We start from the raw sequence: 41,782 nt of genomic DNA, 5'->3' as shown, positions 1-41,782 counted from the left end.
ACTGAACGCCTTCGAGATCACCTTCGACGGCCGGCTCTCCATCGGCCGCCGGTAATACAAATCAACCTGAGTTACACCGTTGGCTGGACACACCCCTACCGCCCAGGCCAGCAGACACCCTCGAACAGCCCACACTCGAACGGGTGGACCTTTATCGAAAAGGCGTCTATCCGCTGGAGGATCGACCTCCAGGTTGCCACCCCCGGCCTCGCCGCCCGCGCCGCCGACGCCCGCGTGGAGCGTGCCGACACCCACGCCGAGCGGTGGTCGGACCACGCGCCGGTGACGGTGGCGTACGCCGTGGCGGACTGAACGGCCGGCGGTCGCCGGAGAATCGTATGGAAATCAATAATTCCGGATGTACTTGATCGTGCATCGAGCATCCGGACGCACATCCCCGATGTGACCCTTGCCACAGCCGCGAGGGTCACATCATTCATTGGCGGCCGTTTACCTGGCCGAAACGATTCACGATGGCCTGATGCCGTGTGATCATTCGTCAAACCTTCATATTCGATGGCAGTGTGTGCGTAGCCGTACCACCCTTCTGCACCAAGTACACATGATCGTGTACACGATGACGAATGGCTGAACTGTGCGCACTACCCGGTCGGATCGCAACGACGCGACCACGCGGCCCCGCCTTCCAGACGAACAGCTCACGCTCCAGGAGTTCTCCCGGCTCGCCGGGCAGGTCGGGGGCTACCCCTATGTGAAGGTCGTACTCGACCGTCAGGAGTCGGTACTCCACTTCATCGACAGTGCCGACGGCACCCTCCACGTCCGGTACATCGCGAGCGAGATCCTCGGAATGTCGATCGACGAACTGGCCCGCGGGCTCGACGCGTTCAACGACGAGGTTTACCGGAATCCCGATCGCCGCTTCTATCTCGGCACCCTCGCGCACCACACCCACCACAGCCACCACACCCGCCACGGCGAATTCCTGTCCCTGGAAACGGTCGACGTCGACACCATGTCCCAGGAGATGCTGCGGCACTTCTTCCACCGGGTGCGCGAGCACGTCGACCCGGCGCTGCCGCTGGTCCTCAAGCCGGCCAACCACCGGCAGGAGGGCTACGTCGCCCGCATCCCGGAGAGCGAGATACCGCGCGTACTGTCCCACGAGCTCTACTCCACCGCCGCGTTCGTGCCGCTCGCGGCCGGGACGGCCCACGGGCGGCTGCGGGTGTTCCGGTCGGAGGAGGAGTACCGGGGTGATCCCGAGCCGCTGGCGTGGCACGACATCGTGGTGATGCCACGGGTGCCCGAGGACATCCCCCGGGTGTCCGGGATCATCCACACCGAGCACACCACGCCGCTCTCCCACATCAACGTGATGGCCGCCGGCTGGCGGATCCCCAACGCCGTCGGCCTCGGGGCCGTCGAACGGATCGAGCGTGCCGGGCTGGCCGGGCGGTGGGTGCGCTACCGGGTCGCGGCGGACGGCGAAGACTTCCACCTGGAGGCCGCGCAGCCGGGCAACCCCGGGGACACGCGGCCCGCCGCGCCGGGCGACCGCGTCGTCGTGGACGTGCCCGACCTCACGCCCACGCCGATCGCCCCGCTGTCCGAGCTGCGCGCCGGCGACCACGTCCGGTTCGGCACCAAGGCGGCGGGCCTCGGCGAGCTCACCCACCTGCTGCAGCACGGCTCGCCGCGCTGGCTCGGCTTCTACCGCGCGCCCCGGCCGCCCCGGGACAACCTGCTGCGCTACCTGGCCCGGCAGCTCGACCTCCCGGAGGACGCGGACGTCGCGGAACTCGACTTCGCCGCACAGCAGTTGGTGAAGGAGCACGCCCAGGTTCCGCGCGGGATCGTTCTGCCCTTCTCCCTCCAGCAGTGCTTCCTCGACTCGTCGGCAGAGCTCCGGGGAGTCGTCGGAGCGATCGATTCGGCTCTGTCCGACGGGACTTCGGCCCAGCGGGTCGAGGAGCTCTGCCTCGAAGCGCAGCGGCTGATCCGCGCCGTCCCGGTACCCGGACCGATCCGCACCGAGATCGACCGGGCGGTCGGCCGGCACCTGTACGGCGCACCCGTCCTGGTCGTCCGCAGCTCCTCCAACGCCGAGGACCTGCCCGGCTTCTCGGCCGCCGGCCTGTACGAGTCGGTGGCGAACGTCGGGAGTGCGGGCGGCATGGCCCCGGGCACGACCCCGGGCGATGCGCTCCTCGACGCGGTCCGGGAGGTGTGGGCGTCGCTGCTGTCGCCGCGCGCGGTGCTGCTGCGGAGCCAGGCCGGCATCCCGCCGGAGCACTGCCGCATGGGCGTGATCGTCCAGGAGCAGGTGGGTGCCACCGTCGGCGGCGTCCTGGTGAGCTGCAACCCGCTGAGCCCGGGGGACTTCCGCAACGTCCTCCTCAACATCTCGCCGCGCTCGGTGACCGACGTCGTCACCGGCCGGGGCGCCCCGATCCAGTACCTGTGCAACACGATGGAGGGCGGCAGCCGCACGGTCTCGCTGGGCACCGCCGGCGCCGACCTGGACGGCGGGACCAAGGACGTCCTGGGCCGGCTGGCCCTGATCAGCCGGCTGCTGCAGTCGCACTTCTCGCCCGACGAGGCGTACGACGCCCCGGTCGACGTCGAGTGGGCGGTCGAGGGCGACCGGATCAGCCTGCTGCAGGTGCGCCCCTTCCGCACCGCCGGCTGACGAGTCCCGCACCTTTAGCCCCCAGCCCTGTGCAGGCCTGCGCGAGGCAGCTCGCACGTGCCGCCGGGCCAACTGAACTTCCTTCCGGAGAGCCGAAGTTGAACAAGATCCTGTACGTCTACGTCAAGGGCGGAGCCCCGCTCGAATACGCCTTCCCGCGCATCGCCGCCTGCGGCGAGCTGCACGTCCTCGCGCTGGCACCGCTGCCCACGACCGCGGAGGAGGTCTGGCGTCCGAGCTGTACGAGCATCGAACTCGTGCCGGACGCCCCGCGCGGCGACGAGCTCGTCGAGCTGATCGTGGAGCATGCGAAGGCCCTCGGGGCCGACGCGGTGCTGACCCTCTCGGAGTTCGCCGTGCTGGCCGTCGCGCACGCGGCGAGCCGGCTCGGGCTGGCCGGGGCCGGCGAGGGGATCCTCCGCGCCCGGGACAAGCGGCTGATGCGGGAGGCGTGGGCCGCGGCCGGCGTGCCGATACCCGCCTTCCGCCGGGTCGACAGCCTCGCCGACCTGGACGCCGCGCTGGCCGGGTTGACGCCCCCGCTGCTGCTCAAGCCGGCCTGGGGCGCCGGGTCGGTGGCACAGATCGTGCTGGACGCGCCCGAGGACGCCGCCCCGGCGTGGGAGGAGATCGAGCGCGGGCTGCGGGCCGGCAGCCGGGTCGGCATGAACGAGCTCTACGCCGCGGACACCGACCGGGACCGGCTGGTCGAGGAGATCGCCCAGGGCTCCACCGCGGGCTGGTACGAGGAGCCCGGCTACGGCGACTACGTGAGCGTGGAGGGGATCGTCGCGGACGGCGTCTACCACCCGCTGGCCATCACCGCCAAGCTGCCGACCGTGCCCTCCTTCGTCGAGGTGGCCAGCACCTCGCCCGCGGTCCTCCCGGTGCCGGTGCAGCGCCGGATCGAGGAGGTCTCGCGGCAGGCCGTCGACGCGCTCGGGCTGGAGAACTGCGGCACGCACACCGAGCTGAAGCTCATGGCGGACGGCGGGCTGGTGGTCATCGAGACCGCCGCGAGGTTCGGCGGCCTGCTGACGACCCGGCAGGTCCACGAGGTCTTCGGGCTCGACCCGATCGGCATGCTGGTGCGGCAGTTGCTCGGCGAGCGCGTCGACTACCCCGCGGCCATGCTCACCGACGGGGTGAGGGCCGCCGCGTCGGTGGCCGTCGTCCCGGCCGACGCGGCCGGGACGCCCTGGCGGAGCAGCCCGGTCTGGAACCCGCGGGCCGTGGACTGGCAGGGCCTGCTGTCGCCGGGCAGCACCATCGAGGCCGTGCCGGCCTTCACCCTGCCCGAGGGCGAGCCGGTCCCGGCCTTCGACCCGTCCGCGGGGTCGCGCAACTGGCTCGGCGTCTACCTGCTGACCGCCGTCGACGCCGCCACCCTGCACCGCGACTGCAACGCCGTGCTGAACGGCCTCGAAGCCGCCCTGCACCGGGCCTCCTCCTGATCCCGCCCGTCCCGACGACCGAGGTTCCTCCCATGCGCGTACTGTTCGCCGGCGCCCCCGGCTTCGGCCACCTCTTCCCGCTGGTCCCGCTCGCCAGGGCGATGCGCGGGCTCGGCCACGAGGTCGCGGTGGCCTCGATGGACGGCGGCGAGCCGGTCGCCGCGTCCGGGCTGCCGTACCTGTCCATCGCCCCCGGCGTCGACTGGCGCAAGGAGATCAGGGAGGCCGGCCGCACCCGGCGGCCCGACCTGATGGAGCGGGTGATCGCGACCAACTCGGCCGACCGCGAGGCGTTCGTGCCGCTCGCAGCCCACGTCAACAGCCGGGTGGCCGACGCGGTGGTCGAACTCGCCGCACGGTGGCGGCCGGACCTCGTGGTGTACGAGTACCAGTTCCCGGTGGCCCTGCTCGCGGCGGCCCGCCTGGGCGTGCCCGCCGTCCAGCACGACCTGGGCTTCGTCCGCACCCCGAAGCTGCGCGCGCTGATGCTCGCCGAGATGGCGGACACCTTCGCGCGGCACGGGATCGACCGGCTGCCCGAGCCGGCCGAGACCATCGACCTCGCACCGCCGAGCACGACGGGGGGCGACCTGTACGGCTGCTCGATGCGGCCCGTCTCGTACAACGGCGAGGGCGGCGTCCCGGCACCGCTGACCGCACCCGCCGGCCGGCCGCGCGTCGCGGTGACGCTCGGCACCGTGCCGCCCAAGACCGACGGCCTGACCAGGGTCGAACGGGTGATCGCGGCGGCGGCCGGCCTCGACGCGGAGTTCGTGCTGGCCACCGGCGAACTCGACCTGAGCACGCTCGGCACGCTGCCGGACAACGTCCGCGCGTACGGCTGGGTGCCGTGGCGGGCACTGCTGGACACCTGCGCGGCGGCGATCCACCACGGCGGCAGCGCCAGCGCGCTCGGCGCGCTGGACGCGGGCGTCCCGCAACTCGTGCTGCCCGACGGCTCCGACCGCTTCATCACCGCGGACGCCGTGCACGCCCGCGGCGCGGGGCTCCGGGCGAGTGCCGAGGAGATCGGCCCCGCGCTGCTGGAGCGGCTGCTCACCGACGAGGGGCTGCGCCGGGCCGCGCGCGAGGTCGGCGCCGAGATCGCGGCGATGCCGAGCCCGGCGGACGTGGCGCAGCGGCTCACCGGCCTGGCCGGCGCCACCCGCTGAGCCGGGCGGCCGGTGCCCCGGCCGCGAACGCGCGGCCGGGTCCGGCCCGTACCCGCCGCCCGGCCCGCCGGGGTCGCCCGGGTCCCGGCCCTCGGCCCCGGGCGGCCGGGAACGGCGACCTCACGCAGGCGTCCGTGCTCCGGCCGACCGGAGCGGTCAGAACGGTCCGGTGCCCAACTGCTCCGCCAGGAAGCGTTCGAGGGGCGTCAGCGGAACCTCCGGGCAGAGCCGTTCGGGGTGCCACCGGCCCGGCCCCTCCTCCTCGGGCGGCAGGACCGGAACGTGGACCCAGGAGCTTCCGTAGCTGATCAGCATGGACCAGAACGCCCGGGCACACCGCCGGCCCCAGGAACGCAGGATCCCGGACACGCGACGGCGCGGGCGCCGCGCTGCTCGGCACCGAACCGCGCGCGGGCGGATCAGAGCGTGGGACGCCCGTCACTGAGCAGCCCGGCGTTGAGGAGCGCCAGGATGCGGGAGGCGCGCTTGGGGTCGGTGTGCTCGGCCAGCAGCGCCTCCCGGGTGGGGAAGTGCCGGTAGAGGGTGCCGATCCCGAGCGGCGCCGCCATCGCGATGGTGCTCGGCGCGCGGCTGATCGACAAGCTGGGCAGCGGGCCGACCTCCTTCATCGGCGGCATGGTCAGCATCGTCGCCACCCTCCCCTTCGTCGCCATCGGCTCCGACACCAACTACTGGTACCTCGGCGCCGCGATGGTGGTGCGCGGATTCGGCATCGGCCTGTGCGCGATGCCCGCGATGACGGCCGCCTACCGGGCCGTCTCGCCGATGAAGGCGGGACCGGGGGCACTGTGGCATGCCCGGCGCGGCACACCCGGCCCAGCGCGCCTGACCCGGCGCGCCCGGCGTCGGCCCCGAACCCGGTTGCCCTGTCCATTACATGGCGTTACGTTTTCGTTACGTTCGATTGGGAAATCTGGGTGGAGCCCACTTGCTGACGTAGGTTTGGGTAAGGCCTAAAGAGATCAACGCGGGGGAAAGCAATGCTCAGCAGGCGTGTACGGGACTCCTATCGGCGGTTAAGGGACTCGCGCCAGGGCCGGAGCCGGGACGCCCACTTGCAGACCCACAGCCGTCGGTTGATGCGGCGGCTGGAGCTGCCCGTGCCGCTCGACCCGGCGGAGCTGTGCGAGCGGCTCGGCGAGGACCGCGGCACGCCGATCCGGCTGATGCCGTGGGAGCTGCCGGTCGACGGGCCGTTCGGCATGCTGATATCGCGCCCGCACGAGGACGCCATCGTCTACCAGTCCCACACCACCAAGGCCCACCAGGCCCACATCATCCTGCACGAGGTCGGCCACATCGTCGCGTACGACCTCGCGGGCGGACGGCCCACCGAGGCCGGGCCGCACGGGTGTTACTCCGACCGGGACGAGCGGGACGCCGAGGTCATCGCCTCCACGATCATGCGGCACGCGATCACGCTCGGGCGCCGGGCGCAGCGCTACGGCATCGACGAGCCCTGGCAGCCCTCGGTGTACAACAGCCTGGTCCTGACCGACGGGCTGACGTGAGGGCGTTCGACTGCGTCGCCATCGTCACGCTGCTCGCCGGTACCGCCTGGACGCTGCCCGCGCTCGTCCGCCGCCGCTTCCGCGATCCCATGCGGCTGCACCTGAGCCTGTCCCTGCTGTTCATGGGGCTGGGCAACCTGCTGGCGCAGCCCCGCCTGGTCGCCCTCCTCGACCGGCGCACCACCGCCGGGGTCGCCAAGTGCAGCTACAACGCGCTGGTCCTGGTCGGGCTCTGCCTCATGGTCTCGTTCCTGCGGGAGCGCCCGATCAACCGCCGTACGGCCGGGCGCTCGTGGGAGGTGCTGCTGTGCGCGGCCTGTCTGGCGGGCATGGTCGCGATGACCGTCCTGCTGCCGCCGCCGCTCCGCAACCACACCCTGACCAGCCACTTCCTGGTCGACTGGCGGGTGCGGGTGTTCTACGACCTGGGCAACGTCTTCCTGTTCTCCGGGTACGCCGCGTGCGCCCTGCTCGCCCTGCGGCACTCGCGCGCCGGGCACCCGCTGCGCAGATGGTCCCTGGCGGTCATCGCCGCCGGCCTGATCGGGCTCGACCTGAGCTGCGTCTTCCGCGTGCTGTGGGTCAACCTACCGGGGCTGCGCGCGCCCGGGACGCCGGTGACGTACGACGAGGACTTCGGCTTCGGCATCGCCGCCACGATCGTGGTGTGCGCGGGGCTGAGCCTGCCGTTCTTCGTGGGCCTGTTCCAGCTCCGGCGGGACCGGCGCGACCACCGCGCGCAGTACCACGGCCTGGAGGCGCTGTGGCAGCGGGTGGCGGCCTTCTACCCCGAACTGATCCTCGACCAGCGGAGTTTCGTCGGGCGGCAGCTGGGGCCCGTCGCGGACTACGCCTCGGCGACGTACCGGCGGTACGTCGAGTGCCGGGACGGGCTGACCCGGCTCGGCCCCTACCTCCGGCTCGCCGCCGACGAGTTGGCGCCCGGCGGGGACGGTCTGCCGAAGGATCCGCGCGCGGCGGCCCGCATCGTCGACCGCGCGCTGCTCCTGTACGGGGCGCAGTCGCTGGGCGAGGCGGCGCCGAAGACGAACGCGCTGTTCATCCCGGGGCCCCGCGAGGCCTCCGACGACTACGAGAGCGACCTCGTCGGGCTGATCGAGATCTCCCGCGAGCTGCGGGCGCTGCGGGCCCAGCGCACGGGCGCGGCGTAGCCGCCCGGGCCGGTGCGCCGCCCGGCGCACCGGCCCGAGGGTGCGGGAACCCTACGGCACCAGGACGAACTTGCCCCGGAATCCGCCGGCCTCCAGCCGCCGGTGCGCCTCGTGCGCGTCGGCGAACGGGAGGACGGTCGTCCGCGGCCGCACACCGGCGTCGCGGGCGGCGTGGGCGGCCACCTCGGCCAGGTCCGCGCGGTCCAGCTCCACGCCGTGGAGGACGAACTCCACGTCCGGGCGGCGGGCCGGGTCGGGCGCGGCGAACGGGACGAGGGTCAGGAACGTGCCGCCCGGGCACACCGCCTCGATCAGGTCCGGGGCGCCGCCGGCGTCCACGACGACGTCGTAGGCCTTCGCCTCGACGCGCGCCGGGTCGGTCAGCACCGCTCCCCCGCCCGGGCGGCCGAGGCGCAGCGCCCGGCAGGCCTCGGCGTCGCCGGGGCGGACGAGGAGGTCGGTGGTGGTGTCCGGCTCGTCGAGCAGCCGGACGGCGAGCTGTCCGCCGAGGCTGCCCTGGGCGCCGACGAGCAGCACCCGGCGGCCGGCCCGGACGGGGGTGCGGCGCAGCGCCTGGACGGCGGTGACGCCGGCCAGCGGCAGGGCGGCCGCGTCGACGAGGTCCAGGGCGTCGGGGACGCGGACGACGTACTCGGGGTCGAAGCGGACGTACTCCGCCATGCTGCCGACACCGGTGCCCAGTTGGGCGGTCATCGCCATGACGCGGTCGCCGGCGGTGTAGCCGCAGCCGGCGGGTGCGTGGGCGACGGTGCCGGCGAGGTCCCAGCCGAGGACGGCCGGGAGGGCGGTGGGGATCAAGCCCGAACGGGTGGCCAGGTCCACGGGGTTGACGGCGGCGGCCGCCACCCGGATGACGAGTCCGTCCCCGTCCGGTTCGGGCAGGTCGAGGAGGCCGAGTACCTCCGGGCCTCCGGTGCGCGTGATCCCCACGGCCTTCATCGTGCGGTGTCCTCCCCGGGACTCGGCGCCGGAGGCCTCGGGGCGTCCAGCGCGTCCATGATCGACAGTAGTTGCTCGCGGACCTCCGGGGTCATCCCGCCGGCCCGCATCGCGATCGAGCGCACCTGCCGGTCGGCGAGGACGGAGGCCCAGGCCGGGTCGTCGGCCGCGTCGGCGGCCGTCTCCTCGTTGATGAGCGCCCCCACCGAGACCGGGAGGGTCATCGGGCGGGCGCGGAAGTACTGCACGATCGCGGCGAGCACGCTGATCGTGGGGTTGGTCTGCGAGCCGTTGCGCAGGGCGGCCAGGTAGCTCCTGGAGATGGTGACGTCGTGGGACGGGTCCTCGGAGATCGCCTGGGCGACCTCGGACGTGGAGGGTTCCCGGCGGCGTCCCACGGCGTCCGTGGTGGCTGCATCCGCGAACCACGCGTTGAGGCGTTCCGCCAACGTGGCCATGTCCGTCTCCCTGGGCTCCGGCGCCTCGGGTCGGGACGACTCGGCGCGACGTTCGGTGACGGCAGGGTAGACGCTAGCGCTTCGCCTGTGAAGTCGCCAAGGTTCTCGAAGTCTAACACCAGCGCCACCTCATCAACACACCTGCCAATATAGTGGCAGCAAGTGCTAATATACTGGCGTTTGCGATCGCCACAGAGACAATCGTCCTGTGAGAAGGTCCTGCGTCGCCCCGGCCACCCGGGGTGCGGGAGCCCTGGCAGTCCAGGGCGCAGGAGCCCCGGGAGGCCGGGGACGCAGGACCGCCCGAACCCTTCCGAATCCGGAGGAGACATGCGCAGCGGTACGACTTTCACCCAGGGCCTGCGGCACAGCGTCGACGACGGCCGGGCCGGCGGCCCGGCGTGGACGGTGGAGGCCGTCCGCCAGGTGCGCTACCACGTCGTCAGCTCCGACCACCTGTTCGCGCTCGACAACACGGCCCTCCTCGACGGCTGCCCGGACGCGCCCATGCGCGCCGGCGACCGCCGCCTCGTCGTCATCGACGAGAACGTCGACAAGCTCTACGGCGGCCGGATCCGCGACTACTTCACCTACCACCGCGTCGCGGTCACGATGCTGCCGCTGCGGGCGGACGAACCCGTGAAGGAGTGGGAGTCCGTCCTGCGCGTGGTCGACGCCATGAACGACTTCGGCATCGACCGCCGCCGCGAGCCGGTCCTCGCCATCGGCGGCGGCGTGCTCACCGACATCGTCGGCTTCGCCGCCAGCCTCTACCGGCGCGGAACCCCGTACATCCGCATCCCCACCACGCTGATCGGCCTGGTCGACGCCGGGGTCGGCGTCAAGACCGGCGTCAACTACGGCCTCGGCAAGAACCGCCTGGGCACCTACGCCCCGGCGACGGCCACCTTCCTGGACCGCACCTTCCTGCGCAGCCTCGCGCCGCGGCACATCAGCAACGGCCTCGCCGAGATCATGAAGATGGCCCTCATCCGCTCCGAGGAACTGTTCGCGCTGCTGGAGTCCTGGGGCGCCGCCGTCCACGCGGACCGGCTCCAGGGCTCCACCGGGGAGCTGGCCGCCGCGTCGGACGCGATCGTCGCCGAGGCCATCCACCTGATGCTCGAAGAGCTCCAGCCCAACCTGTGGGAGTCCCACCTGGAGCGGTGCGTGGACTACGGGCACACCTTCAGCCCGACCGTCGAGATGCACGCGCTGCCGGAACTGCTGCACGGCGAGGCCGTCATGATCGACATGGCCCTCACCACCGCGCTGGCCACCCTGCGCGGCGACCTCTCCGAGGAGCAGGCCGACCGGATCTACCGCGTGGCCACCGCGCTCGGACTGCCCGTGTGGAACGACGTCCTGGCCGACCCGGCGCTCCTGGAAGCCGCCCTGCTCGACACCGTCCGCCATCGCGACGGCCACCAGCGGCTGCCGCTGTCCGTCGGGATCGGCCGGCACCACTTCGTCAACGACGTCACCCCGGCCGAACTCCGCGCCGCCACCGAGCTGTTGCGGCGCAAGGCCGCGGTGGCCGGGCACACCCCGGCCGGCTACGCGCGGGTGAGCGCGTGAGCGAGCGCAGCGAGGTGGGCGTGAGCGCCCCCCACGGCGGGGCCCGGCCCGTCACCGCCGTCGTGATCGGCGGATCCACCGGCATCGGCCGGGGCGTCGCCGACGCGTGGGCCGCCGAGGGCGTCGAGACCCACGTCCTCAGCCGCTCCCGGCCCGCCGGACCCGGCGCCGACCTGCTCGCCTGGCACCCGCTGGACCTGCGCGACGGCGACGCGGCGCGGGCCGCCCTGCGCTCCGGCATCCCGGCCCGGGTCGACCTGGTCTGCTACTCGGCCGTGTACTTCACCGACCGCCGCGAGCCCTTCACGGACGTCCACGAGGCCGACTGGCTGGACCAGTTCGCGGTCAACGTGCACGGGCTGGCGTGGACCCTGAAGGAGACGCTGCCCGCCCTGCGCGCGGCCGGCCCCGGCCTCTTCCTGCACATCTCCTCCGAGGTGGTCTACAACGCGGGCCCGAACCGGTCCGGCTACGCCGCGACCAAGGCCGCCGCCGACTCGTTGGTCCGATCCGTCGCCCAGGAGACCGACCCCGCCGAGGTGACGTTCGTCCAGGCGCTGCCCGCCGGGATGGTGGACACCCCCGGCATCCGCGCCCGCCGGCCGGCGGGCTTCGACTACGGGACCTACATGACGCCCGCGCACTTCGGGCCGCTCGCGGCCGAACTCGTCCGCACGCGCGGGGTGCCGTACGCGGGCGAGGCACTGGTCGTGCACGAGGACCGGAGCTGGACGCCGGTCCGCGCAGGGACCCCGCAGTCCCAGTCCCGCCCGCCGGCCCAGTCCGGCGCGCCGTCACTGTCCCCGTCCGGCGCCTGAGCGCGCCCGACTCCCTGTCCCCGAGCACGACGTCGAGGAGGACCCGTGCCACAGCTCCAGGCACACACACTGCTGTTCGACATGGACGGAACCCTGGTGGACTCGACCGCCCTGGTCGAGTCCACCTGGGCGGACTTCAGCGGGCGGCACGGGCTGGACCTCGCCGAGGTCCTCGCCTACGCCCACGGCCGCCCCACCCGCGAGACCGTGCACCGCTTCGTCGCCGACGCGCCGCTCGCGGCGTCCGAGACGCGGCGGCTGGTCGCGCACGAGGAGTCGGAGACCGCCGGCATCACGGCCATGCCGGGCGCCGCCGCGCTCCTCGCCGCGCTGCCGCCCGGCTCCTGGGCGGTCGTCACCTCCGCGAGCCGCCGACTGGCCGAAGTGCGGCTCGGCGCGGCCGGACTGCCCGTACCGGAGCTGCTGGTCAGCGCCGACGACGTCACCCGCGGCAAGCCCGACCCACAGGGCTACCTGCTCGCCGCCCGGCGGGTGGGCGTGGAACCGCGGGAGACCGTCGTCTTCGAGGACTCCCCCGCCGGCATCCGCGCCGGACTGGCCTCCGGCGCGCGCACGGTGGTCATCGGCGGCTGCGCCGACCACGACCACGAGGCGGAGCGGCACCCCGACTTCCGGGGCTTCGCGGTGGCCCCGGCCGACCCGTCCCGCCCCGGCGTGACGCTCACCGTGCCGGAACCCGTCGCCGACGGCCGGCTGGTGCGGCCGTGACCGGGACAACGGCCCCGGCCGCGACCACCCTCGCCGCCGACGTCGGCGGCACCTGGGTGCGCTGGCGCGCCGGGGGCCCCGGGAGCCCGGTCGAGCGGGTGCCCGCGCCCAGCCGGCTGCGGCACCCGGAACGGGCCGTCGCGGACCTGCGGCGGGACATGGTCGAGCTGCTCGGCGGGGCCGCCCCGCCCGGCGCCAGGGCCGCCGTCTCCTTCGGCGCGGCCATCGACCACCTCACCGGCGTCGTCCACGGCTCGGCCCCGCTGTGGGGCGCGGCGGACGAGCCGTACGACCTCATGGCCGCCCTGCGCGAGCACCGGCCGGACGTCACCTGGACCCTCGTCAACGACGTCACCGCCGCCCTCGCCGACTTCGCCGTCAACCACGCCCGCCCCGGCACCCGGCGCGTCGCCTACCTGACCGTCAGCAGCGGCATCGCGCTGCGCACCGCCGACCTGGAGCGGACGGTGATCCCCGTCGACGCGTGGGGCCTGCAGGGCGAGGTCGGGCACCTGACCGTCGCCTGCCCGCCGGACCTGGCCGGGCTGCCGTGCGAGTGCGGCGGCCCCGACCACCTCGCCTCGCTCGCCGCCGGCCCCGGCTTCGTCCGGGTCGCCGAACGCCTGGGCCTGCCGGAGGCCGCACGGGTGGCCGACTGGCTGCCCGGCGCGCTCGACGCCGGCGACCCGGCCGCCCGGCGGATGCTCGGCCTGTGCGTCGAACCGGTCGCCCAGCTGATCCGCACCCTGTGGTGCCTCGACCCGCACCTGGACCTGCTCGGGCTCGGCGGCGGCGTCGTCGAGGGCCTCGGCGCGCACTACGCCACCGAGCTGCGCCGCCGCCTGGCCGCCTCCACCTCGTACGCCGCCCGCGGCTACGGCCGGGCCTGGCTCGACGACCGCCTGGTGCTGTGCGGCCCCGGCGACGTGGACGCGCTGCGCGGCGCCGAGTGCATCGGCCACTGGCCGCCGAGGATCGCCCGGTGAGCGCGGCGAGCACCGTGAGCCCGGTGCGCCCGGCCGGCGCCGCGAGCACGTCCAGCGCCACGAACACGACCGGCGCCCCGACCCCGGCCACGCATCGCGCGCTGGTGCGCCGTGCCCCGGACCGCCACGGCCGCACCCTCGTCGACGTCGCCGAGGTGCCCACCCCCGCGCTGCGGCCGGGCGACGCGCTGCTCGCCCCCGCCGTGGCCGGCATCTGCGGCACCGACTGGCAGATCCTGCGCGGCCTGCGCGACGACCCCACCCCGGTGCTCGGGCACGAGGGAGTGGCGTACGTCGTCGAGCCGGGCGACACCGGGCTCGCCCCGGGCACGCCCGTCACCGTGAACCCCACGCACCCGGACGACCCGTCGTTCCTGCTCGGGCACAACCTGCCCGGCCTGTGGGCGGAGCTCGCCCGGATCCCGGCGTCGGCGGTGCGCGCGGGCCTCGTCGTCCCGGTGCCGGACAGCGCCGTGCGCCCCCGGGTCGCCTCGCTGGCCGAGCCGCTCGCCTCCGTCCTGTACGGGCTGCGCACCACGCTCCACCTGGTGCGCCCGGCCTCGCTGGTCGTCTGGGGGGACGGCATCGTGGGCCGCCTCGCCACCGAGCTGTGGCCGCGCGAACTACCGGGCCTGCGCGTCCTGTTGGCCGGCCACGGCGACGGCGCCGTCCACCCGGACGACCCCGCGCTGCCGGCTCTGCTGGCCGCCCTGCCCGGACCGGTCGCCGCGGTGATCGCCACCCCGCGCACCGGCACCCCGGACGCCCTGCGGGCGCTGGACCGCCTCGTGCCGGGCACGCTGGTCGTGGACGTGCACGCCGGACTGCCCGCCGGCCCGGTCGAGATGACCGCCGGCCCGGTCGACGTCACGGCGGTGCGCGCCGAGCACTGCGGCGGCGCGCCGTGGCCGCCGCGGGCCACCAGCCTCGCCCGGCCCGCCGGTCCGCTGCTCCTGCACGGCCACCGGGGCGTGTCGGGCGACCACCTGCGCGAGGCCGTCGCCCATCTCACCGCCCCGCGCGAGGCGCTGGGCCGGGACGTCCTCACCCACGAGGTCGGGCTCGACGGGGCCGCCGAGCTCGTCAACACGGTCCTGACCACGCGGCGGCGCGCCGCGGACGGCCGCCGGGTCCTCAAGGCGGCGATCCGGGTGGCACCTCCGCGGGACCGGCAGTACGGGGTCGGGGGTGGCCGGTGACCGCCCTCCTGGTGGCCGCACCGCAGTGGCGGATCGCGGACAACCGGACGGCCGCCGCCCGGGCCGCGCTCGCGGCCGGGGCGGACGCGCTCCAGCTGGACTTCGGCGGGGCCCACCGGGGCCCGTTCCTCGACGACCCCGCCGAACTCGCCGCCGCCCAGGGGATCGCCGGGATCCTGCCGGTCCCCGTCCTGGCGGTGAACCACGCCAACGACCTCGGCCTGGCCCTCCCCGACGGCACGGCCAACCCCGCCGCCCTCGCCCTGCTGCGCCGGGCCCTGGACTGCGCCCTGCGCCTGGGCGCCCGGGTCCTGCACGTCCCGGGCTTCCGGCGCAGCCTGCCCGTCACTCCCCACCTACGCGCCGGGACGGCCGAGTTGCTGCAAACCCTGGGCGACGAAGCCGACGCGGCCGGGCTGACGCTCGCCTACGAGTCACCGCTCGACGCCGAGGACAGCCTCGCCCTCGCCCGCGCGGTGGGCCGCCCGGCCCTGCGCCTCGTCCTGGACACCGGCAACCTGCTCGACGCCGGCACCCCGCCCGCCGGCTTCGCCCGCGCCGTCGCGGCGGCCGGACTGCTCCTGCCCGACCTGCACGTCAAGGACCCCTCGCGCCCCACGACCTGGCGCGGCATCCGCACCGAACTGCCGGACCTGCTGCGGCACGCCGGCGCCCGCACGGTGCTCGTCGAGAACGACTACCGCCGGGCCCCCGGCCGCCTGCGCGCCGACGTCACCGCGTGCCGCGAGGCGTCCCGGCACACCCGTCACACCCGGCACACCCCTCACACCGCTCCCAGGGAGAACGCCCCGTGAAAGCCATCCTGCTGACCGCACCGCGCACGGTGACGATCGCCGAGGTCGACCCGCCCGTACCGGGCCCCGGCGAGGTGCTCGTCCGGGTCGGCCTGCTCGGGTTCTGCGGCACCGACCTCGGCTTCTTCGACGGCACCAGCAACTACCTGCGGGACGGCCTCAAGAGCTACCCGTTCGTCCCGGGCCACGAGTGGGTCGGCACGGTGTGCGGGACCGGCCCCGGCGTCGACGCCGGCTGGGCCGGACTCCGGGTCTCCGGGCACAACTTCCGGGTCTGCGGGCGCTGCCCGGCCTGCCGGGCGGGCCGGATCCGCTACTGCCCCGACCGCAGCGAGATCGGGGTGCTGGGGCCCCGACCCGGCGCCGGGACCGAGCTGCTGACCGCCCCGGTGGACACCCTGACCCGGATCCCCGACGCCCTGTCCGACACCGCCGCCGCACTGCTGGAACCCACCGCGGCGGCCCTGCATGCGGTGGACCGGATCGCGGTGGGCCCGCACGACCGGGTCGCCGTGCTCGGCGGCGGCACCCTCGGGCTCGCCGCGGCCCAGGTGACGCGGGCGCTCGGTGCGGACACCGTCGTCCTCGACCCGCACCCCGCGGCCCGCGAGCTCGCGGCCGCCCTCGGCCTGCCCGCCCTGGCGGCGCCGGGCGAGCGGGACCAGGGGGCGTACGACGCCGTGGTGGAGGCCTCCGGCAGCGGCGCCGCCGTCCGGGCGGCCGTCGGCCTGGTCGCCCCGGGCGGCCGGATCGCCCAGCTCGGCACGCCCCACCACCCCGTCGACGGCTTCGACGCCGCCGCACTGGTGATCAAGGACGTCACGCTGCACGCCGCGCTGTCCGGGGTGGGCTACTGGGACCGGCTGGTGGAGCTCGTCGAGTCGGGTGCCGTCGACCTGGACCCGCTCGTCGACCGGGTCTTCCCGCTGGAATCCGTGGAGTCCCTGGACGCCGCGTTCGCCCACCTCGCGTCCCCGGACCGCCGACGGCCCAAGGTCCTGGTGCGCATCGGGGCGGAGCAGCCGGGCGGCGTGGCCGAAACCGCAGCGGCGCTGGTGAGTTGATGAACGGAACGGACCCCGGCGCGGACCGTCCCGGCGCGGACCGCCCCGCCCGGATCGACGCGCGCACGGCGGCGCGGCTGGCCACCCTGGCCGCCGCCGCCTTCGTCTACGTCACCTTCGAGGTCTTCCCCGTCGGCCTGCTCCAGGACATGGCGGACGACCTCGGCGTCCCGGCCGGGCGGATCGGGCTGCTGCTCAGCGGCTACGCCGTCGTCGCGGCCGTGGTCACCATGCCGACCGTCGCGCTCGCCGCGCGGGTCTCCCGCCGCACGGCCCTGCTCGTCTGCCTGCTCGTCCTGCTCGCCGCCGAGCTCATGGCCGCGCTCGCGCACGACTACCCGACCATGGTGACCAGCCGGGTCGCCGCCGCGCTCACGCACGGAGTGCTGTGGTCGCTGATCGCCCCGGAGGCGGCCGGACTGGTGCCGCGCGAGCGGGTGGGCACGGCGACCGCGGCCGTCTTCGGCGGCGCCACCCTGGCATCGATCGTGGGCAGCCCCGGGACCACCCTGATCGGGCAGCTGATCGGCTGGCGCGCCACGGCACTGCTGCTCGCGCTCGCCACCGCGGCCGTGACGGGCGCCCTGGCGTGGGCCCTGCGCCGACGACCGGAGGGCGGGCCCGCCGAGGCGCCCGCACGGACGGGCGAGGGCGTCCGCATGGACCGGCGCGCGGTGCTGACGCTGTGCGGGGTGGCGCTCGTGCTGGTCACCGCGCACTTCCTCAGCTACACCTACTTCTCCGTGCTCGTCGCCGGCATCACCGGCTCGGCCGGGTCCGTGGTCACCCTGCTGACGGTCTTCGGACTGGCCGGCGCCGCGGGCACGTTCCTCGTCGGCCGCCACAACGACACCGCCCCGCGCCGGACGGCCACCGCGACGATGACGGCCTTCACCGCGGGCGTCGGCCTGCTCCTGCTCGGCTCCGCCCCGCTGCCGGGGGCCGTCGCCGCCGCGGTGGCCACGGTGGCCGTCGCCCTGTGGGGCGGGGCGTTCGCCGCCGCCGGGCCGGTGTTCCAGACCGGGATCATGCGCCTGGCGGGCGACGACGCCGACCGCGCGTCCTCGATCTACGTCACCGGCTTCCAGATCGGCATCGCGAGCGGCTCGGCACTCGGCGCGGCCCTGCTCGACGGCTCCCCGGCCTGGCTGCCCGCCGTCTCGACGGCCCTCGCCACGGCCGTCCTGCTCGCCGTGACGCTCCGTCGCCCGATCCCGGAGGCGAACCCGGCCGGCGCTCCGGAGGCCGTCGAGCAGCAGCGCAGCCCATCGGCCGGCGGATGTCAGCTCCTCCCAGGCCATCGGCCCGGGGGCGTATCCGGCGTACATCCCCGGGGCGACGCGCAGGGCCGGCGCGGCTGAATACGATCTCCGTATGGAAGAGCTTCTCCAGCGTCTCTCGACATCGAAGCGCGTGACCTGGCTGATGTCACAGGCCGTGGTGCTGGCCACCGCCGGCTTGTATGCGCTGATGCTCCCCTTGACGATGCCGGCCCCTGAGCACGGCCTGTTCCGGTTCCCCGACCTCGGGGGCTTCCAGAAGATCGGTCTCTGGCTCCTGCTCGCCCTGCCGGTCCTGCTCGTGCGCCGTCTGCCGGCGGCGGTCTTCACGGCGGTCCTGGGCGAAGCGGTCCTCGGCGACGCCTTCGGCGCGCGGCCCTCGATCGTGTTCGTCCTGCTCGTCGGCTTGGGCGGGTACCTCGCCGTCCGGCGGCCGAAGGCTGCCGCCGTCGGCTCCGTCGCGAGCGTCGTGGCCGCGTTCTTCAACGACCTCCACGGCCGCGAGCAGTCCGTCGGCGACGCGTCCCAGTGGGCCGGGGGGTTCGCGTTGTGGTTCGCGGTCGCGTGGGTCTTCGGCGGGGTGTACCGCAAACGCCGTGAGTACCTCGAAGCCCTGCAGGAGCAGACCGCGGCCCGCGTCGTCATGGCCGAGCGGCTGCGGATCGCCCGCGAGCTGCACGACAGCGTCGCGCACAGCATCGGGATCATCACGGTGCTGTCGGGAGCGGCGGCGCGGGTCGTGGAGACCAAGCCCGAGCAGACGCGGCAGGCGCTGGCCGGCATCGAGACCACCGGCCGGGAGACGCTGCTGGAGCTGCAGCGCATGCTCGGGGCGCTCCGCCGCGCCGAGCCCGACGACGCCATGCCGCAGGCCGCTCCGCTGGCGCCGGCCGGCAGCCTGGCCGACGTCCCGCAGCTCGCCGAACGCACGGCCGGCGCCGGGGTGCGGGTTCAGGTGACCTGGCGGGGCGAGCGGCGTCCACTGCCGCCGGAGATCGAACTGTCGGCGTTCCGGATCATCCAGGAGTCGGTGACGAACGTGGTGCGGCATTCCAGGGCGCGGACGTGCCGGGTCGCGGTCGGTTACGAGCCGGAAGGGGTGACGATCGAGGTGGTGGACGACGGGGACGACGCTCGCGGCGGGCCCGGCCGGCCGAGGCTCTCCGCGGCCGGAGAGAGCGGCTTCGGCCTGCTCGGCATGCGCGAGCGGGTGACGTTGCTGTCCGGCCAGTTCAGCGCCGGCCGGCGTCCGGAGGGCGGGTTCCGGGTGACGGCGAGGCTCCCGGTATGAGCGTGCGGGTGCTGCTGGTCGACGACCAGCCGCTGATGCTGGTCGGGCTCGGGATCCTGATCGGCGACACCGACGACCTGGAGGTGGTCGGCGAGGCCGGCGACGGCCGTGAGGCGGTGCGCCTGGTGCGTGAACTGCGGCCGGACGTCGTGGTGATGGACATCCGGATGCCGGGCATGGACGGGATCGAGGCGACCCGGCAGGCGACCGCCGAGCCGGACCCGCCCAAGGTCCTGGTGCTGACGACCTTCGACGACGACGAGTACGTCTACGGCGCACTGCGCGCCGGGGCCAGCGGATTCCTGCTCAAGAGCATGGCCCTGGACGCGATCCTGGAAGCGATCCGCGTGGTGGCCGCGGGCGACGCGCTGATCGCGCCGAGCGTGACCCGACGGCTGATCGCGGACTTCGCCGCAACGTCCGGCCCCGCGGCCCCCGAACCGGACGCCGGGCCCGCCCCGGACCCGAGTCCCATCGCGGGGATCACCGACCGGGAGCGCGAGGTGCTGGCACTGGTCGGACAGGGACTGTCGAACACCGAGATAGCCGAGCGGCTGGTGATCAGTGCGGCGACCGCGAAGACCCATGTCGCGCGTCTGTTCGCCAAGCTCGTGGCCCGGGACCGCGTCCACCTGGCGATCATCGCCTTCGAAACCGGACTCGTGCCGCGTAGACGGTAGGGGCCCGCGACCGGGCCGGTCACGCTCGGCCGCGGGCCGCGGAACGAACCCTGACCTGCACGGCAGGCGAGCCGGCCGAAAGGCTTCCGGTGCCGCTTCGGCGAGCGCCGAAGCGGCACCGGAACAACCAACGGCAACAGGGGTGCGGGGTGACCGGGCCGGTCAGACGGCGTGTTCGTCGAGGAAGCGCTCGACGTCCCGCGCCCACAGCCGGCCCTCGTCCTCGGTGAAGGCGTGGCCCGCGCCCGGGTACTCGACGACCGTCGCCCCCGGGATCCGCTCCCCCAGCAGCCGGCTGGTGGCCGGGAGGACGACGCGGTCGGCGCCCGCGACGACGACGAGCGTGGGCACGGCGATCTCGCCCAGGCGGCCGGTCAGGTCGACCCGGGCGGCGGCGGTGATCTGGAGCAGCCCGCCCGCGGGCAGCCCCGCCCCGACGGCGGCGGCCTGTGCGCCGTGCTCCTCCGCGCCCAGCTCCGCGAGGAGCCGGGGGTGCGTCAGCAGGCCGATCAGGTAGGCGCCCAGCACGGACGGGTCCCCGGCCGCGGCCAGGGCCTCCCACACCGCGGCGACCGTGCGCAGCTGCGCGTCCGGCTCGCTGAAGCCGACCGTGAGCACCAGGCCGGTGACCCGCTCCGGGTGGCGCAGCGCGGTGGCGAGGGCGACGGCGCTGCCGAAGGACGAGCCGACCACCGGGAACCGCTCGTGGCCCTCGCGGACCAGGGCGGCGACCAGGGAGTCCGCCAGCGCGAACACGTCGAGGTCGCCGGACGGGTCCGACGCGCCGGTGCCCGGGTAGCGGGTGCCGACGAGGTGGCGGCGACCGGCGAGGCGCCGGATCAGCGGCCCGAAGTTCAACTCGACGTCGCCGCCCGCCCCGTGGGCGAGGGCGAGCCCGGCGCCCGTCCCGGCGCTCAGGTACTCGGTGCGGCCGGTGCCGAGCAGCGCGCTCGACACCGGCGACTGGAGGTCCGTCACCTCTCTCCCTTCCGCTTGCCGAACCGCCGCACGAGCGGCATCTCCACGTACCGGTACAGCAGTCCGGCGATCACGAGGGAGACGGCCAGCGCCGACGCCAGGTAGACGGCGACCATCACCCCCGAGCCGAACGGCCCGTGCAGCACCTTGATGTTCAGCGTGTAGAGCACCAGGTAGTGGCACAGGTAGAACGCGAACGACGCGTTGCCGAGCGCCAGCAGGGGCCGGGAGGCCAGGACGCCCGGGCGGCCGGCGACGTCCCGCTGGGCGGCCGCCACGATGAGCAGCACGCACGGGACGATCAGCGGCGCCCGCCAGCCGAACAGCACCGGGCTGTAGGTGGCGACGGCGTAGGCCGGGACGAACGACACCAGCACCCACGGCAGGCTGATCCGCGGGAAGCGGCCGGAGGCCACCAGCTGGGCGGCGAACATGCCCGCGAAGAAGTCGAAGAGACGCCCCAGCGGGAACACGTAGGCGAACCACAGCTGGAAGCCCGTCACGCTCGGCTCGCTGATCAGCTTGATGTTCCCTGACGGCAGCGTGTAGGCGAGCACCGGCATCAGGACGGCGCCGGCCACGCACACGGCCAGCCCGGCCCAGGAGGTGCCGGAGCGGACGGTGCGGAACCGGGCGATCACGAACGGGAACACCAGGTAGAACACCGCCTCCACCGCGAGCGACCAGCCCGGGGGCAGGACGGTGAAGTTGTGCTTCGGGTTCGGCACCCACACCTGGGTGAGCGTCGCGTAGCGCAGCACGTCGGAGAGTTGCGTGCCGGTGCCCCAGAACACCGCCACCGCCGCCGCGCCGGCCGCGTAGTACAGCGGCAGGATCTTGACGAACCGGCGGCGGTAGAAGGCCCCCAGGCGGTCGCCCGTGCGGGACGACCACGTGAGCACGAAGCCGCTGAGGACGAAGAAGAACGCCACGCCTAGGCCGCCGAACTGGTTGGAGACCTCGTGGAAGACGACGTTGGTGTGGTGGTCGGCGAAGGTCGGCAGCGCCAGGTACGAGGAGTGGCACACGAAGACCGACAGCGCGGCGAAGAAGCGCAGTCCGGTCAGCGAGTCGAGGCGGGGGGTGCGCCGCCCGGCCGCCGCCGGCGGCGGCCCGCTGGGTGCGGGGACCGCCGCCGGCGCCGGCGCCAGTCTGCCGGCGCTGTTCACCGTGCTCATTCCCCGGCCGGGGAGGTCAGGGCCGACACCGCCGCCACCGCCGCGAGACCGTCCTCGTACCCGAGCACGGCGGCCACGCCGCGCACGTCGGGGTCGAACGGGTCGGCGCCGAAGCCGGCCCGCGCGCGCTCGGACGGCTCCAGGACGACGGCCCGGTCCAGCACCTTCCGGCGCTCCGGCGTCACGTAGCCGGGCAGCTCGGGCTGCGGGCGCAGGACGAGCACGCGGTCGGCGTGGGCGGCGAGTTCGGCGTTGGTGAGGGAGTAGGTGCCGCCGTCGACGTAGTCCGCGCCGTCGATCGTGGCCACCGGCCACAGGCCCGGCACGGCGCAGCTGGCGGTGAGCGCGTCCACCAGGCCGACGCCCGAGTCCGCGGTGAAGACGGCGGGCTCGCCGTCGGCGCGCACGGCGGTGACCGAGAGCCGGGCCTCGGGCCAGGCGTCCCGCTGGAGGCGGCCGGCGATGGCCGCGCGGCGGCGGGCCGGGTCGGTGCCGGAGCGCTCGCGGGACAGCGCGGCGAGCCGCTCGGTCTTGACGGCCAGGGACTCGTCGGCGCCGTGGACGGCGAGGACGTCCGGCAGGATCTCGGCGAGGGAGACGGCCGGGGCGAGTTCGGCGTTGCGGCGGGACTTGCGGACCGTGCGGTCGAACTCGGCGGCGGCGCCGGAGTGCAGCACGGCGGCGGCGACGGCGGCGCCGGCCGACGTGCCGACCACGTGGCCGACGGCGTCGAGCCGGAGCGCCCCGGCCTCCTCCAGCGCGGCCAGGACGCCGATGGTCCAGCCGATGCCGGCGAGTCCGCCGCCGCCGAGGACCACGGCGGTCGATTCCTGCGACATGAACTTCCTCCTGTTGGTACGGGGTGGTGCCCGGTGCGATGTGGTGGTGAGGGTCGTGGGGGGTCGTGGGAGCGGTCGGGGCCGTGGGGGTCGTGGGGGCGGTAGGGGCTGTGGGGGCCGGCCACCGTGCCCTCGGGGCGGGTCCGGTGGCCGGCCTCGTCCCGGCCGGGGGATGGCGGGACGGTCGCGGGCACGGCGCTCAGCGCGCGTGCACGGGTTCGGCGGGCGCCGCGGTGTCCGTGGGGACGCCGATGGGGGCGGGCGCGCCGGTGGGGGCCTGGCGCGGGCTCGCGTTGCGGCGACGCCAGCGCTGGTCGAGGGGTTTCTCGACGAGCTGGTACGACAGGTAGGTGGCGGCGATGGTCAGCGCCACGATCCCGGCGTACACGATCGGCGCCTCGACCCCGCTGCAGCCGTGGCCCGAGCGGTGCAGGTACCACATCCACAGCAGCGGCCACTGGTACATGTAGACGCCGAAGGTGAAGCGGCCGAAGCGGGCGACCGCGGGCGCGGGCCGGTCCGCCGGGCGGCGCAGGTCGCCGGCGCCGACGGCGCCGATCAGCAGCACGATGCCGGTGATGCCGACCGCGCTGGTGGCGAAGATGAAGTGCGCGTGCTCCGTCGCCACGTAGACCTCCGGTGCCAGCACCACCAGGGCGGTCCAGCGCGGGATCCGGGGCCAGGCGCCGCGCTTGAGCAGCAGGGCGATCAGCATGCCGAGGACGGACTCGACCATGCGCGCGGCCGGGCAGACGTAGACCAGCCAGAACTTCCACTCCGAGATGTCCTCGGGCACGCCGTGGTAGTTCATCCCGGGGCTCTGGAACGTGGCGCCGTCGGGGAGCAGCGACAGGACGAACGGCAGCGCGACGACCACCGCGGTGAGCACGACCGTCAGGATGCGCAGGGCCTTGGTGGAGCGCTGGACCAGCCCCCGGTACAGGAACGGGAAGACCAGGTAGAAGCAGATCTCCACGGACAGCGTCCAGGCCGGGTTGTTCACCGCGAAGTACACGGTGTGGTCCGGCACCCACGCCTGCACGAGGAACAGGTTGGCCAGGACGGTGCCGAGCGGGAACGCCGTCGCGGCGAAGAGGGCCGCGCAGATCACCCAGGCGACCAGGTGGACGGGGATCACCTTGACCACGCGCCGGGACATGAACCGCCGCCAGTCCAGCGACGTGCCGCGCGAGGTCCAGGTCAGCACGAAGCCGCTGAGCACGATGAAGAACGACACCGACGTGTAGCCGACCTTGCTCAGGGCCCCGTACACGTGCGACTGGAGCACCTGGTCGGCGAAGAGGCCGACGCCGACCACGTGCGAGGTGAGGATGAAGAAGGAGGCGGGCAGCCGGGCCAGCGACAGTCCGGGCAGGTTGCCACCGCGGCCCGTGCCGACCGGCTGGGCGGTACCGACCGGCCGGGCGGTGCTCACGAGGACACCCCCGCCTCGGCCTCGGCCCCGGCCCGCTGCGCCGGCACGGCCGGTGCCCCGGGCGCGGGCTCCGTCGGGACCACGGCCTTCGGCCGGGCCGTGGCCCAGTACTTCATGGTCGGCAGCTCGACCAGCCGGTACAGCAGCCAGCCCGCGAGGATCGTCGCCGCGAAGGTGCCGAGGATCAGGGCGATCGCGGGCAGCGGCGCGTAGTGGGCGCCGTGCTGGATCTTGGTGCGCAGCGTGTACATCAGCACGTGCTGCGTCATGTAGAAGCCGAACGACACCTCGCCCAGCCACACCATCGTGCGCGTGGCCGTCCAGGTGCGGTGCCCGTCGAGGTCGCGGCGGACGGCGGAGGCGACGATCAGCAGCAGCGGCACGAACGTGAACGGGATGAACGAGAAGGTGAACGGCACCACTTCGGCGACGACGTAGCCGACGAGCAGCGCGCCCCACGCGACGGCCGGCCGGATCACCGGCAGCCGGCCCTCGGCGATCACGCGGGCCAGCAGCATGCCGGAGAGGAACTCGGCGAGCCGGGGCAGCGGGAAGTTGTAGCCGAACCAGAACTGGACGGTGGAGATCGGCATGCCGTCGGTGTGCGGCGAGTTGGGCAGCACGGTGGCGACGGCGGCGATCAGGAAGGTCCAGGCGACGCAGCCGGCCAGGGCGAGCGTCAGCCGCTCCCGGGGTATGCGGCGCACCAGCGGCGCGATCAGCGGGAACAGCGCGTAGAACATCAGCTCGCAGCAGAGTGACCAGCTGGGGACGTTGACGGCGAGGAAGATGTTGTGGACCGGGAACCAGGAGTTCACGAGGAACAGGTTCGGCAGGTAGTCCCAGGGGCTGGTGGCGGCCGCCCCCGCGAACAGGACCATGGCGAGCGCCCAGGTCACGACGTGGGACGGGAACAGCTTGACCACGCGCTTGCGGAAGAAGTGCAGGTAGCCGCGGCTGTCGGAGCTCCGCCACATCAGCAGGAACCCGCTGAGGACGAAGAAGAAGGACACGCCGACCCAGCCGGCCTTCCAGAAGATCGTTTTGTAGGTCTCGGCCCAGTTCTGGTCTCTGAACGGGTTCATCGGGATGAACGTGAGCGAGAGGTGGAAGAAGAAGACGGGCGCGGCCGCTATGAAGCGCAGACCCGTCAGGGACGGCAGCGGGGCGCGGTGGTCGTGGCTAGGCCTGGAAATGGGACGCCTCCTTGATGCGGTCGACTGGGGAAGGGGCCGGTCGCACGTGCCGCAGCCCGTAGAGGACGAAGCCGCCCACGGCGAGGCCGACGGCGGCCAGTGGTACGTCGTGCACGTCGTGGAAGTGGGTGATGACCCGGCCGCCGGCGAACGAGCCCAGGGCCGCGCCGACGCCGAAGGCCGACATGTTGGTCGCCAGGGACAGGCTCGGGGCGGCCGCGGCGAGGTCCAGGACGTCGCTCTGCAGGATCGGGATGAGCGAGAAGGTGGCGAGGGCGAAGAGCACCCCGCCGATGGGGAAGGTGAGGGTGCTGCGCTGGAGCGGCTGGAAGGCCGCGCAGCCGGCGATGAACGCGGCCGCCGTGAGCAGCGCCGGCCCGCGGCCCCGGCCCGCGAGCCGGCCGCCGATCGAGTTGCCGAAGATGCTCGCGACGCCGTAGGCCACCAGCAGCACGGGGACGGCCGCCTCGGCGTAGCCGGCCGCGACGGCGCTCGGCTCGAAGTAGGTGATGATCGTGAACATCGCCGCCGAGAACAGCGCGGTGGCGCCGACGGTCAGCGCGACGTCGAGATTCAGCAGCGCCGAGATCTCCTGCCGGGCGTCCGGCTCCGGAGTGCCGATGTCCAGGTGGGCGGTCGCCTTGTGCACGCCCCACGTGGCGACCGCGGCGACCGCCGAGATCACCGCGAACGGTGTGCGCCAGCCGCCGATCTGGGCCAGCGCGGCCCCGGCCGGGATGCCGAGCACGGTGGCCAGGTTCACCCCGAACTGGATGGCCGTGACGGCCTTGCTGGAGCGCTCCACCGGTAGCAGGCGCTGCGTCAGCACGATCGCGGTGGCGAGGTACGCACCATGGACGCTCGCGGTCACCACCCGCCCCAGCAGCACCAGGGAGAAGTCGGCGGCGGTCGCGATGACGACGTTGCCGAGGGCGAACACCGCGAGCAGCCAGGTGGCCAGCCGCACCTTCGAGACCCCCGCCGTGAGCACGGCGACGACAGGCCCGGCGATCGCGACGGTCGCGGCGTAGACGGTCACGAGCAGCCCCGCCGTCGTCACGTCGACGCGCAACGCAGCCCCGACCTGGGACAGCATCCCGCCGGGCAGCAGCTCGGAGGTGCCGATGCAGCAGATGCCTGCCACCAGCGGAACGGTTCTGCGGGTCACGTGGGAGTCCTCTCAGGAGCCATGAGGAGACTATAGAAACCGAGCTGCCAATATACAAGACAGATTCCTGCGGAGGCGGCGCCGAGCTTGCAGTGAATACGCACCGTCCAGTCAGCCGGCGGCATGCGGGGACTGTGCGGGATGACCGTGCGAAGGGAAGGAAGACGCGGCAGACTACGGCCGTGATCCGGGCCGGGTCGGCAGGCCCGGGGCGTCGACTATCGGCCAATCGACCTTACGTACGCAGTTTCCCTGATGTGCGAACACGTGTGTCGACCGGAGAGTTGGGGGCGAGGAGAAACGAGGGCTCCCCATTCCCACCGTTTGCGAGGTATCGATGCGCTATGAACTGCTCGGGCCGCTCCGCGTGTCCGACGGTACGACGAGCTTTTCCATGAGCGCGCCGAAGATGGAGCTGACCCTGGCCACCCTGCTCGTGGGGGCCGGCCGGATCACCACGAAGGAGCAGTTGATCCAGGAGCTGTGGGGCTCCGGTCCGCCGCGGCGCGCGTCGGCCGCGGTCCACGTGTACCTCTCCCAGCTGCGCAAGTTCCTCGCCGCCGCCGGGGACACCGAAGGGGCCGCGATCACCACCAAGCCGTCCGGGTACCTCCTGCGACTGGACGGCGCCCAGTACGACGTGGCCGAATTCCAGACGGCGATGCGCAGCGGTCGCGCGTGGCAGCACGCCGGGGAGTACGAGGCGGCGCTCGACGACTTCGAACGCGCGCTGTCGCTCGTCCGGGGGCCGGTGCTGGACGGCGGCGCGGAGGGGCCGGTACTGGCTTCCTTCGCCGCCTGGGTGGAGGAGGAACGGCTGGAGTGCCTGGAGCTGTCGATCGAGGCCCGGACCGCACTCGGCCGCCACCGGGAAGTGACCGGGCTGCTCAACACCCTGATCGCGCAGTACCCGTTGCGCGAGTCCTTCTACCGCCAGCTGATGCTCGTGCTTTACCGGGCCGACCGGCAGGCGGAGGCCCTGCAGGTGTACCGCTCGGCCCAGCAGGTGCTCAGGTCCGAGCTCGGGCTGGAGCCGTGCCGCTCACTGCGCCGGCTGCACCAGGCGATCCTGACCTCCGACCAGCTCCTGGACCTTCCGCTGGCGAGCTGATCCGGCCTCCGGGCGGGTGGTGGCGGCGGGGCGCCCGTCCCGTCACCACCACCCACCCGGGTCAGCCGGCCAGCGTCATCAGCCGGACCAGGGCCACCCGGGAGGCGATCCCCAACTTGCTGTAGATGCGGGTCAGATGGACGTCGACGGTGCGCGGGCTGACCCGCAGCTGCTCCGCGATGTCCTTCGTCTTCAGCCCCTGGCCGGCGAGGTCCGCCACCTCCCGTTCGCGGATGGTGAGTTCGGCGAGCGCCCCCTCCGGCCCGCGGTCGGCGGTGCGCAGCGCGGCCCGGGCCAGTTCCCTGGCCCGGACGCCGGCGGAGCTCTCGGCGCCGAGGAGCTCCTGCGCCTCCTGGTAGCGCTGCGCGGCCTCGACGGGCTGGTGCCTGCTCATCAGGACGTGGCCGCTGGCCAGCAGCGCGTGCCCGCTCTGCTCGGCGATGCCGACCACGGCGGCGGCGTCCGCGGCGTGGTCGGCCCACTGCTCGATGCTCGCCTCGTCCATCCCGGTCCGCAGTGCCGCCGCGGCGAGCAGTTCGTACCCGCGGGCGGCCAGCACCCCGACCGGTTCGGCCACCCGCCACGCCTCGCGTTCGGGCAGCAGGAGCGCCAGCGCCGACTCGGCGTCGCCGGAGACCAGGGCGGCCTCCGCCCGCAGCAGGGCGTTGAGGGGGGTCCTGGGGGCCTTGCTCAGCACGCCGCTGGCGACGAGGAACGAGCCGCGGCCGAGCTGAGCGGAGGCGGCCGCGATGGTCGCGTCCAGCAGCGCGGCGTGGTCGAGGCGCCCGAGGGTGAGGGCCATGACACGCCCCTCCTCGGCGGCGTCCAGGGCGTCCGCCATCCGGCCGGACTGGTAGTTGACGTACCCCAGGGTGGCGAGCAGCGGCAGCGTCAGGTGGACGTCGCCGCGCTCCCGGACGGCCGTCAGCGCCCGGTCGATGTGGGCGTGCGCGGTGCCGTAACGGCCCATCAGCGCCTCCGCCCAGCCGAGGACGAGCAGGTGGACGGCCTGCCGGTGGTTCGGCCGGCCGCCGTTCGCGGTGGTGTCGAGCACCCGGGACCCGGCGTCGAACGCCTGCTTCGCGGCGCACACGTCGCCCTCCAGGACCGCGCACAGGCCGCTCAGCACCAGTGCTCCGGCCGGCGACACCCCGTCCGTCCGCTGCACCTCGCGCACCAGCGCCTCGATGTCGGGACGGGCGGGCAGCTTGCCCGCCAGGACCTTCGCCAGGTGCTGCTGCTCACGGAGCAGTACGCCGACGGCCGGGTCCGCCTGGTCTGCGGTGGAGAGTTCGACGATCAGGAGGGTCTGCACCGCCTCGTCCTGGCCGAGCGAGGCCAGGACGGTCGTCAGGAAGGCGACCTCGGCGGAGCGCGGTCCGGCGGCCAGGCGCCGGACCGGCCCGGACAGGATCGCGCCGGCCAGTGACCTGATCCGCTCGGCGTCCCCCTGCGCCGCGAGCGCCCGGACCACGGCCCGCCACAGCTCCGGTCGCACCGGCGAGGCGTCCGGCGACTCGTCGGCCGGCCGCGGCAGGCGCATCGCGGCGGTCAGCCAGTGGGCGGCCCGCGAGGGCTCGCCGAGGTGCAGGGCGGTGCGCGCGGCGGAGGCGAGCACCCGGGCGTCCGAGGCGCGGGCCAGCGAACCCGACCGCTCGATGTGCGGGGCGAGTTCGGTGGCCGGGGCGTCGAGTCGAGTGAGCCGGGCCAGTGCGCGCCGGTGGGCGCCGGCCCGCCAGCACGCGTCCATGGCGGCGTTCAGGCAGCGGCCGAGCAGCGGGTGGCGCAGGGTCACCAGGTCCGGCCCGGTGGCGCGGAGCAGGTCTCGCCCCTGCAGTTCCCCGAGGACCCGGCAGGCCTCGTCCTCGCCGATCTCGGCGACCTCGGCGACCGCGCTCATGCCGGACGCGTCCCCGAGCACCGCCGCCGCCTGCAGGGCCGCGCGGGCCGCTCCGTCGAGGGCCTCGGTCTCGGCCAGCAGCCGGGTGCCCAGGCCGTTGCGCGCCCAGTCCTCGCAGCCGCCGTCCGCCGGGGAGGCGGCGTCGGCCAGTGCCGTCAGGTACAGCGGGTTCCCCGCGCTGCGCTCGTGCAGGTCGGCGACCTCGGCCGGGCGCCTGGCGGGACCGAGCAGTTCGGCGCTCTGGGCGAAGGTCAGCGGGGCGAGCTCGATCGTCTCGACGGTGCCGAGTTCGGTGCCGTGCCGCAGGATGGAGCGCACGGCGACCGGGGCCTGCCGCGGCCGGTGCGCGACCACGAGCGCCATGCCGCCGTCCATGGGCCAGCGGACGAGCATGTTCAGCAGCGCGGCCGAGCCGGGGTCGGCCCAGTGGAAGTCGTCGACGATCAGCACCAGTCCTTCGGGCGCGGCGGCGAGGCAGTCCGCGATCAGTCGGCGCGCTTCGGTCAGGAGGCGGCCGCGGGAGGTGAAGTCGGCGTTCCCGGCCTCCTCGGACGAGGCGGTCGACGCGCCGGTCAGCGCCCGGGCCCTCGACTCGACCGGCCCGGCCCCGCCCCGCCAGGTGGCCAGCGCGTCGACGAACGGCTGGAACGGCATCCGGGCGTCGGCCTCGGAGCACCATCCCCGGAGCACCGCAAGGCCCCGGCCCCGCGCCTCCTGCGCCAGCGCGGTCAGCAGCCAGGTCTTCCCGCTGCCCGGATCCCCGGCCAATTCGACGATCGTGGACCGCCGTTCACGGATCGTCCGGACGTGGTCGAGCAGTCGGCCGAGTTCGGTGGTACGAACGGCCGCCCGAGCGGGCGGCGTTGTCATGACGGTAGTGGTCATCCCGAAATCCCTTCCCCCGTAAGCGACGGTGTGGCTCCGACGATGAAGAACGCGAACGGATCACCAACAACCACAACCAGCCTAAGAGTCCGATCCATGCCAACCGGCCCCGGAAAGAACCTCCCCAGTTAGTTCACAAATGGCACGACGGCTACCGCACCGGTGCTCCTCCCGACCCCGGACGGCCCCACGTGCACGTCACGCGGACTTAGCCGAGCTTTAGACGACCGGGCGAGTCTGGCGCCCGTCCGACCGACGACCCGCAGACCGAGGAGCCCATCCGTGCTCGAACTCCGGGACTTCCCCGACCACCGCGCAGTGTGGCGCCTGCCGCTCGGCGACCTGGCCGAGCTGGTGGTCGACCTCGCCACGGGCGAGCCGACGTTCCGTCAGATCGACCTGGTGCTCGCCGGGTCCGGACGCCACCTGCGACTCCTGCGCGAGCACCGCCGCGCCTCGGCCGCCGCCGACGGGTTCGGCCCCGGCTGGTCGCTCTGCGCGGGCCCCGGGTTCGAGGTCGACGCCTCCGGCGATCCCGCGACGGTGACCGACGGCCTGGGCCGCACGGTCACCCTGCACCGGGACGGCGACGGCATGGTCGCCAAGGTCGTGGACCCGGCCGGCGGCCAGGCGGCGGCCTTCGCGTACGACGCCTCCGGCCGGATGGCCCGCCAGACGGGTGCCGACGGCCGCGTCACGGCCTACGGCTGGGACGACCGGGGCCGGCTGCTGTCGGTCACGGCCGGCGGGGAGACGGTCCGGCTCGGGTACGACGACCGGAACGCCGTCCTGGAGGTGGCCTGGGACGGCCCGGACGGCCAGGTCCGCACCGGGTTCGCCCGCTCTCCCGGGCGCACCGTCGTCACCGGCGCCACCGGCCTGCCGACCACCTACGAGTTCGACGACCAGGGACGGCCGACCTCGGTCACCGATCCGCTCGGGCACGTCACCCGACGGGAGTGGGACGCGGACGGCCGTCCGACGGCGGTCGTCGACGCCACCGGCGCCACGACCGCGTTCGAGCACGACGCGGCGGGCCGCCCGGTCGCCCTGCGGCTGCCCACCTCCGCCCGCTCCACCATCGCCTACGACGACGCCGCGCACCCCGGGCTCGCCACCGCCCTGCGCGACCCGGCCGGCAACGAACTGCTCCTGGAGTACGACGCGTCGGGGCACCTGGTCCGCAGCCACGCCCCCGGCCGCGCGGCCGACCTGGACACCCGCGTCAACCATCCGGTGCACGGCCGGCCGACCGCGTTCACCGACGGCAACGGCCGGACCACCACCTTCGGTTACGACGGGCAGGGCAATCTGACCGACGTCACGCCGCCCGCGCCGCTCGGGCGGACGTCCTACCGCCACGACCGGCTGTCCAGGGTCGTCGGGGTCACCGACGGCGCCGGCCGGCGCACCGGCTACCGGCACGACCCGACCGGCCGGCTCGCCGAGGTCACCGACGAGGAGTCCGGCCGGGTCCTGCTCACCCTGGCCCACGACGCCTTCGGCCGCGTGGTCCGCAAGTCCTCCCCCGACTGGTCCTACGAGTTCCGCTGGGTCCGGACCGCGGCGGGCGGGCGGCTCGCCTCGGCCGTGCGCACCGAGGGCGCGGACACCGAGGAGGTGCGGGCCGGTCACGACGCCGAGGGCGCGCTGACCACGCTGACCACCGCCGGCGGCACGACGCGCTACGACTACGACCCGGCCGGACGGCCCGTCGCGGTCACCACCCCCGCCGGACGCACCGCCCGCCTCACCCACGACGCCGCGGGCCGCCTCACCGCCGTGGACTTCGGTGCGGGCCGCCAGGAGATCGGCTACGACGACGCCGGGCGCCGGACCGCCCTGACGGTCCGCGGACCCGCCGGGGACCTCCTGGTCGGCGCGGAGTACCGCTACGGAACCGCCGACGGTTCGGACGGCGACGTCCTGCTCTCCACGACCGTCGACGGCGAGACCGTCACCTTCGCCTACGACGGCCTCAAGCGCCTGGTGCGGGCCGGGGACACCGAGTTCGAGTACGACGGCGCGCACCACCTGGTCCGCCTCGGCGGCACCCGCTTCACCCTCAACACGGCGGGCCAGGTGGTCCTGCTGGGCGAGACCGGCTTCGCGTACGACGGCGCCGGCAACTTCACCGAGGAGACCAACCCCACCGGCTCCTTCACCTACAGCGCCACCAACCAGACCCTGACCGGCGTGTTCGGCGGGCAGCAGGTGGTGGACATCAGGTACGACGGACTCGGTCAGGAGCTGCCGCGGCGGATCACCGAGACGACCGTGGACGGACACACCGTCACCCACGTCCTGACCCACACCCCGCTCGGGATCGCCCGTGCCACCGACGACGGGGTCCCGACCGACTTCGTCCGCACCCCCGACGGTGCGCTGCTCGCCGTGCTCACCGCCGACGGCCGCCACTACTGGGCCGTCACCGACCAGCAGGGCTCGGTGCTCGCGCTGCTGGACGAGGAGGGCCGGCTCGCCGCCCGCTACCGCTACACGCCGCACGGCGCGGTGACGGCGACCGGGGAGGCCGCCGCCGCCAACCCCTTCCGCTACCGCGGCGCGTACCAGCTGCTGCGCAGCGCCCACGTCCTCGACCACCACCTCTACAACGGGTTCTGGGGCCGCTTCACCCAGCCCGACCCGACCGGGCGGCAGTACGCGCCGTACACGTTCTCCGACAACGACCCGGTGAACAGCGGCACCTGGACCAGGCACGACTTCCGGGCGGTGCTGGTGCGCCCGTTCGAGCCGGCCGCCGGGTCGTTCTTCCCCCGGCCGGCACCGGCGGCACCGACCGACCGGCTGCTGACCGATCTCACCGGTCCCGGCGCCACCCCCGACGTCCCCCCGCTGATCACCGGGGCGCCGCCGGCGCGGTTCGCGGCGTACTGACCCACCCGGACCGCGCGGGCACCGCGCGCGTGCCGCACCCCCGATCCACCCCCTCCACCGCACTGAAAAGGAACGGACACATGGCCGAGCAGATCGTCCTCCGGGTTCCCCGGGAAATCGTGGTCAAGGTCGTCGACGACGTCGAGGTCGGGGACCCGCAGGTGGGCCAGACCGGCACCTTCGACGACGAACTCTTCGACGAGTCGGGCAAGCTCATCGGCACCTCCCACGGCTCCTTCCGGATCGAGTACGCGCGCCCCGGTGACGGCGGTCTGATGACGTACTACAGCGAGGACCTCACATTCGAGGACGGCACCGTCCACGCCGAGGGCTGGGCCGACTTCAACGACGTCCGCACCAGCGAGTGGGTCTTCTACCCGGCTGTCGGCACCGGCGGCCGCTACGAGGGCCTGACCGGGTTCCGCAAGTGGCGGATGACGGGTATCCGGGCCTCGGCCGAGGCCCGGATCCTGCTGTCCGACTGACGCCAACACGCCGGAAACCGACGGGAGACCACACATGACCGGCCGGGACGTACACATCCTGTCCGCCGCAGCAGCCCTTCCCGGACCCGCCCTGGACAACGCCACGCTGGCCCGGCGGTTCGGCATGGACCCGCTGTGGGAGCAGTGGGTCGACGCGTTCATCGGCACCCGGGCCCGCCACCTGGCGCTGGACCTGGAGACCGGGAAGCAGACCCGCACCCTGGCCTCGCTCGCCGAGGAGGCGGGGCGCCGCGCGCTGGCCGCCGCCGGCCTCGGCCCGGGCGACGTCGACGCGGTGGTGCTGGCCACGGCCACCCCCGACCAGCTGATGCCGGCCACCGTCAACGTCGTGGCCGACCGGCTCGGCATCGACGGCGTGCGCAGCTTCCAGCTGCAGTCCGGCTGTTCGGGAGCGGTGCAGGCGCTGGACGTCGCGCGGCAGATCCTGCTGAGCGGCAGCGGGCGCACCGTGCTGGTGCTGGGCGGTGACGTGATCGCCCGCTTCTACGACCTCGAAACGGACCTGCGCAAGGCGGCCCCGGCCGAGCTGGTGAACTTCGTGCTCTTCGGGGACGCGGCCGGTGCGGCGGTCCTGTCGACCGACCCGGCCCCGGGCTCGGCGGCGGTGCGGGCCCTGTTCACCCGGCTCGTCGGCCTGGGCCGTCCGCCCGGGGCCGTCCTCGAGTGGTTCGGCCCGGCCGACCGCCACAACGACCGGCCCGCCGCGACCGAGGACTACAAGGCGATCGAGGAACACGTGCCGACGATGACCGGCGAGGTGCTGGACGAGTTGCTGACCGGCCTCGGCTGGCGCGGCGACGAGGTCGACCTGCTGCTGCCGCCCCAGCTCTCCGGCCGGATGACCAAGCTCATCAGCGGGCGGCTCGGACTCCCCCGCGCGCAGGACGTCTCCTGCGTGGACGACGCGGGCAACTGCGGCAACGCCATCGTCTTCCTCCAGTTGGAGCGCGCCCTCGCCGGGCCGCTCGGCCCCGGACGACGGGCCGTCGGCATCTCCATCGAATCCAGCAAGTGGCTCAAGGCGGGCTTCGCCCTGGAAGGGAACTGACGCCGTGACCGACGCACTGGCGGAGCTGCACCGGGAGGGCAGCCTGCCCGACCGCTACCCGGAGGTCCGGCGGCTGCTCGCCGGCCTGACGGACGACGAACTGGTCCGCGCCGGCCGGGTGCTGGCGAGGACCGACCCCGACGCGGTGCTCGCCGCGCACCCCGGCACCCCCGCGCCGGTCGTCGCCGTCACCGGTCACGGCACGCTCAACGCGCTGCTGCCCGCGCTCACCGCGCAGTTCGCCCGGCACGGCCTGCTGGCCCGGACCCGGCTGTCCGACTTCGACGGCTGGGTCTTCGACCTCGTCGACCCGTCGAGCGGCCTCTACGCGGCCCGCCCCTCCTTCGCACTGTGCGTGCTCGACCCCGCGACGGTGGTGGACGAACTGCCGTCGCCGTGGCGGGTCGAGGACGTGGCGCGGGTGCTGGAGGAGAAGCTCGCCCTGGTCGAGCGGGCCGCGCGGGTCTTCGCCGGCACCACCGAGGGGGCCACGCTCGTCCTCAACACCCTCCCGCTGCCGCGCGAGTTGACGGGCCAGCTGGTCGACCTCCGGGCTCGGGCCGGGCTCGGGGTGCTCTGGCGGGAGGCCAACGCCCGGCTGCTGCGCCTGTCCGAGGCCCACCCCGAGGTCGTCACCGTGGACCTCGACCCGCTGCTCGCCGAGGGTGTCGCCGCCCGGGACGTCCGGCAGAGCGTGTACGCGAAGGCACACCTGTCCGACGCCCTGCTCGCCGCGTACGCGCGGGAGGTCGGCCACCTCGCCCGGCAGGCGTCGGGTGGCGTGAAGAAGGTCCTCGCGCTGGACCTGGACGACACCGTGTGGGGCGGGGTGCTCGGCGAGGTCGGCCCCGAGGGCATCGAGACGGCCGGCGGCTACCGGGGCGAGGCGTTCGCCCGCTTCCAGCGGGTGGCCCGCCAGCTGAGCGCGCAGGGCGTCCTGCTGGCCGCGGTGAGCAAGAACGACCGCGAACCGGTGGAACGGACCCTGCGCGAACACCCCGACCTGGTCCTGCGCGAGGAGGACTTCGTGCAGATCCGGGCCGACTGGCGGCCCAAGCCCGAGAACCTCCGCGAACTGGCCCTCGCCCTCAACCTCTCCGTGGACAGCTTCGTCTTCGTCGACGACAGCGCCTTCGAGTGCGGCCTGGTCGAGCGGGAGCTGCCCACCGTCGCCGTGGTCCGGGTCGACGGCGACCCGGCGACCCACGTGACGCGGCTGCTGCACGACGGCTGGTTCGACGCGCGCCGGCTCACCGACGAGGACCTGGCGCGGCCCGCCCGCTATCGCGAGGACCGGGCCCGGCAGGACTTCCTGTCGACCTTCGACTCGCTCGACGGCTACCTGCGGGAGCTGGACATCTCGGTGGCCCTCGGCCCCGCGACGGCCGACCGGTTCGCCCGGGTCTCCCAGATCACCCTGCGCACCAACCAGTTCAACCTCACCACGCGGCGGCTGCAGCCCGCACAGGTGCGGGCGATGGCCGAGGACCCGGCCGCGCAGGTACTCACCATCACCTCCGCCGACCGCTTCGGCGACAACGGACTGGTGGGCGCCGTCCTGCTGCGGCGGGACGCGGACGTCCTGCACATCGAGAACTTCCTGCTCAGCTGCCGGGTGTTCAGCCGCGGCATCGAACAGGCCGTGCTCGGCGCCGTGCTGCGCCACGCGCGCGGCAGCGGCGCCGCCGAGGTGCGCGCCGACTACCGCCGCACCGCGAAGAACGGCAACGTCGCCGACTTCTATCCGCGGGCCGGCTTCGAGACCGTCACGGTCGACGACGACTCGGCCGCCTTCCGGCACCTGCTGGAGCCGCTGCCCGAGCCCGTCGGGCACATCCGACTGACCGCGAACTTCGAAGGGGACACCCTGTGAGGACCATCGACGACTTCGTCACGCTCCTGCGCGACGAACTCGCCCTGCCCGTCTCGGCCGAGGACCTCGGCCGGGACCTGGACACCGTCGAGGAGTGGGACTCGGTGCACCTGCTGGCGCTGTGCACGCTCCTGGAGCGCGAGACCGGCCGCTCGCTGCGGCTGTCCGAGGTGCTGGAGGCGCCCAGCCTGGAGGCCGTCTACCGGCTGGCGGTGGAGTCGTGACCGCCGAAGAGACCGAGGTCGGCGAGCCGCTGCCGCGCCAGCGCCGGCACACCCTGTTCTTCCTCGAAGTGATCCGCGACTTCGCGCCGGTCTTCCTGGACACCGAGGTGGACATGGGCCGGGTGCTGGCCCACCGCGCCGCGGCCCTCGACAGCACGGGCGTGCGGTACTCCACCACGGCCTACGTGCTGCGCGCGGCCGGACGGGTCCTGGCCGGGCACCCGGACGCCAACGCGGCCGTGGAGGGCGGACCGCAGCGGCTGCGCATCGCGCACTACCCGTTCGTCAACGGCAAACTGACCCTCGACCGGACCCTCGACGGCCGGCGGGTGGTGCTCGGCACCGTCGTACCGAACCTCCACGAGGCCGAACTCGACGACATCCAGGAGCACCTCGTCCGGGTCCGGGACGGCGACGCCGAGCAGCTGCCGGACTTCGAGGGCGTGCGGCAGCTGCACCGGGCGCCGTGGGCCGAGGGACGCGAGCGCTTCCGCGAGGCGGCGGGTTCGCTCGCGCTGCGCCCCCACCTCACCGGGACGTTCGCGGTGACCTCGCTGGGACACCGCGCGGTCGACTCCTTCCATTCGGTGGGCGGCACGACCACCACCTTCGGCGTCGGCCGGATCCTGGACCGGCCGGTGGTCCGCGACGGCCGGGTCACCGTGGCGCCGGTGCTGCGGCTCAGCATGGCCTTCGACCACCGCGTGATCGACGGGGCCGAGGCCGCGGACGTACTGACCGAGGTCAAGGAGTCGCTGGAGAGCGTATGAACGACATCGCCGAGCTGAAGAACTTCGTGGTCGCGCACACCCGTTCGCAGGGCCTGCCACCCGAGCACTACGACCCGCTGCTGGACCGCGTCCGGCACGACGGGAACGGCGGGCCCGGGTCCTGGGTCCACGAGTGGAGCACCGACGCGGCCCGGCTGGAGGCCGACGGGAAGCTGCTCGAAGCCTGCGTGCACTACAACATGGCCCGGTTCCCGTACGTGGACGGTTCGGCGCGCCGGGAGGCCCTGAGCCGTTGCACCGACACGTTCGACCGGTGGCGCGCCGACTTCCCCGCCGTGCAGCGGCTGGACGTCGAGCTGCCCGAGGGCCGGATCCGCTGCTGGAGCGCCGGGCTCGACGCCGCGGACCCCAAGCCGCTGCTGGTGATGACCGGCGGCATCGTGTCCGTCAAGGAGCAGTGGGCGCCGGTGCTGCTCCAGCTCGGCGCCCTCGGGTTCGCCGGCGTGGTCACCGAGATGCCGGGCGTGGGCGAGAACACCCTGCCCTACCGCGCCGACAGCTGGCGGATGCTCCCCGCCGTGCTGGACGCCGTGGGGGACCGGGCGGACACCTCACGGACGTACGCGCTGGCGCTGAGCTTCAGCGGCCACGGCGCCCTGCGGGCCGCCCTGCACGACTCCCGGATCAGAGGGGTGGTGGGCGCGGGCGCCCCGGTACACGACTTCTTCACCGACACCGCCTGGCAGCGGACGGTGCCGCGCGTCACCACCGACACCCTGGCGCACCTGATCGGCACCAAGCCCGACGAGGTGTACGGGGTGATCCGCGACTGGGCGCTGACGCCCGGCGAACTGGGCGCACTGCGCATCCCGGTGGCCCACGTCACCAGCCTGCGGGACGAGATCATCCCGCCCGCCGACGCCCGGCTGCTGCGGGAACACGTGCGCGGTGTGCGGCTGCTCGCCCACGACGACGTGCACGGCTCACCGGGCCACTTCGCGCAGACCCGGCTGTGGACCCTGCTGTCGGTGCTGCGCATGCGCGGCGGCCTGGGCGACCAGCGCGTCGCGCTGACCCGGGACTTCGCCCGGCTGCGGTACGGGAAGGGGCGGCGGCCGTGAACACGACGATCGACCTCGACGGCGGCACCCGGTGCCTGCGCAACGTGCTCGGCCGGTTCGCGACCGGCGTGGTCGCGGTGACCTCGGCCGACCCTGCCACCGGCCACCGCGCCGGGCTGGTCGCGAACTCCTTCTGCTCGGTGTCGCTGGAACCGGCGCTGGTCTCCTTCTGCGTCGCCCACACCAGCGCCAGCTGGCCGCTCATCCGGTCCGCGGAGCCGCTCGGCATCAGCATCCTCGGGGCGCAGCAGGCCGAGGCGGCGAACCGTCTCGCGGCGAGCGGGACGGACAAGTTCCAGGGCCTGCCCTGGACTTCCTCGCCGGGCGGCGCACCGATCCTCGACGGTGCGCTGGCGTGGCTGGAGTGCGCGGTCGAGGCGGAGCATCCCGCCGGCGACCACGTGATCGTGGTCGCCCGGGTGCTCCGGCTCGACGCGCTCGCCGACGGCGATCCGCTGCTGTTCTTCCGCGGGTCGTACCAGCGGCTCGACCGCTGAGGCCGGATCCGTCAGACCCCGGTACCGGAAGCGGTACCGGGGTCGACGCCTGCCCCCGTACCGAAGGCGCGCAGGAAGGTGTCGACCCCGGCGGTGACGACCTTGGTCACCTCGGCGTGGTCGAGCGGCCGCGTGCCCAGCCCGCTCAGGCCCGGCAGTTCCTCGTAGACGAGGGCGATGAACTGGTTGGCGGCGCGGACCGGGTCCTCGATCCGCAGTTGCCCGGCGTTGGCCAGCCTGGCCAGGCGGCCGGCCAGCGCGTCGACGAACTGGTCCGGCCCGCTCGCCCGGACGGCGTCGAAGAGGTCGGGGAAGCGCACCGCCTCGGCGTACAGCAGGCGGCGCACCGACTCGGACTGCTCGTCGCAGTAGCAGTCGACCAGCTTCTGGGCCACGTCCTCCAGCCCGGGCCGCAGGTCCTGCGGCTCGTTGGGGAAGGACTCCAGCACGTCCATCGTCTTCGCGTTGGAGCGCGCCGCGGTCTCCGTCATGACGTGCCGGAAGAGGTTCTCCTTGGACCCGAGGTGGTTGTAGATCGTGGGCTTCGCGACCCCCGCCTCGGTGGCGATCTGGTCGAGGCTCGCCTGGGCGTAGCCGACCCGCGCGAAGACCCGCAGGGCGGCCTCCACGATCGCTCGGCGCTTGTCCATCCGGCCCCGGTCGCCGGGGCTCCCGGTCGTCTTTTCGGTCTCGCCAACACTCATGGAGCCATGCTACCGTCCCAGCCATCGAAATGAACTACCTAGTTCATTTAGCTTGGCGGTCTGGTGCAAAGGAGTTTCCGTGTCTGAAACGAACGCGGCGGGGGGCGGGCCCGCCCGGCTCGACCGCCCGCTGCTCACCCTGGTCGGCGTCATGGTGCTCGGCGGCATGATGTCCTACCTCGACGCGACCATCGTCAACGTCGGGATCAGCACCCTGGGCGGCCACTTCAACGCCACCCTGGCCAGCGTCGAGTGGATCACCACCGGCTACCTGCTCGCGGTGGCGCTGGCCATCCCGCTGGCCGGCTGGGCCATGGTCCGCTTCGGTGCCAAGCGGATGTGGCTGCTCGGCCTGACCCTCTTCCTGGCCGGCTCGACGCTGTGCGCCGTCGCCTGGAACGTCGAGTCCCTGATCGCGTTCCGCGTCCTCCAGGGCCTCGGCGGCGGCATGGTCGACCCGATCATGATGACCGTGGTGGCCGGCGCCGCCGGACCGGCGCGGATCGGCCGGGTGATGGGCCTCATCTCGGTGCCGATCACCCTCGGCCCGGTGGTCGGCCCGATCGTCGGCGGCCTGCTGCTGGAGAACCTGTCCTGGGTGTGGATGTTCCTGGTCAACATCCCGTTCGCGCTCGCCGCGATCATCCTCGCGGTCAAGGTCCTGCCGGCCGACCCGGCGCCCAGCGGGGACCCGGTGCCGGTGGACGGCCTCGGCATCGCCCTGCTCCCGCCCGGCTTCGCGGCGATCGTCTACGCGCTGTCCCAGGCGGGCAGCGAGGGCTTCGGCAGCGCCAAGGTGATCATCGGCCTGGTCCTCGGCGTCGTGCTGTTCATCGGCTACGTCGTGCACGCGCTGCGCACCGACAAGGCCCCGCTGATCGACCTGCGGCTCTTCGCCAACAAGGGCTTCAGCGCCGCGGTGGCCACCATGTTCCTGCTCGGCGGCGGCCTGTTCTCGCTGCTCTTCCTGCTGCCGCTCTACTACCAGCAGGTCCACCACCACACCGTCCTGGAGTCCGGTCTGCTGCTGGCCCCGCTGGGCTTCGGCACCCTGATCGGCATGCCGATCGCCGGCAAGCTCGCGGACAAGTTCGGCGCCCGGCAACTGGTACCGCTCGGCGCCCTGCTGATCGGGGCCGGGGCCCTGGTGTTCACCCAGTCCGGCGCCGACACCTCGCAGGCCGTGCTGACCGTCGCCCAGCTCGCCGCCGGCTTCGGCATGGGCCTGGTCGGTGCCCCCACCATGGGCGCGGTCTACCGCACCGTGCCCGGCGAGTCCGTGGGCGGCGCGACCGGCGCGGTCTTCATCCTCAACCAGATCGGCGCGTCGCTCGGCATCGCCGTCGTCGCGCTGATCATCCAGGGCGGCGGCGAGCACGCGGCCCCGACCGACGCGTCCTTCAGCAACGCCTTCTGGTGGGCGGTCGCCGCCGCCGTCGTCGTCTTCGTCGCGGGCCTCGTCCTGCCGGGCCGGGCGCAGCCCGCCGCCGCCGAGACCTCGCCCGCGCCGCAGCCCGAGAGCGTCTGACGTCCCGTCCCTCACGGGGCGGCGCCGGGGACGGGGCCGGCGGCGCCCCCGGGGACCGGGACCCCCCGCCCCCCCCCGCCCCCGCGGGGCGGGGGCCCCCGGTGGTGGAACCCAGAGCGAG

At 73.9% G+C, this 41,782-nt stretch carries 37 protein-coding genes and 1 pseudogene; 26 read left to right on the top strand and 12 right to left on the bottom strand.

The genetic code is table 11. The features are described 5' to 3' along the window. From ACFVU9_RS30570 to ACFVU9_RS30555, 4 genes and pseudogenes are all read left to right on the top strand, one after another. Positions 1–312, top strand: a pseudogene (locus tag ACFVU9_RS30570) (hypothetical protein); the annotation flags it as partial. 283 nt (positions 313–595) lie between these two features. Next, positions 596–2,653 carry a PEP/pyruvate-binding domain-containing protein gene (locus ACFVU9_RS30565; protein ID WP_387598930.1) on the top strand — a complete coding sequence of 686 codons (2,058 nt, stop codon included), beginning with the start codon at positions 596–598 and terminating at the stop codon, positions 2,651–2,653. Positions 2,654–2,751: 98 nt separating this feature from the next. Further along, complete coding sequence (locus ACFVU9_RS30560) at positions 2,752–4,107, top strand: acetyl-CoA carboxylase biotin carboxylase subunit family protein (protein ID WP_387598927.1); 1,356 nt, start codon at positions 2,752–2,754, stop codon at positions 4,105–4,107. Between the two features lie 32 nt (positions 4,108–4,139). Further along, positions 4,140–5,279, top strand: a complete 1,140-nt coding sequence (locus ACFVU9_RS30555; RefSeq protein WP_387598924.1) for a nucleotide disphospho-sugar-binding domain-containing protein — start codon at positions 4,140–4,142, stop codon at positions 5,277–5,279. 156 nt (positions 5,280–5,435) lie between these two features. Here ACFVU9_RS30555 and ACFVU9_RS30550 read toward each other — a convergent pair whose 3' ends face one another. Together ACFVU9_RS30550 and ACFVU9_RS30545 are read right to left on the bottom strand one after the other, a co-directional pair. Continuing rightward, entirely contained in the window at positions 5,436–5,594 is a 159-nt protein-coding gene (locus tag ACFVU9_RS30550; RefSeq protein WP_380442279.1) for a DUF6059 family protein, read from the bottom strand. A 104-nt stretch (positions 5,595–5,698) separates the two neighbouring features. Further along, positions 5,699–5,935, bottom strand: a complete 237-nt coding sequence (locus ACFVU9_RS30545) for a hypothetical protein (protein ID WP_380442277.1) — start codon at positions 5,933–5,935, stop codon at positions 5,699–5,701. A gap of 420 nt (positions 5,936–6,355) precedes the next feature. Between ACFVU9_RS30545 and ACFVU9_RS30540 the strand changes: the two genes are divergently transcribed. Continuing rightward, entirely contained in the window at positions 6,356–6,811 is a 456-nt protein-coding gene (locus ACFVU9_RS30540) for a hypothetical protein (protein ID WP_380442275.1), read from the top strand. Continuing rightward, positions 6,808–7,983, top strand: a complete 1,176-nt coding sequence (locus ACFVU9_RS30535) for an MAB_1171c family putative transporter (RefSeq protein ID WP_387598920.1) — start codon at positions 6,808–6,810, stop codon at positions 7,981–7,983. The genes ACFVU9_RS30540 and ACFVU9_RS30535 overlap by 4 nt, the downstream gene beginning before the upstream one ends. A gap of 51 nt (positions 7,984–8,034) precedes the next feature. Here ACFVU9_RS30535 and ACFVU9_RS30530 read toward each other — a convergent pair whose 3' ends face one another. Then, on the bottom strand, positions 8,035–8,934 hold the full coding sequence (locus ACFVU9_RS30530; protein WP_387598917.1) for an alcohol dehydrogenase catalytic domain-containing protein: 900 nt from the start codon (positions 8,932–8,934) through the stop codon (positions 8,035–8,037). Positions 8,935–8,939: 5 nt separating this feature from the next. Further along, the gene (locus ACFVU9_RS30525) at positions 8,940–9,401 is read right to left on the bottom strand and encodes a hypothetical protein (protein WP_380442269.1); all 462 of its coding nucleotides are present in this window, start codon (positions 9,399–9,401) and stop codon (positions 8,940–8,942) included. A gap of 330 nt (positions 9,402–9,731) precedes the next feature. On the opposite strand from ACFVU9_RS30525, the gene ACFVU9_RS30520 reads away from it, so the two are divergent. Genes ACFVU9_RS30520 through ACFVU9_RS30475 form a run of 10 tightly spaced genes read left to right on the top strand, consistent with a single transcriptional unit; the run spans position 9,732 to position 19,841 of the window. Then, positions 9,732–10,979, top strand: coding sequence for a sedoheptulose 7-phosphate cyclase (locus ACFVU9_RS30520; protein ID WP_387598914.1), 1,248 nt, complete (start codon positions 9,732–9,734; stop codon positions 10,977–10,979). Then, on the top strand, positions 10,976–11,797 hold the full coding sequence (locus ACFVU9_RS30515) for an SDR family NAD(P)-dependent oxidoreductase (RefSeq protein WP_387598911.1): 822 nt from the start codon (positions 10,976–10,978) through the stop codon (positions 11,795–11,797). The genes ACFVU9_RS30520 and ACFVU9_RS30515 overlap by 4 nt, the downstream gene beginning before the upstream one ends. 45 nt (positions 11,798–11,842) lie before the next feature. Beyond that, complete coding sequence (locus ACFVU9_RS30510) at positions 11,843–12,526, top strand: HAD-IA family hydrolase (RefSeq protein WP_387598909.1); 684 nt, start codon at positions 11,843–11,845, stop codon at positions 12,524–12,526. Further along, positions 12,523–13,512: an ROK family protein gene (locus ACFVU9_RS30505; protein WP_387598906.1), complete on the top strand. Its 990-nt coding sequence runs from the start codon at positions 12,523–12,525 to the stop codon at positions 13,510–13,512. The genes ACFVU9_RS30510 and ACFVU9_RS30505 overlap by 4 nt, the downstream gene beginning before the upstream one ends. Next, a complete protein-coding gene (locus ACFVU9_RS30500) occupies positions 13,509–14,711 on the top strand; it encodes an alcohol dehydrogenase catalytic domain-containing protein (protein ID WP_387598903.1) in 1,203 nt (400 codons plus the stop codon). Before ACFVU9_RS30505 ends, ACFVU9_RS30500 begins: the two co-directional genes overlap by 4 nt. Next, entirely contained in the window at positions 14,708–15,526 is an 819-nt protein-coding gene (locus ACFVU9_RS30495) for a sugar phosphate isomerase/epimerase family protein (protein ID WP_387598901.1), read from the top strand. The genes ACFVU9_RS30500 and ACFVU9_RS30495 overlap by 4 nt, the downstream gene beginning before the upstream one ends. Continuing rightward, entirely contained in the window at positions 15,523–16,590 is a 1,068-nt protein-coding gene (locus ACFVU9_RS30490) for a zinc-binding dehydrogenase (protein ID WP_387598898.1), read from the top strand. The genes ACFVU9_RS30495 and ACFVU9_RS30490 overlap by 4 nt, the downstream gene beginning before the upstream one ends. Then, entirely contained in the window at positions 16,590–17,951 is a 1,362-nt protein-coding gene (locus tag ACFVU9_RS30485; protein WP_387598895.1) for an MFS transporter, read from the top strand. Before ACFVU9_RS30490 ends, ACFVU9_RS30485 begins: the two co-directional genes overlap by 1 nt. A gap of 13 nt (positions 17,952–17,964) precedes the next feature. Beyond that, positions 17,965–19,161, top strand: a complete 1,197-nt coding sequence (locus tag ACFVU9_RS30480) for a sensor histidine kinase (protein ID WP_387598892.1) — start codon at positions 17,965–17,967, stop codon at positions 19,159–19,161. Beyond that, on the top strand, positions 19,158–19,841 hold the full coding sequence (locus ACFVU9_RS30475) for a response regulator (protein WP_380496490.1): 684 nt from the start codon (positions 19,158–19,160) through the stop codon (positions 19,839–19,841). Before ACFVU9_RS30480 ends, ACFVU9_RS30475 begins: the two co-directional genes overlap by 4 nt. 162 nt (positions 19,842–20,003) lie before the next feature. Here the strand turns inward: ACFVU9_RS30475 and ACFVU9_RS30470 are convergent, their stop codons facing one another. The 6 genes from ACFVU9_RS30470 to ACFVU9_RS30445 all read right to left on the bottom strand — a co-directional run bounded on the left by ACFVU9_RS30470 (position 20,004) and on the right by ACFVU9_RS30445 (position 26,635). Continuing rightward, positions 20,004–20,819, bottom strand: coding sequence for an alpha/beta fold hydrolase (locus tag ACFVU9_RS30470; RefSeq protein ID WP_387598888.1), 816 nt, complete (start codon positions 20,817–20,819; stop codon positions 20,004–20,006). Then, positions 20,816–21,997, bottom strand: coding sequence for an acyltransferase family protein (locus tag ACFVU9_RS30465; protein ID WP_387598885.1), 1,182 nt, complete (start codon positions 21,995–21,997; stop codon positions 20,816–20,818). Before ACFVU9_RS30465 ends, ACFVU9_RS30470 begins: the two co-directional genes overlap by 4 nt. Then, on the bottom strand, positions 21,994–22,836 hold the full coding sequence (locus ACFVU9_RS30460; protein ID WP_380496487.1) for a patatin-like phospholipase family protein: 843 nt from the start codon (positions 22,834–22,836) through the stop codon (positions 21,994–21,996). The genes ACFVU9_RS30465 and ACFVU9_RS30460 overlap by 4 nt, the downstream gene beginning before the upstream one ends. 199 nt (positions 22,837–23,035) lie before the next feature. Continuing rightward, positions 23,036–24,271, bottom strand: coding sequence for an acyltransferase family protein (locus ACFVU9_RS30455; RefSeq protein WP_387598882.1), 1,236 nt, complete (start codon positions 24,269–24,271; stop codon positions 23,036–23,038). After that, positions 24,268–25,467 (bottom strand): acyltransferase family protein, encoded by a 1,200-nt coding sequence (locus tag ACFVU9_RS30450; protein ID WP_387598933.1) that lies wholly within the window; start codon positions 25,465–25,467, stop codon positions 24,268–24,270. Before ACFVU9_RS30450 ends, ACFVU9_RS30455 begins: the two co-directional genes overlap by 4 nt. Beyond that, complete coding sequence (locus ACFVU9_RS30445) at positions 25,454–26,635, bottom strand: MFS transporter (protein ID WP_387598879.1); 1,182 nt, start codon at positions 26,633–26,635, stop codon at positions 25,454–25,456. The genes ACFVU9_RS30450 and ACFVU9_RS30445 overlap by 14 nt, the downstream gene beginning before the upstream one ends. A 394-nt stretch (positions 26,636–27,029) precedes the next feature. Here ACFVU9_RS30445 and ACFVU9_RS30440 point away from each other — a divergent pair, with 394 nt between their 5' ends. After that, positions 27,030–27,746 carry a BTAD domain-containing putative transcriptional regulator gene (locus tag ACFVU9_RS30440; RefSeq protein WP_380447690.1) on the top strand — a complete coding sequence of 239 codons (717 nt, stop codon included), beginning with the start codon at positions 27,030–27,032 and terminating at the stop codon, positions 27,744–27,746. A gap of 61 nt (positions 27,747–27,807) precedes the next feature. Here the strand turns inward: ACFVU9_RS30440 and ACFVU9_RS30435 are convergent, their stop codons facing one another. Continuing rightward, the gene (locus ACFVU9_RS30435; protein ID WP_380447688.1) at positions 27,808–30,531 is read right to left on the bottom strand and encodes an AAA family ATPase; all 2,724 of its coding nucleotides are present in this window, start codon (positions 30,529–30,531) and stop codon (positions 27,808–27,810) included. A 282-nt stretch (positions 30,532–30,813) separates the two neighbouring features. Here ACFVU9_RS30435 and ACFVU9_RS30430 point away from each other — a divergent pair, with 282 nt between their 5' ends. The 8 genes from ACFVU9_RS30430 (at position 30,814) to ACFVU9_RS30395 (ending at position 39,429) form a co-directional block, all read left to right on the top strand. Further along, entirely contained in the window at positions 30,814–33,429 is a 2,616-nt protein-coding gene (locus ACFVU9_RS30430; RefSeq protein WP_387598876.1) for a DUF6531 domain-containing protein, read from the top strand. An 80-nt stretch (positions 33,430–33,509) separates the two neighbouring features. Then, positions 33,510–33,914 (top strand): hypothetical protein, encoded by a 405-nt coding sequence (locus ACFVU9_RS30425; RefSeq protein ID WP_387598873.1) that lies wholly within the window; start codon positions 33,510–33,512, stop codon positions 33,912–33,914. A 34-nt stretch (positions 33,915–33,948) separates the two neighbouring features. Next, the gene (locus tag ACFVU9_RS30420; RefSeq protein ID WP_387598870.1) at positions 33,949–34,983 is read left to right on the top strand and encodes a 3-oxoacyl-ACP synthase III family protein; all 1,035 of its coding nucleotides are present in this window, start codon (positions 33,949–33,951) and stop codon (positions 34,981–34,983) included. Positions 34,984–34,987: 4 nt separating this feature from the next. Beyond that, positions 34,988–36,856, top strand: coding sequence for an HAD-IIIC family phosphatase (locus ACFVU9_RS30415; RefSeq protein WP_387598868.1), 1,869 nt, complete (start codon positions 34,988–34,990; stop codon positions 36,854–36,856). Beyond that, positions 36,853–37,080 (top strand): acyl carrier protein, encoded by a 228-nt coding sequence (locus ACFVU9_RS30410; protein WP_359973398.1) that lies wholly within the window; start codon positions 36,853–36,855, stop codon positions 37,078–37,080. Before ACFVU9_RS30415 ends, ACFVU9_RS30410 begins: the two co-directional genes overlap by 4 nt. Next, complete coding sequence (locus tag ACFVU9_RS30405) at positions 37,077–37,850, top strand: 2-oxo acid dehydrogenase subunit E2 (RefSeq protein ID WP_387598865.1); 774 nt, start codon at positions 37,077–37,079, stop codon at positions 37,848–37,850. The genes ACFVU9_RS30410 and ACFVU9_RS30405 overlap by 4 nt, the downstream gene beginning before the upstream one ends. After that, positions 37,847–38,932, top strand: a complete 1,086-nt coding sequence (locus tag ACFVU9_RS30400) for an alpha/beta hydrolase (protein WP_387598862.1) — start codon at positions 37,847–37,849, stop codon at positions 38,930–38,932. The genes ACFVU9_RS30405 and ACFVU9_RS30400 overlap by 4 nt, the downstream gene beginning before the upstream one ends. Continuing rightward, entirely contained in the window at positions 38,929–39,429 is a 501-nt protein-coding gene (locus ACFVU9_RS30395; protein WP_387598859.1) for a flavin reductase family protein, read from the top strand. The genes ACFVU9_RS30400 and ACFVU9_RS30395 overlap by 4 nt, the downstream gene beginning before the upstream one ends. Before the next feature lie 11 nt (positions 39,430–39,440). On the opposite strand, the gene ACFVU9_RS30390 is transcribed toward ACFVU9_RS30395, so the two are convergent. After that, the gene (locus ACFVU9_RS30390; RefSeq protein WP_359973406.1) at positions 39,441–40,133 is read right to left on the bottom strand and encodes a TetR/AcrR family transcriptional regulator; all 693 of its coding nucleotides are present in this window, start codon (positions 40,131–40,133) and stop codon (positions 39,441–39,443) included. A 79-nt stretch (positions 40,134–40,212) separates the two neighbouring features. Between ACFVU9_RS30390 and ACFVU9_RS30385 the strand changes: the two genes are divergently transcribed. Further along, complete coding sequence (locus tag ACFVU9_RS30385) at positions 40,213–41,661, top strand: DHA2 family efflux MFS transporter permease subunit (protein ID WP_380449158.1); 1,449 nt, start codon at positions 40,213–40,215, stop codon at positions 41,659–41,661. The last annotated feature ends 121 nt before the right edge of the window (positions 41,662–41,782 follow it).

This window comes from Kitasatospora sp. NPDC057936 (genome assembly GCF_042887525.1).
Taxonomy (GTDB): Bacteria; Actinomycetota; Actinomycetes; order Streptomycetales; family Streptomycetaceae; genus Kitasatospora.
This window is presented reverse-complemented; position numbering and strand designations above follow the sequence as displayed.

Bases quoted from the DNA above. Each gene is read 5' to 3' on its own strand.
- ACFVU9_RS30555 (WP_387598924.1), top strand. From the start codon at position 4,140: ATGCGCGTACTGTTCGCCGGCGCCCCCGGCTTCGGCCACCTCTTCCCG.
- ACFVU9_RS30550 (WP_380442279.1), bottom strand. From the start codon at position 5,594: ATGCTGATCAGCTACGGAAGCTCCTGGGTCCACGTTCCGGTCCTGCCG.
- ACFVU9_RS30525 (WP_380442269.1), bottom strand. From the start codon at position 9,401: ATGGCCACGTTGGCGGAACGCCTCAACGCGTGGTTCGCGGATGCAGCC.
- ACFVU9_RS30520 (WP_387598914.1), top strand. From the start codon at position 9,732: ATGCGCAGCGGTACGACTTTCACCCAGGGCCTGCGGCACAGCGTCGAC.
- ACFVU9_RS30485 (WP_387598895.1), top strand. From the start codon at position 16,590: ATGAACGGAACGGACCCCGGCGCGGACCGTCCCGGCGCGGACCGCCCC.
- ACFVU9_RS30480 (WP_387598892.1), top strand. From the start codon at position 17,965: ATGGAAGAGCTTCTCCAGCGTCTCTCGACATCGAAGCGCGTGACCTGG.
- ACFVU9_RS30475 (WP_380496490.1), top strand. From the start codon at position 19,158: ATGAGCGTGCGGGTGCTGCTGGTCGACGACCAGCCGCTGATGCTGGTC.
- ACFVU9_RS30465 (WP_387598885.1), bottom strand. From the start codon at position 21,997: ATGAGCACGGTGAACAGCGCCGGCAGACTGGCGCCGGCGCCGGCGGCG.
- ACFVU9_RS30460 (WP_380496487.1), bottom strand. From the start codon at position 22,836: ATGTCGCAGGAATCGACCGCCGTGGTCCTCGGCGGCGGCGGACTCGCC.
- ACFVU9_RS30440 (WP_380447690.1), top strand. From the start codon at position 27,030: ATGAGCGCGCCGAAGATGGAGCTGACCCTGGCCACCCTGCTCGTGGGG.
- ACFVU9_RS30435 (WP_380447688.1), bottom strand. From the start codon at position 30,531: ATGACCACTACCGTCATGACAACGCCGCCCGCTCGGGCGGCCGTTCGT.
- ACFVU9_RS30425 (WP_387598873.1), top strand. From the start codon at position 33,510: ATGGCCGAGCAGATCGTCCTCCGGGTTCCCCGGGAAATCGTGGTCAAG.
- ACFVU9_RS30420 (WP_387598870.1), top strand. From the start codon at position 33,949: ATGACCGGCCGGGACGTACACATCCTGTCCGCCGCAGCAGCCCTTCCC.
- ACFVU9_RS30400 (WP_387598862.1), top strand. From the start codon at position 37,847: ATGAACGACATCGCCGAGCTGAAGAACTTCGTGGTCGCGCACACCCGT.
- ACFVU9_RS30390 (WP_359973406.1), bottom strand. From the start codon at position 40,133: ATGAGTGTTGGCGAGACCGAAAAGACGACCGGGAGCCCCGGCGACCGG.